At 66.4% G+C, this 55,878-nt stretch carries 61 protein-coding genes and 1 pseudogene (2 of these 62 running past the window's edge); 26 read left to right on the top strand and 36 right to left on the bottom strand.

The genetic code is table 11. The features are described from left to right. The 3 genes from JWS13_RS27980 to JWS13_RS27970 all read left to right on the top strand — a co-directional run. On the top strand, positions 1–49 hold the end of the coding sequence (locus JWS13_RS27980) for an ABC transporter permease (RefSeq protein ID WP_206008665.1). 884 nt of this gene lie to the left of the window's left edge; the window shows 49 of its 933 coding nt (coding positions 885–933); its start codon lies off the left edge, out of view; its stop codon occupies positions 47–49. A gap of 14 nt (positions 50–63) precedes the next feature. After that, complete coding sequence (locus JWS13_RS27975; protein ID WP_206008663.1) at positions 64–1,713, top strand: dipeptide ABC transporter ATP-binding protein; 1,650 nt, start codon at positions 64–66, stop codon at positions 1,711–1,713. 141 nt (positions 1,714–1,854) lie between these two features. Next, positions 1,855–3,003 (top strand): FUSC family protein, encoded by a 1,149-nt coding sequence (locus tag JWS13_RS27970; protein ID WP_206008661.1) that lies wholly within the window; start codon positions 1,855–1,857, stop codon positions 3,001–3,003. Positions 3,004–3,013: 10 nt separating this feature from the next. Here the strand turns inward: JWS13_RS27970 and JWS13_RS27965 are convergent, their stop codons facing one another. Then, on the bottom strand, positions 3,014–3,409 hold the full coding sequence (locus tag JWS13_RS27965; protein ID WP_206008659.1) for a VOC family protein: 396 nt from the start codon (positions 3,407–3,409) through the stop codon (positions 3,014–3,016). A 38-nt stretch (positions 3,410–3,447) separates the two neighbouring features. On the opposite strand from JWS13_RS27965, the gene JWS13_RS27960 reads away from it, so the two are divergent. Then, complete coding sequence (locus tag JWS13_RS27960) at positions 3,448–4,287, top strand: nucleotidyltransferase domain-containing protein (RefSeq protein WP_206008656.1); 840 nt, start codon at positions 3,448–3,450, stop codon at positions 4,285–4,287. Between the two features lie 12 nt (positions 4,288–4,299). Here JWS13_RS27960 and JWS13_RS27955 read toward each other — a convergent pair whose 3' ends face one another. Then, on the bottom strand, positions 4,300–4,734 hold the full coding sequence (locus JWS13_RS27955; protein WP_206008653.1) for a VOC family protein: 435 nt from the start codon (positions 4,732–4,734) through the stop codon (positions 4,300–4,302). A 470-nt stretch (positions 4,735–5,204) separates the two neighbouring features. Between JWS13_RS27955 and JWS13_RS27950 the strand changes: the two genes are divergently transcribed. The 3 genes from JWS13_RS27950 (at position 5,205) to JWS13_RS27940 (ending at position 7,071) form a co-directional block, all read left to right on the top strand. Continuing rightward, positions 5,205–6,110: an NHL repeat-containing protein gene (locus JWS13_RS27950; RefSeq protein ID WP_206008646.1), complete on the top strand. Its 906-nt coding sequence runs from the start codon at positions 5,205–5,207 to the stop codon at positions 6,108–6,110. Positions 6,111–6,395: 285 nt separating this feature from the next. Beyond that, a complete protein-coding gene (locus JWS13_RS27945) occupies positions 6,396–6,710 on the top strand; it encodes a hypothetical protein (protein ID WP_206008644.1) in 315 nt (104 codons plus the stop codon). A gap of 40 nt (positions 6,711–6,750) precedes the next feature. Continuing rightward, the gene (locus JWS13_RS27940) at positions 6,751–7,071 is read left to right on the top strand and encodes a hypothetical protein (protein ID WP_206008642.1); all 321 of its coding nucleotides are present in this window, start codon (positions 6,751–6,753) and stop codon (positions 7,069–7,071) included. Positions 7,072–7,323: 252 nt separating this feature from the next. On the opposite strand, the gene lpdA is transcribed toward JWS13_RS27940, so the two are convergent. From lpdA to pdhA, 4 genes are read right to left on the bottom strand one after another with little or no spacing between them, the layout of a single operon-like run. Then, entirely contained in the window at positions 7,324–8,697 is a 1,374-nt protein-coding gene (lpdA, locus tag JWS13_RS27935; RefSeq protein WP_206008639.1) for a dihydrolipoyl dehydrogenase, read from the bottom strand. Further along, complete coding sequence (locus JWS13_RS27930; protein ID WP_206008638.1) at positions 8,698–9,927, bottom strand: dihydrolipoamide acetyltransferase family protein; 1,230 nt, start codon at positions 9,925–9,927, stop codon at positions 8,698–8,700. It abuts the gene before it with no gap. Next, a complete protein-coding gene (locus tag JWS13_RS27925) occupies positions 9,924–10,928 on the bottom strand; it encodes an alpha-ketoacid dehydrogenase subunit beta (RefSeq protein ID WP_206008637.1) in 1,005 nt (334 codons plus the stop codon). The genes JWS13_RS27930 and JWS13_RS27925 overlap by 4 nt, the downstream gene beginning before the upstream one ends. Before the next feature lie 3 nt (positions 10,929–10,931). After that, positions 10,932–12,068 (bottom strand): pyruvate dehydrogenase (acetyl-transferring) E1 component subunit alpha, encoded by a 1,137-nt coding sequence (gene pdhA / locus JWS13_RS27920; RefSeq protein WP_206008635.1) that lies wholly within the window; start codon positions 12,066–12,068, stop codon positions 10,932–10,934. 135 nt (positions 12,069–12,203) lie between these two features. Between pdhA and JWS13_RS27915 the strand changes: the two genes are divergently transcribed. Both JWS13_RS27915 and JWS13_RS27910 read left to right on the top strand, forming a co-directional pair. Beyond that, on the top strand, positions 12,204–12,680 hold the full coding sequence (locus tag JWS13_RS27915) for an Lrp/AsnC family transcriptional regulator (protein WP_124391460.1): 477 nt from the start codon (positions 12,204–12,206) through the stop codon (positions 12,678–12,680). 21 nt (positions 12,681–12,701) lie between these two features. Beyond that, positions 12,702–13,370, top strand: a complete 669-nt coding sequence (locus JWS13_RS27910) for an AIM24 family protein (RefSeq protein WP_206008633.1) — start codon at positions 12,702–12,704, stop codon at positions 13,368–13,370. Between the two features lie 58 nt (positions 13,371–13,428). On the opposite strand, the gene JWS13_RS27905 is transcribed toward JWS13_RS27910, so the two are convergent. The 4 genes from JWS13_RS27905 to JWS13_RS27890 form a co-directional block, all read right to left on the bottom strand. After that, positions 13,429–14,442, bottom strand: coding sequence for a hemolysin family protein (locus tag JWS13_RS27905; RefSeq protein WP_206008631.1), 1,014 nt, complete (start codon positions 14,440–14,442; stop codon positions 13,429–13,431). Continuing rightward, complete coding sequence (locus tag JWS13_RS27900; RefSeq protein WP_206008629.1) at positions 14,435–15,802, bottom strand: hemolysin family protein; 1,368 nt, start codon at positions 15,800–15,802, stop codon at positions 14,435–14,437. Before JWS13_RS27900 ends, JWS13_RS27905 begins: the two co-directional genes overlap by 8 nt. 169 nt (positions 15,803–15,971) lie before the next feature. Next, on the bottom strand, positions 15,972–16,946 hold the full coding sequence (locus tag JWS13_RS27895) for an ERCC4 domain-containing protein (RefSeq protein ID WP_206008627.1): 975 nt from the start codon (positions 16,944–16,946) through the stop codon (positions 15,972–15,974). A gap of 16 nt (positions 16,947–16,962) precedes the next feature. Beyond that, positions 16,963–17,403 carry an Lrp/AsnC family transcriptional regulator gene (locus JWS13_RS27890; protein ID WP_005254660.1) on the bottom strand — a complete coding sequence of 147 codons (441 nt, stop codon included), beginning with the start codon at positions 17,401–17,403 and terminating at the stop codon, positions 16,963–16,965. Between the two features lie 77 nt (positions 17,404–17,480). Here JWS13_RS27890 and JWS13_RS27885 point away from each other — a divergent pair, with 77 nt between their 5' ends. From JWS13_RS27885 to JWS13_RS27850, 8 genes are all read left to right on the top strand, one after another. Continuing rightward, positions 17,481–18,224, top strand: a complete 744-nt coding sequence (locus tag JWS13_RS27885; protein ID WP_206008618.1) for an AzlC family ABC transporter permease — start codon at positions 17,481–17,483, stop codon at positions 18,222–18,224. Further along, the gene (locus tag JWS13_RS27880) at positions 18,217–18,546 is read left to right on the top strand and encodes a branched-chain amino acid transporter permease (RefSeq protein WP_124391465.1); all 330 of its coding nucleotides are present in this window, start codon (positions 18,217–18,219) and stop codon (positions 18,544–18,546) included. Before JWS13_RS27885 ends, JWS13_RS27880 begins: the two co-directional genes overlap by 8 nt. A gap of 88 nt (positions 18,547–18,634) precedes the next feature. Next, the gene (locus tag JWS13_RS27875; RefSeq protein WP_206008617.1) at positions 18,635–18,880 is read left to right on the top strand and encodes a hypothetical protein; all 246 of its coding nucleotides are present in this window, start codon (positions 18,635–18,637) and stop codon (positions 18,878–18,880) included. A 268-nt stretch (positions 18,881–19,148) separates the two neighbouring features. Next, the gene (locus JWS13_RS27870; protein ID WP_206011751.1) at positions 19,149–19,430 is read left to right on the top strand and encodes a putative quinol monooxygenase; all 282 of its coding nucleotides are present in this window, start codon (positions 19,149–19,151) and stop codon (positions 19,428–19,430) included. 286 nt (positions 19,431–19,716) lie between these two features. Next, a complete protein-coding gene (locus JWS13_RS27865; RefSeq protein WP_206008616.1) occupies positions 19,717–20,679 on the top strand; it encodes an NADP-dependent oxidoreductase in 963 nt (320 codons plus the stop codon). A 108-nt stretch (positions 20,680–20,787) separates the two neighbouring features. Continuing rightward, positions 20,788–22,005, top strand: coding sequence for an NAD(P)/FAD-dependent oxidoreductase (locus JWS13_RS27860; RefSeq protein ID WP_206008615.1), 1,218 nt, complete (start codon positions 20,788–20,790; stop codon positions 22,003–22,005). 278 nt (positions 22,006–22,283) lie between these two features. After that, a complete protein-coding gene (locus JWS13_RS27855) occupies positions 22,284–23,129 on the top strand; it encodes a DUF4097 family beta strand repeat-containing protein (protein WP_206008612.1) in 846 nt (281 codons plus the stop codon). Between the two features lie 74 nt (positions 23,130–23,203). Beyond that, positions 23,204–24,424 (top strand): cytochrome P450, encoded by a 1,221-nt coding sequence (locus JWS13_RS27850; RefSeq protein WP_206008611.1) that lies wholly within the window; start codon positions 23,204–23,206, stop codon positions 24,422–24,424. 32 nt (positions 24,425–24,456) lie between these two features. Here the strand turns inward: JWS13_RS27850 and JWS13_RS27845 are convergent, their stop codons facing one another. From JWS13_RS27845 to JWS13_RS27835, 3 genes are all read right to left on the bottom strand, one after another. After that, complete coding sequence (locus JWS13_RS27845) at positions 24,457–25,176, bottom strand: DUF899 family protein (RefSeq protein ID WP_206008610.1); 720 nt, start codon at positions 25,174–25,176, stop codon at positions 24,457–24,459. 93 nt (positions 25,177–25,269) lie between these two features. After that, positions 25,270–26,490 (bottom strand): RNA polymerase sigma factor, encoded by a 1,221-nt coding sequence (locus JWS13_RS27840; protein ID WP_206008609.1) that lies wholly within the window; start codon positions 26,488–26,490, stop codon positions 25,270–25,272. Continuing rightward, positions 26,487–26,822, bottom strand: a complete 336-nt coding sequence (locus JWS13_RS27835; RefSeq protein ID WP_206008608.1) for a YciI family protein — start codon at positions 26,820–26,822, stop codon at positions 26,487–26,489. Before JWS13_RS27835 ends, JWS13_RS27840 begins: the two co-directional genes overlap by 4 nt. A gap of 145 nt (positions 26,823–26,967) precedes the next feature. Here JWS13_RS27835 and JWS13_RS27830 point away from each other — a divergent pair, with 145 nt between their 5' ends. Then, entirely contained in the window at positions 26,968–28,137 is a 1,170-nt protein-coding gene (locus JWS13_RS27830; protein ID WP_206008607.1) for a serine hydrolase domain-containing protein, read from the top strand. 16 nt (positions 28,138–28,153) lie between these two features. Here the strand turns inward: JWS13_RS27830 and JWS13_RS27825 are convergent, their stop codons facing one another. Together JWS13_RS27825 and pip are read right to left on the bottom strand one after the other, a co-directional pair. Then, positions 28,154–29,071 (bottom strand): amidohydrolase family protein, encoded by a 918-nt coding sequence (locus JWS13_RS27825; protein ID WP_206008605.1) that lies wholly within the window; start codon positions 29,069–29,071, stop codon positions 28,154–28,156. A 38-nt stretch (positions 29,072–29,109) separates the two neighbouring features. After that, positions 29,110–30,066: a prolyl aminopeptidase gene (gene pip, locus JWS13_RS27820; protein WP_206008601.1), complete on the bottom strand. Its 957-nt coding sequence runs from the start codon at positions 30,064–30,066 to the stop codon at positions 29,110–29,112. Between the two features lie 49 nt (positions 30,067–30,115). On the opposite strand from pip, the gene JWS13_RS27815 reads away from it, so the two are divergent. Together JWS13_RS27815 and JWS13_RS27810 are read left to right on the top strand one after the other, a co-directional pair. Continuing rightward, positions 30,116–31,051, top strand: coding sequence for an alpha/beta hydrolase (locus JWS13_RS27815; RefSeq protein WP_206008600.1), 936 nt, complete (start codon positions 30,116–30,118; stop codon positions 31,049–31,051). Further along, positions 31,044–31,649 carry a hypothetical protein gene (locus JWS13_RS27810; RefSeq protein WP_206008598.1) on the top strand — a complete coding sequence of 202 codons (606 nt, stop codon included), beginning with the start codon at positions 31,044–31,046 and terminating at the stop codon, positions 31,647–31,649. Before JWS13_RS27815 ends, JWS13_RS27810 begins: the two co-directional genes overlap by 8 nt. A 7-nt stretch (positions 31,650–31,656) precedes the next feature. On the opposite strand, the gene JWS13_RS27805 is transcribed toward JWS13_RS27810, so the two are convergent. Next, a complete protein-coding gene (locus tag JWS13_RS27805; RefSeq protein WP_206008597.1) occupies positions 31,657–32,172 on the bottom strand; it encodes a putative immunity protein in 516 nt (171 codons plus the stop codon). Between the two features lie 80 nt (positions 32,173–32,252). Here JWS13_RS27805 and JWS13_RS27800 point away from each other — a divergent pair, with 80 nt between their 5' ends. The 3 genes and pseudogenes from JWS13_RS27800 to JWS13_RS27790 all read left to right on the top strand — a co-directional run. Continuing rightward, on the top strand, positions 32,253–32,921 hold the full coding sequence (locus JWS13_RS27800) for a HEAT repeat domain-containing protein (protein WP_206008595.1): 669 nt from the start codon (positions 32,253–32,255) through the stop codon (positions 32,919–32,921). A gap of 11 nt (positions 32,922–32,932) precedes the next feature. After that, the gene (locus tag JWS13_RS27795; RefSeq protein ID WP_206008593.1) at positions 32,933–33,985 is read left to right on the top strand and encodes a MerR family transcriptional regulator; all 1,053 of its coding nucleotides are present in this window, start codon (positions 32,933–32,935) and stop codon (positions 33,983–33,985) included. A 58-nt stretch (positions 33,986–34,043) separates the two neighbouring features. Beyond that, positions 34,044–34,276: pseudogene (locus JWS13_RS27790) on the top strand (NAD(P)(+) transhydrogenase (Re/Si-specific) subunit beta); the annotation flags it as partial. A 287-nt stretch (positions 34,277–34,563) separates the two neighbouring features. Here JWS13_RS27790 and JWS13_RS27785 read toward each other — a convergent pair. From JWS13_RS27785 to JWS13_RS27700, 18 genes are all read right to left on the bottom strand, one after another. After that, on the bottom strand, positions 34,564–34,917 hold the full coding sequence (locus tag JWS13_RS27785) for a nuclear transport factor 2 family protein (RefSeq protein WP_206008591.1): 354 nt from the start codon (positions 34,915–34,917) through the stop codon (positions 34,564–34,566). 152 nt (positions 34,918–35,069) lie between these two features. Further along, positions 35,070–35,345: a helix-turn-helix domain-containing protein gene (locus tag JWS13_RS46495; RefSeq protein WP_206008589.1), complete on the bottom strand. Its 276-nt coding sequence runs from the start codon at positions 35,343–35,345 to the stop codon at positions 35,070–35,072. 168 nt (positions 35,346–35,513) lie between these two features. Further along, on the bottom strand, positions 35,514–35,873 hold the full coding sequence (locus tag JWS13_RS27775) for a hypothetical protein (RefSeq protein WP_206008587.1): 360 nt from the start codon (positions 35,871–35,873) through the stop codon (positions 35,514–35,516). A 40-nt stretch (positions 35,874–35,913) separates the two neighbouring features. After that, positions 35,914–36,789, bottom strand: a complete 876-nt coding sequence (locus JWS13_RS27770) for a mycofactocin-coupled SDR family oxidoreductase (RefSeq protein ID WP_206008585.1) — start codon at positions 36,787–36,789, stop codon at positions 35,914–35,916. Positions 36,790–36,852: 63 nt separating this feature from the next. Beyond that, positions 36,853–37,917, bottom strand: a complete 1,065-nt coding sequence (locus JWS13_RS27765; RefSeq protein WP_206008583.1) for an Ldh family oxidoreductase — start codon at positions 37,915–37,917, stop codon at positions 36,853–36,855. A gap of 29 nt (positions 37,918–37,946) precedes the next feature. Continuing rightward, positions 37,947–38,996 carry a 3,4-dihydroxy-2-butanone-4-phosphate synthase gene (gene ribB, locus JWS13_RS27760; RefSeq protein WP_206008581.1) on the bottom strand — a complete coding sequence of 350 codons (1,050 nt, stop codon included), beginning with the start codon at positions 38,994–38,996 and terminating at the stop codon, positions 37,947–37,949. After that, positions 38,993–39,496 (bottom strand): flavin reductase family protein, encoded by a 504-nt coding sequence (locus JWS13_RS27755; protein ID WP_241032343.1) that lies wholly within the window; start codon positions 39,494–39,496, stop codon positions 38,993–38,995. Before JWS13_RS27755 ends, ribB begins: the two co-directional genes overlap by 4 nt. A gap of 124 nt (positions 39,497–39,620) precedes the next feature. Then, positions 39,621–40,268, bottom strand: a complete 648-nt coding sequence (locus JWS13_RS27750; RefSeq protein ID WP_206008578.1) for a fumarylacetoacetate hydrolase family protein — start codon at positions 40,266–40,268, stop codon at positions 39,621–39,623. A gap of 256 nt (positions 40,269–40,524) precedes the next feature. Further along, positions 40,525–41,979 (bottom strand): aldehyde dehydrogenase family protein, encoded by a 1,455-nt coding sequence (locus JWS13_RS27745; protein WP_206008576.1) that lies wholly within the window; start codon positions 41,977–41,979, stop codon positions 40,525–40,527. A 51-nt stretch (positions 41,980–42,030) separates the two neighbouring features. Beyond that, the gene (locus JWS13_RS27740) at positions 42,031–42,396 is read right to left on the bottom strand and encodes a nuclear transport factor 2 family protein (RefSeq protein WP_206008574.1); all 366 of its coding nucleotides are present in this window, start codon (positions 42,394–42,396) and stop codon (positions 42,031–42,033) included. 93 nt (positions 42,397–42,489) lie between these two features. Beyond that, on the bottom strand, positions 42,490–43,611 hold the full coding sequence (locus JWS13_RS27735; RefSeq protein ID WP_206008572.1) for an LLM class flavin-dependent oxidoreductase: 1,122 nt from the start codon (positions 43,609–43,611) through the stop codon (positions 42,490–42,492). 101 nt (positions 43,612–43,712) lie between these two features. Further along, entirely contained in the window at positions 43,713–45,062 is a 1,350-nt protein-coding gene (locus JWS13_RS27730) for an MmgE/PrpD family protein (RefSeq protein WP_206008570.1), read from the bottom strand. Positions 45,063–45,089: 27 nt separating this feature from the next. Next, entirely contained in the window at positions 45,090–45,920 is an 831-nt protein-coding gene (locus JWS13_RS27725; protein WP_206008568.1) for a mycofactocin-coupled SDR family oxidoreductase, read from the bottom strand. A 165-nt stretch (positions 45,921–46,085) separates the two neighbouring features. Next, entirely contained in the window at positions 46,086–47,489 is a 1,404-nt protein-coding gene (locus JWS13_RS27720) for an APC family permease (protein ID WP_241032342.1), read from the bottom strand. 403 nt (positions 47,490–47,892) lie between these two features. Continuing rightward, the gene (locus JWS13_RS27715) at positions 47,893–49,593 is read right to left on the bottom strand and encodes a sigma-54-dependent Fis family transcriptional regulator (RefSeq protein ID WP_206008565.1); all 1,701 of its coding nucleotides are present in this window, start codon (positions 49,591–49,593) and stop codon (positions 47,893–47,895) included. 224 nt (positions 49,594–49,817) lie between these two features. Further along, complete coding sequence (locus tag JWS13_RS27710; protein WP_206008564.1) at positions 49,818–50,975, bottom strand: UxaA family hydrolase; 1,158 nt, start codon at positions 50,973–50,975, stop codon at positions 49,818–49,820. Beyond that, a complete protein-coding gene (locus tag JWS13_RS27705; RefSeq protein ID WP_206008563.1) occupies positions 50,972–51,892 on the bottom strand; it encodes a UxaA family hydrolase in 921 nt (306 codons plus the stop codon). Before JWS13_RS27705 ends, JWS13_RS27710 begins: the two co-directional genes overlap by 4 nt. Next, complete coding sequence (locus JWS13_RS27700) at positions 51,889–52,221, bottom strand: UxaA family hydrolase (RefSeq protein WP_206008560.1); 333 nt, start codon at positions 52,219–52,221, stop codon at positions 51,889–51,891. Before JWS13_RS27700 ends, JWS13_RS27705 begins: the two co-directional genes overlap by 4 nt. Before the next feature lie 71 nt (positions 52,222–52,292). On the opposite strand from JWS13_RS27700, the gene JWS13_RS27695 reads away from it, so the two are divergent. The 3 genes from JWS13_RS27695 (at position 52,293) to JWS13_RS27685 (ending at position 54,086) form a co-directional block, all read left to right on the top strand. Further along, positions 52,293–53,174, top strand: a complete 882-nt coding sequence (locus tag JWS13_RS27695) for a LysR family transcriptional regulator (RefSeq protein WP_206008558.1) — start codon at positions 52,293–52,295, stop codon at positions 53,172–53,174. A 114-nt stretch (positions 53,175–53,288) separates the two neighbouring features. Beyond that, a complete protein-coding gene (locus JWS13_RS27690) occupies positions 53,289–53,852 on the top strand; it encodes a pyridoxamine 5'-phosphate oxidase family protein (protein WP_206008556.1) in 564 nt (187 codons plus the stop codon). A 42-nt stretch (positions 53,853–53,894) separates the two neighbouring features. Continuing rightward, positions 53,895–54,086, top strand: coding sequence for a hypothetical protein (locus JWS13_RS27685; protein WP_206008554.1), 192 nt, complete (start codon positions 53,895–53,897; stop codon positions 54,084–54,086). 220 nt (positions 54,087–54,306) lie between these two features. On the opposite strand, the gene JWS13_RS45600 is transcribed toward JWS13_RS27685, so the two are convergent. Continuing rightward, positions 54,307–55,482, bottom strand: a complete 1,176-nt coding sequence (locus JWS13_RS45600) for a tyrosine-protein phosphatase (RefSeq protein WP_241032341.1) — start codon at positions 55,480–55,482, stop codon at positions 54,307–54,309. Beyond that, a protein-coding gene (locus tag JWS13_RS27670) for a thiolase family protein (protein ID WP_206008553.1) crosses the window boundary here: on the bottom strand, positions 55,479–55,878 show its 3' portion. The gene runs 740 nt beyond the window's last position; 400 of the gene's 1,140 nt are visible here — the last part of the coding sequence; its start codon lies off the right edge, out of view — the gene reads right to left on this strand; it ends in the stop codon at positions 55,479–55,481. Before JWS13_RS27670 ends, JWS13_RS45600 begins: the two co-directional genes overlap by 4 nt.

Here is a 55,878-nt window from a genome sequence, read left to right as displayed (position 1 = left end):
CGGCTTCCTGCTGATCTCCCAGGCATTCGCGCACGCGCGGCGCCTGTAGAAAGGACCACTCTCGTGACCGCAGCATCCCCAACTCCTGCCCTCGAAGTGACGGACCTGCAGGTGGCGTTCAGCCATCCGCGCCCCGCCGTCCGGAGCATCGGTCTCCGTGTGGATCGGGGCGAGATCGTCGCGCTCGTCGGCGAATCCGGGTCCGGCAAGTCGATCACCGCCCGCGCCGCGATGGGACTGCTCCCGCCCACCGCGACCGCGGCCGGCTCCGTGAAGGTCGACGGCGTCGAGGTGCTGGGCGCGTCCGAACGCGAACTCGACGCCGTCCGCGGTGGGCGGGTCGCGATGATCTTCCAGGAACCGCAGACTGCGCTCAACCCCGTCCGCACCGTCGGCTGGCTGATCGGTGAGGCCCTGCGTGCACACGGCCACGCCGGTCGAAAGCGGTTGCGCGAGCGCGCCGTCGAGCTGCTGACCCTGGTGGAGATTCCGGAGCCGGCCAAGCGCGTCGACTACTACCCGCACCAACTCTCCGGCGGCCAGAAGCAGCGTGTGGTCATCGCGCTGGCACTGGCCAACGACCCCGTGCTACTCCTGGCCGACGAGCCCACCACCGCGCTCGACGTCACGGTGCAGGCCGAGATCCTCGCCCTGCTCCGTCGGCTGCGGGACCGTACGAACGCCGGCATCCTGCTGATCACCCACAACCTGGGTGTCGTCGCCGACATCGCCGACAGTGTGGTGGTACTCCAACTCGGCGAGGTCGTCGAACGGGGCGAGGTCACCGAGATCTTCGCGCGACCCGGGCACGGGTACACCCGGCACCTGCTCGACTCCGTCCTCCGCCTCCCGCAGCCGACCGAGGTCGCGGAACCCGCCACCGGGGTCGCCGAGACGAGCACCCCGGTACTGGACGTCGACACCGTGTCGGTCGTCTACCCCGGCCGGCGCGGTCAGGCAGCGTTCCGCGCGCTCGATGCCGTGTCGCTCAGGCTGGCCGCGGGCGAGGTGCTCGGTGTGGTCGGTGAGTCCGGTTCGGGAAAGACCACCCTGGGTCGCACCATCGCCGGATTGATTGCTCCGGCGACCGGGACGATCCGCGTCGACGGCCGCGATGTGGCCGCCACCCGGGGGGCGGCGCTGCGCGAACTGCGCCGCCGGCTGGCGTTCGTGCCGCAGGATCCCGCGGCGTCGCTCGATCCCCGCTTCACGCTCGAGGAGAGCATCGCCGAGCCTCTCGACATCCACCGGGTCGGCACCCGCGCCGAGCGGCGGAAGAAGGTTACCGACCTGCTGGAGGCGGTCCGGTTGCCTGCGTCGTTCGCCACCCGGCTGCCGTCCGAGTTGTCCGGCGGTCAGCGTCAGCGGGTCGCGTTGGCCCGGGCACTGGTGCTGGAACCCACCCTGCTGATCGCGGACGAACCGACGAGTGCCCTGGACGTCTCCGTGCAGGCCGATGTGCTCGAACTGTTCGCCACCCTCCAGCGTGAACTGGGTTTCGCCGCCGTGTTCATCAGCCACGACCTCGCCGTGGTCGAGCGGGTGTCGACGACGGTCGCCGTGCTGCGCGCCGGGCAACTGGTCGAGATCGGTCCCGCGACGAGCGTGCTGACCCACCCGCAGCACGACTACACCCGACGGCTCGTGGCGGCGCTGCCCATCCCGGACCCCGTCGCTCAGCGGGCGCGCCGGCAGCAGGCGGCGACCGTGTGACCTGCATCGCCCGAAACCCGTGGCAGAACGTGATCTGCGCAATGAAAGGGGCCACTTTTACACGCGCGTAAGAATTTCAGGACAGGATTTGCGGTGAACGTGCTCCTGCCCGCGTGTGATCGTCCAGAAAGCTGTACCACTGTGCTCCAGCTCATCTCGATACTCGGCCTCCTCCGACGTGCCGGCTCCACCGCATGGCCGTCGCTGCGCACCGCGTTGCTTCGCTTCGCGGGGTACCTGGTGCCGATTGCGCAGACGGCGGTCACCGCGGGGGCGGCGTGGTGGGTGTCGGTCGAGGTGGCCGGTCACGAGCAGCCGTTGCTGGCCCCGCTGGCCGCGGTCGTGTGCCTTTCCGTCGCGCGCGGCGCCCGCAGCCGCCGGGCCGGTGAACTCATCGCCGGTGTCACCATCGGAACGATCGTGTCGGACGTCGTCGTCCGGTACATCGGCAACGGCCCGTGGCAGATCTGCCTCGTGGTGGCGGTGGCCATGTCGCTGGCGGTGCTCCTCGACGGTGGTTCGGTGATCGTGCTGCAGTCGGGTTCGTCGGCGGCGTTGGTCGCGGCGATGGCGTCCGCGACCGCAGCGCACCCGTTCGACCGGGTCGTGGATGCGTTGATCGGAGGTGCGCTGAGCCTGGTGGCGTTGTCCGTGTTGCCCACCGACCCCGTGCGGCGGACGCGCCGGTGTGCCGCCGCCGTGCTGGACAGCGTGTCCGCGGCCCTCCGGCAGACGTCGAAGGGGCTGGCCGCCGGGGATGTCTCCGCGCTTGAGGACGCTCTCGCACTTGCCCGTTCGACGCAGTCGATGATCGACAGCATGCGCGTCGAACTCCGCTCTGGGTCCGAGGTGGCACGAATTTCGCCGATTCATTGGCGGGGACGCCGCCGCATCGGCCGGCTCGCGTCGATCGCGGACCCGATCGACAACGCCGCACGCAACACCCGGGTTCTGGTGCGGCGGGCCCTGATCGCCACGTACGACGGCGAGCGGGTGGACCCGCAATTGGCGGACGCCGTCTCCGAACTGGCGCACCTCGCCGACCGGATGCGGCTGATGATCCTCGCGACGACGCCGGCGAAGAAGCCCAACGAAATTCAGATCAGCGACGAACTCGAACGCTTCGCGCGGTCACTGCCGCAGCAGGAGATCTCGGCCGGTTTCTCCGCGGCGGTCGTCTCCGCGCAGGTCCGATCGATCGTCATCGACTTCTTCGAGGTGTGCGGCATCCCGCGTGCCGTCTGCCGGCCGATGCTGCCCCGTCCCGCCCAGTACGCGGGCGCGGCGTAGTCCGGCGACCTCAGGACAGGTCGAGCCGGCACTCCTCCGGCGCGCGTGAGTTGTCGATGACGCAGAACCGGTTGCCCTCGGTGTCCGCCAGCACGACGAAGTCCGAGTCCTCCGGGTACCGGTCCCACGGCACCCGCTGTGCGCCGAGGCCGACGAGTCGCTCGATCTCGGCGGCCTGATCCTCGCCGTCGCGAGCGTGCAGGTCGAGGTGCAGCCGTGGCTCGGGCTCCGCGTCGTGTTCGCTCTGCTGGATCGCGAGCACCGGGCGGCCGTCGGGCCGCGTCAGGTTGGTGAAACTGTTGTCGCCGACCGGCGGGCGCGCGGTCAGTCCGAGTGCCTCGGTCCAGAACCTGATTGCGCGGTCGACGTCGCGTGCCCCGATCACGGTCGTTCCCAGGATGAGCATGAACCGAATTTATCCGCTGCGCCGGGCCGGGGTGGACGATGTGGGGTGTGGATTTTCAGGATGCGGTGTTGCGGCCCCTCGCCGAGCGGCTGTGTCGCGTCGACGGCGTCGTCGGCGTCACCCTCGGCGGCAGCCGCGCCCGCTGCACGCACACGGCGGAATCCGACTACGACCTGGGCGTCTACTACCGCGGGACGCTCGACACCGACGGGCTGACCGCGCTCGCGCAGGAGTGGGCGGGCGCCGGGACGACTGCGACGCGCACCGGCGAATGGGGTCCGTGGGTCGACGGCGGGGCGTGGCTGTCGTGCGACGGCCGGGCGGTGGACTGGCTGTACCGCGACCTCGACCGGGTGACCGCGGTGTGGCGGGACGCGCAACAGGGGGTGTACGGGTTCCACGCCCAGACCGGTCACCCGTTCGGATTCGCGGACTTCGCCTACGCGGGCGAACTCGCGTCGGCGGTCATCCTCGCCGATCCGTCCGGACAGCTCGGCGAGTTCCGCACCGACATGCAGCACTACCCCGACGCGCTGCGCGACGCCCTGGTGCGGCGGGGACTGTGGGAGGCGGAGTTCGTCACCGTGCTGGCCCGCAAGGCAATCCCGCGAGCCGACACGACGTACGTGGCGGGGTGCCTGTTTCGCGCGGTGTGCCTGTGCGCCCACGCCCTGCACGCGCATGCCCGGCGCTGGCTCATCAGCGAGAAGGGCGCCGTCGCCGCTGCTGGCGCCCTGCCGAACGCACCGGCAGACTTCAGCGCCCGCGCTCACGCCGTCCTGGGCCGGCTCGGCACGACACCGGACGAATTGTCCGCCGCCCTGACCCTGGCCGAACGGCTCGTCGCGGACACCCGCGACGCCTGCCCGCTCACCTGACCAGGCGAACCCTCAGCCGTCCTCCCCGAACCGACCGCGGGCCTCGACCGGAATCAGCGGCTTCTCCGCCCGCGCCCTGATCTGCTGGACCGCCCACGTGTTGCCGTCCGGATCGGCGAAACCGAAGAACGTTCCCCCGTCACGCTCGTCGAACACGGTGATCTCACTGACCTCGACACCCCGGTCGAGCAACTCCTGCCGCGCCGCGGTCGCGTCGGCGACCACCAACTGCAACCCCCTCATCGACCCCGGCGCCATCTCCGTGTGCGACGGGAGGTCGCCGATCACGATCGAGCACCCCGAACCGGTCGGCGTCAGCTGGACGACGTGCATGTGCTCATTGGTGGTGTCATGATCGAGATGGAAACCGAGCTTGTCGCGGTAGAACGCGACGGATCGATCGATGTCACTGACGGGCAGAACGACCACTTCGAGGGTCCAGTCCATGATGCGAGTTCCTCCGTAGCTGGGCGGTGTACCTGGGGAGCGAAAGGCTCCGCATCAGATAGTGGCACTGTTCCGCACCGCACGCCGGCGCATCGACGACGACGCGCTCAACCGTGCGCGTGCAGCGGCTTCCCCGACAACGCGAGCATCGCTTCGCCCAGCGCCTCGGCGGTCCGGAGTTCACCCAATTCCGGTTGTCATTCACCTGAATGACATTCGCCCCGTTAGCTTCTCATCATCGAAGACACGGCCACTTCAATCGCCAGGGATGTGCGCCGGTGATCGAAGTTTGAACTAAAGTCTGGATGTCCGCAACTTGCCGATACCCGGTAATGCGCGGTCGTCACGTCTTACGGTCTTCGAACCGCCCTTACTGAGGAGAACTGTCGATGTCTTTGCCGCTGCATTCCTCGTGGATTGAGGTCGCCTCGGCACCCTCCCGAGCGCTTCCCGGGTGCCGACGGGGAGGGATGCTCACAGCCGGCGTGCTGGTGGGCGCAATGCTGATGAGCGTTACCGCTGGCGGTGTGTTGTCCGCTGCTCCGGTGGGGGCGGCCGAGGTGACGCCACCGGTCACCGTCTACGTCGCCGACGTCATCTTGAATCAGGTCGTCGGCATTGCTCCAGGAGCTGGCGAGCAGATTGCGGTCGGTAGCGGGTTGAACCAGCCGAACGGTGTGGCCGTCGATACCCGAGGTGACGTGTTCATCGCCGACACCTCTAATAATCGGGTGGTCAAGGTGACACCCGACGGCACCCAAACCATCGTCCTCGACACGGGCTTGTACGCCCCGACTCGGGTCGCAGTCAACGCCGCCGGAGACGTATTCGTCAGCGACACTCTTCACCAACGAGTACTCAGACTGCCCTCTGACGGCGGGGCTCAGACAACCGTCGGCACCAACCTCCGCACGCCCTCAGGGATCGCTGTCGACACCACCGGAAACCTGTTCATCGCCAACTTCGACGGCGGCACCGTGGTCAAGGTCCCCGCCGACGGAAGCCCCCAGACTACTGTCGCCGCCGAACTCAACCGGCCGGATGGCGTAGCGGTCGACAACGCCGGCAACGTCTACATCGCCAACCAGGGCGACAGTCGAGTCGTCAGGGTACCCGTCGACGGCGGACCCCACACCGAAGTCGGCACCGGCCTCAACGGACCATCCGGGGTCGCAGTCGATGGTGCGGCGAACGTGTACATCGCCGACAGCAGCAACCACAGAGTGGTGATGGTGCCGGCAGACGGCGGTGGCCAAACAACTATCGGGACCGGATTCAACCTACCCACCGACGTCGCCGTTGCCCCCGCTATCAGCCCGACGACTCCCCCTCCTTCCCCCGGGACAGGCTCATTGTCAGGCTTCGGCAGCAGCTAGCACACCAACACCCATCGTGAAGCCTCCGAGAAGCACTACAACCTATTGGTCCAACGTAATCCGAAGTTGACCGACTTCCGCCCTGATCGCCGTAGAGGACTATCACCTCGAGTTCCGGAGTACCGATCCGACGGCGACTCGATGAGCGCTCTGGGGGCCGATCCCTGTCGCGGTGTCACAGCATGCCTGGCATCAGAAATCACGACCGACTGCGGTCCGCACCCGCAACCCACTTTGCCGACACACACCCCTGCCCCCCATTACCGACGAGAAAAGGATTCACACATGAACCTTCGCACCCTCGCCCGTACCGCGGCGACCGCGTTGGCCACCGCCGCGATCCTCGCCGCGCCTGCACTGGCCCTCGCCCCGGCTGCCGGCGCGACCCCGGTCTACACCACCTACCCGTCATCGACGGCCTGCGCGAACGCGGGAAAGGCGCTCCGTGAGGCCTACCCGGGGCTGCGGACCTCGTGCCTGATGAAAGCCGGAACCGCAGACGGGCAGACCGAACTGAAGTACGACCCGGCCGACATCCCGAAGCTGAGGTCCAACCCGCAGCCCACACCGCCGGCGTTCGGCGGATTCTTCGGCAGCTGACACCGCCCCCGCCACCTTCAGCCCCGAGACAGGATCTCTAATGAAGCACCTCACTCGCACCGCGGCCACGGCCCTGGCAACCGTCATAATCATCAGCGCACCCGCCCTCCTGCTGGCCCCGACCGCCAACGCCACGGAATACATCACCGGCTACCCGACCTACTCGGACTGCATCAAAGCCGAGAACGCCTACCACCAAGCCCACCCCGGCACCTATGCACGCTGCGGATCGATGCCCGGACAGGCAAGCGGATGGGAACTGGCCTACGAGCCCGAAACGAACCGGCCGACGCCGACCACCTGGAACGAGATCGGCGCCAACTTCCTCCACGACTTCATCACCGGATTCTTCGACAGCTGACCCGAACACCGGAAAGCCCTGCCCGGCCTCCCGGGCGGGCCCTTCCAGTTCCGTTCTGTCAATCTCGTTCAGAACCTATCGATGCACACGAAACCGGCCCAGCGCACGCCAAGTCGATGCGAGACGACCCAGCGACATGCCCGTTCCAACCGACGAAGGCTCCCTCATCCACAACGCCATCACGCTCCTGTGTCGTTTTCCGATGATCACCCGATGTCAACCACGGACCGGGGTGCGATCTTCCCGGTGCACTCAGCCGTGCGTGTGCAGCGGTTTCCCCGACAGCGCGAGCATTGCTTCGCCCAGCGCCTCGTTCTGTGTGGGGTGCGCGTGGACGAACGGTGCGACGTCGGTGGGCAGGGCCTCCCACGCGACGGTCAGCTGAGCCTCGCCGATCAGTTCGCCGACGCGATCACCGACCATGTGCACGCCCACCACAGGGCCGGTGTCACCTGCCCTGACGACCTTGATCCCGCCCGACGTTCGCAGGATCTGGCTCTTGCCGTTGCCGGCGAGGTCGTACACCACGGACGTCGCGTCGCCGTGCCGTTCCCGGGCAGCGTCCTCGGTGAGGCCGACGGACGCGACCTCCGGGTGCGAGTACGTCACCCGCGGAATCAGATCCTCGGCCACGGGAACCGGATCGAGGCCGGCGATCTCCTCGGCGACGAAGGTTCCCTGCTGGAAACCGCGGTGCGCCAATTGAAGTCCGGCCACGATGTCCCCGACGGCATACACGCCGTCGACGGGGGTGCGCAGCCGGTCGTCGGTGACGACGAACCCGCGGTCCAGGGTGATGCCGTGTTCGGCGAATCCGCAGTCGCCGGTGCGCGGTCCCCGCCCCACCGCCACCAGCAGGATGTCCGCCTCGAGGGTGTCGCCACCCGCGAGTTCCACGAGGACGCCGTCCGCGGTTTCCTTCGCCGCGGCGACCGTGACGCCCGTACGGGTGGAGATCCCGCGTTTGCGGAACGCGCGTTCGAGTTGCTTCGAGCACCACGGATCCTCCGCCGCGACCAGGCGGGGCAGTGCCTCCACGATGGTCACGTCCGCGCCGAACGACGCCCAGACACTGGCGAACTCGACACCGATCACGCCACCCCCGAGGACGATGGCCTTCTCCGGGACGAACCCGAGAGTCAGTGCCTGATCGCTGGTGACGATGCGCTCACCGCACTCGATGGACGGCACCGTGCGGGCATAGGACCCGGTGGCCAGCACCACGGACGTCCCGGTGTAGCGGGTGCCGTCCACCTCGATCGTCCTGTCTCCGACGTACTTTCCGTGCCCGTGCACGACGGACACCGCATGATGCGCGACCAGGCCCTGCAGCCCCTTGTGCAACCGATCGATCGTGCCGTCCTTGTACCGGTGCACCGCGTCGATATCGATGCCGTCGAACGTCGTTCGCACGCCGAACTCCGCACCGGTCCGCGCGGAGTCGGCGATCTCGGCGGAATGGAGAAGCGCCTTGGTCGGGATGCAACCGCGGTGCAGGCAGGTTCCGCCGATCTTGTCCGCCTCGATCAGCCGGACCGACAGGCCGAGTTGCGCGGCCCGGAAAGCGCACGCGTAGCCGCCCGAACCACCACCGAGGATCAGGACGTCGCTGTGGGTGTCGGTCATCTACAGCCTCCCCAGCACGGTGATCGGATTCTCGATGAAGTCGGCGAACGCTCGCAGGAATCCGCCGGCGACACCGCCGTCACACACCCGGTGATCGAAACTCAGCGACACCTGCATCACCTTCCGGACAGCCAACTGCCCGTCCACGACCCACGGTTTGTCGACGATCCGGCCGACACCGAGGATCGCGGCCTCGGGATGGTTGATGATCGGGGTCGAACCGTCCACACCGAACACGCCGTAGTTGTTGAGGGTGAACGTGCCCCCGGTCAGCCGCGACGGCGGGAGTGCTCCCTCGCGGGCCAGCGCCGTGGTGTCCCGCAGTTGCCGGGCGAGGTCAACGGTCGTGAGCGAATCGGCCCGCTCGATCACCGGGACGACCAGCCCGCGTGGGGTTTGCGCCGCGATGCCGAGATGCACGTGTCCGAACTGGACGATCTCGCCCCGGTCGGTGTCGACGGTCGAGTTCAGTTCCGGGTACCGCGCCAGCGCCGCGAGGGCCAGGCGCGCGAGCAGTGCCATCAGGCTGACCTTGTCGTCCTCGGGTAGTGCGGCGTTGATCGCGCGGCGGGCGGCGAGGAGATCGGTGGCGTCCACATCGACCCACGTCGTCGCGTCCGGAATTTCGCGGCGGCTCGTCGACAGCTTGTCGGCGACCGCCTTGCGCAGGCCCTTGATCGGTATCCGCTGCACGTCGTCGGCGTCGCCGTCGGGTGTCGTGGCGAGTGCCCGCTCGACGTCGGCGCGGTTGATCACCCCTCCGGGACCGCTGCCCGGCAGCCGCGACAGGTCGAGGTCGTTCTGCCGCGCGAGGTTACGGACGACCGGCGAGATGACGCGGGTCGCAGAAGCCTTGTGGACTTGCGTGACTTCACGGTTCGCGGCGACACGACGCCGACGCCGACGGGTGTCCTCACTGGTGCCGTATCCGATGAGCACGTTGCCCGAGCCGGCGCGTTCCTCCTCCCGGTACTGCTCGTGCGCGGCGGGGGTTCCGCTGACGGTGATCAGTGGGGTGCCCACCTTCAGCGTCGAGCCTTCGTCGCCGTGCAGGGAGATCACCGTGCCCTCGAAGGGAATCGGCACCTCGACCGCAGCTTTGGCGGTCTCGACCTCGACGACGACCTGGTCGATGGTGACGGTGTCGCCGACCCGGACTCGCCATTCGGCGATGTCGGCCTCGGTGAGTCCCTCGCCGAGGTCGGGGAGCAGGAAGATCTGGTTGCTCATGCGGTCACCGCCCACCGGGTATCGGCGGAATCGTTCCACTGCAATCGGTCGACGCTGTCGAGGACGCGGTCGACGTTCGGCAGGTGCAGGCGTTCGAGTTTCGGTGCCGGGTAGGGGATGTCGAATCCGCTGACCCGCAGCACCGGGGCATGCAGATGGTGGAAGCAGCGTTCCTGCACGCGGGCGGCGATTTCGGCGCCGACACCGGCGAAACCCTGCGCCTCCTGAATGACGATGCACCGGCCGGTCTTCCGGACCGACGCCATGACCGTCTCGTCGTCGAACGGCACGATCGACCGCAGGTCGATCACCTCGAGGTCGTGGCCCTCCGCCGCGGCGGCCTCGGCGGACTCGAGTGCGACGGTCACCGACGGACCGTAGGCGACGAGCGTCGCGTCCCGGCCGGCACGCCGGACGGCCGCCTTCCCGAGCGGCGCGCCCACCGCGAGGTCGACGTCGGCGCGGGAGAAGTACAGCCGTTTCGGCTCCAGAAAAATTACCGGGTCCGGGTCGTCGATCGCCGCCCGCAGCAGGGAGTACGCGTCCTCTACCGTGGACGGGGCCACCACCTTCAGGCCCGGAGTGTGCGCGTAGTAGCCCTCACTGGAATCGCAGTGATGCTCGACGCCGCCGATGCCGCCGGCGAACGGGATCCGGATGACGATGGGCGCCGACAGCGCGCCCTTCGTGCGGTTCCGGATCTTCGCGACGTGCGAGACGATTTGCTCGAACGCCGGGTAGGCGAACGCGTCGAACTGCATCTCGACGACCGGCTTGAACCTCGCCATCGCCATGCCGATGGCGAAGCCGATGATGCCCGATTCGGCGAGCGGGGTGTCGAAGCAGCGGTCGTCGCCGAAGTCGCGGGTGAGTCCGTCGGTGACCCGGAAGACACCGCCGAGGGTGCCGACGTCCTCACCGAAGACGACGACGTTCTCGTCCGCGGCGAGCGCGTCGCGCAGTGCGGTGTTCAGGGCCTGAGCCATGGTGAGTGTGGGCATGATTCAGTGCTCCTCGGATTCGGCGGCCAGTTCGGCCTGCACCTGCGCCTGCTGTTCGCGCAACTGTGGGGTCGGTTCGGCGAAGACGTGCCGGAACAGATCGAGCGGGTCGTGGGGACGGTCGACGTTCATCCCGGCGCGCAGGGCCGCGGCGGCGGTGTCGGCCTCGGCGGTCAGGGCGTCGACGGCCGCGTCGTCGAGCAGATTCCGGCCGCGCAGATACTTCTCCAGCCGGGTCAGTGGGTCGCGTCCGAGCCACTGCTCCACCTCGGACGAATCGCGGTAGCGGGTGGCGTCGTCGGCGTTGGTGTGCGCGTCGATCCGGTAGGTGTGGGCCTCGACGATGACCGGTCCGTTGCCGGACCGGACGAAGTTCGCCGCCTCGTCCATCACTGCGAGCATGGCGACCGGGTCGTTGCCGTCGACCTGCTCGCTGCCGATTCCGTAGCCGACACCCTTGTGCGCCAGTGTGGGTGCGGCGCTCTGCCGGGCGAGCGGCACACTGATCGCGAATCCGTTGTTCTGCACCAGAAACACCACCGGGGCCTTGAACACCGCCGCGAAGTTGAGGGCCTCGTGGAAGTCGCCCTCACTGGTCGCGCCGTCGCCGCAGAACGCCAGCGCGATCGTGTCTCGACCCCGGCGGTTTTCGCCGTACGCCACACCGGTGGCGTGCAGCAACTGCGTGGCCAGCGGGGTGCACTGGGGTGCGCTGCGGTGCCGCGCCGGGTCGTAGCCGCAGTGCCAGTCGCCGGCGAGCATGCTGAGGATCTCGACCGGGTCGATGCCGCGGGCGGCGAGCGCCACCGAGTCGCGGTAGGTGGGGAACATCCAGTCGCCGGGTCGCAGGCTCATCGCCGCCGCGATCTGGCAGGCCTCCTGACCACGCGAAGACGGATACACCGCCAGCCGGCCCTGCTTGGTCAGCGCCGTCGCCTGCTGATCGAAGCGCCTGCCCAGCACCATGTTCCGGTGCATCTCCACCAGACGGTGATCGCTCGGCCTCGGATACCGGGCCTCGCTCCCGGTGAGCTCGCCCGCCGAATCCAGATACTGCACCGCGCTGTCAGCGGGAAGGAACTTCCGATACGGCCTCGCCAGGGGCGGCTCTACGAGCGTCACGTCTACCTCCAGATGCATTGTGTTCGTCAATGCTCGCAACTGAACGACCTATCGACAACGACTGGGCGGAATCAGAGACAAATGGCCTAGAATCGGCCTGTCGGGGGCAGAATGTCTCACCAGAGTGTGAGCGACCACAGCAGGGATGGACAGATGGCCGAAGGCACAGCGGACACGTACGAACTCGACGCGATCGACCGACGCATCATCAAGGAACTCGTCGCCGACAGCCGCATCTCGATGCGAGCGCTGGCGGAGAAGGCCCACATCTCCCGCGCCCACGCGTACGTCCGCATCGAGCGGTTGCAGGACGCCGGGATCATCGAGGGTTTCACCACCCGCATCTCGCATTCCAAGGCGGGTCTGGGCTCCTCCGCGTTCATCGCCCTGTCGATCAGGCAGGACTCGTGGCGGGGAATCTCCACCCAGCTGCGGACACTGCCGTTCGTCGAGCACTTCTCGTTACTGGGCGGCGATTTCGACGTACTCGTCCTCGTCCGCGCACCGGACAACAGCGCACTGCGTCACGTCGTCCTCGAACGGTTGCAGAGCCTCGAAGGTGTGCAGGCGACCAAGACGTGGCTGATCTTCGAGGAAGCCAGCGGGCCCGGACCGGAATGGGTTCGTTGACGCGGCGGATACCATCGCACTATGCGCAGCGACCTGATGCAGAACGCGGAACGCAACGGCGAACCGGGCACCTTCGTGCTCCAGAATCCCCGAATGCTCAAGGTGGACTTGACCGGAACCGGTGGCCACTTCTTCGCCCGGCAGGGAGCGATGGTCGCGTACCAGGGCGACGTCGACTTCTCGTACGAGGGCAGCGGCGGCGTCGGGAAGTTCTTCAAGAAGGCGCTGACCGGTGAGGGCATGTCGCTGATGAAGGTGTCCGGCAGCGGCGACGTGTTCCTCGCCCGCGACGCCGACGAGATCTTCCTGCTCGAACTCGAGGACGAGTCGGTGACCGTCAACGGGTCCAACGTCCTCGCGTTCGACAGCTCGCTGAGCTGGGACATCCACCGCGTCGAGGGTGCGTCGATGCTCAGCGGCGGACTGTTCAACACCACGTTCACCGGGCGCGGTGTCCTCGCCGTCACCGTGTACGGCACTCCCGTCGTCCTGAACGTCGACACGCCCACCTATGTCGACATGCAGAGCGCGGTGCTGTGGTCGACCGGCCTGCACTCGACGATCCGGAAGACGGCGAAGATGGCCGCCGCGATCGGCCGCGGATCCGGTGAGGCGTACCAGTTGTGCCTCACCGGACACGGCGTCGTCGTCGTGCAGGCCTCGGAGGGGCACCCGGTTCCCAAGGCCTGACCGCGCGGGTGCCCCTGTCGCGCCCGGCACGAAGGCCGGGCGCGGGGTCCGGCACACGTCAGGCGGACGCCCCCGCCGCCGGACGCAGGCGCGCGAGGACGTCCGTCAACGTGACGACACCGATCAGTCGCCCGTCGTCGGTGACGATCGCGAGATGGCTGCGGGTCTCGCGCATCGTGTGCAACGCCTCGTACACGGCGGCGTCCGCGTCGAGGGTCAGCACGGGGCGCATCAGGTCGGCGGCCGTCACCGCGGCGCCTGCCCGGAGGCTGTCCCGCGCGTGCACCACACCCTTGATCCCGTCGTCGTCGCGCACGAGGAGCCGGAGGTGGCTGCTTCGATCCGCGGCCGCCTTGATCGCCGCCGCGGTCGCGTCCGGGGCGACACTGCTCGGGGAGGTGTTCGGCCGCACCACGTCCCGCACGGTGAGCGACTGGAGTTCGAGGGCGCTCGTCAACTGGCCGTGGTACCGCTCGTCGAGCGTGCCGACGGTCGCGGAGTGCTCGACGAGGTGACGCAGCGCGTCGGGATCCTGGCCCGCCCCGACCTGGTCGACCGGTTCCACGCCGAACAGTCGCAGGCACCGGTTCGCCATCCGGTTCAGCACCAGCAGCAGTGGGCGGGTGGCCCACATGAACCCGCGCATCGGGATCGCCAGCAGGGTCGCCGATTTCTCCGGGTGCGCGATCGCCCACGACTTCGGCGCCATCTCGCCGACGACGAGGTGCAGGAACGTGACGATGATCAGGGCGAGGACGAATCCGAGGACGTCCGCCAGCCACAGCGGGGCACCCCACCCCGCGAACGCCGGGGTCAGCCAGTGATGCACGGCCGGCTTGGTGACGGCACCGAGCGCGAGGGTGCACACGGTGATGCCCAGCTGGGATCCGGCGAGCAACACCGACAACTCGGATGCACTGCGCAGGGCGGCCCGCGCCGCCCTGCTGGTGGGGGCGGCGTCCTCCAGGCGGTGGCGGCGGGCGGCGATCAGTGCGAACTCGATCGCCACGAAGAACGCGCTCGCCGCGATCAACCCGACGGTGACCACCACGACGACCCAGGGATTACTCATCGGTCGTCTCGCTTTCCAGGACGCGGAGCCTCACGAACAGCGAGGACGGAACGTGCTTGTCGACCGCCCGAACCTCGGCGTCGAGGCTGCGCACGGGTGGGTCGGCGTCGGTGATCAGGTCGGCCGGATTCGGGTTCAATCGAATCGCGACCACATCCCCGACGACGGGGAGACCACCGAACTCCGCGATGACGGCGCCGGCGAGCGTCTCGAAGTCACCGGACGGGAGGTCGTGTCCGAGGACGCGCTCCACCTCGTCGATGTGCAGGTCGCCGGGCATCGTCCAGCCCTCGGACTCGGAGCCCGTCACGGACGCGTCCTCGTCGGGATCGTGTTCGTCGGCGATCTCACCGACGAGTTCCTCCGCGAGATCCTCGATCGTGATGACGCCGGCGAAACCGCCGTACTCGTCGACGACGAGGGCCATCTCGTCGCGGGCGGCCGTCAACTGTTCCAGCACGTCGGGCAGCGGCAGCGACGTCGGCACGACGACGGCCTCGCGGGCCCGGGACGCGGCCACCCCGTCGGGCTGTTCGCCGAGCAGGTCGTGGAGGTGGATGACGCCGCGCAGGTCGTCGGAGGAGGTCCCGACGACCGGATAGCGGGTGTGGCCGGCGCCCATCTTCCCGAGGACGCTGATCAGGGGTTCGTCGGCCCGGACGATGTCGACGTGGGCGCGGGGAATCATGGCGTGCCCGGCGGTGCGGGTGGGGAAGTCGAGGATCCGGTCGAGCAGGGTCGACAGTTCCCGCGGCAGCTCACCGGCGTCGCGGGATTCGGCGACGATGTGCTCGAGGTCCCGCGCGGTCGCCGAGTGTTCGACGTCGTGGACCGGCTCGATCCGCAGCGCCCGCAGCAGCAGGTTCGACGACTGGTCGAACAACCAGATCAACCAGCCGAAGAGCTTCAGGTAGACGGTGGTCGACAGCGCGAGCCATCGGGCCACCGGTTCGGGACGGGCGATCGCCAGGTTCTTCGGGAACAGTTCACCGAACAGCATCTGGACGAAGGTGGAGAACAGGACGGCGAGGACGGCACCGACACCGATCCCGACCGCGGTCGGGATGCCGACGCCGCCGAGGAGTTCGCCGAGACCGCGCCCGATCAGGGGTTCGGCGACATAACCGACGAGCAGACCGGTGACCGTGATGCCCAACTGGGCGCCGGACAGCATGAACGAGGTGCGGCGAGTGACGCCCAGCGCACGGGCGGCGCCCGCGTCTCCCGCCTCGGCCCTGGCCTTGAGCCGCGAACGGTCGACCGACATGTACGCGAATTCCTGCGCGACGAAATAGCCGGTCAGGGCGGTGATCAGTAATACGACGACGACGCCGAAGCCGATGCTCAGGACGGTCACCATGGTGTCACCCGCGTCCTGCATCCGGGACTGCGGTGATCACTCTGGGGCGGGCTGGGTCTTCGGGGGCGCGAAGCGCTGGTCATGGCTCTCTCTGCAATAGGAGTACGAGCCACCCATAGTAAAGGACTCTTTACCTTTTAGTGCGGAGGGGTGCGCAGCGTCACCGGGATCAATCGGCGTGAGCCGCCGAGAACGCGCGCATCACCGCTGCCGGGATCCGGCCCTTCTCCGACACCTCGATGCCCTGAGTCCGAGCCCAGGCGCGGACGACCGCGGGGCGCTGCACGTCGACTTTCGCGGGCGCCACGGGCGGAGCTGTCGCGAACGTCGTTTCGAGATCGCTGGTCGCCCGGGCCGATTCCCACTCGTGCAGGCAGGCACCCAGCCAGCGATACGTCCACTCCTGCCCCAGTTGCCGCGTCTCGCAGAACGTCACCGGCAGCGCCGGGAACCGGGCCTGCAATTCGGCGAGCGCCTCGGCGACCCTGGCGCCGCTGACGTGTTCGAGCTTGAACAGCCGGCTGTACCGATCCTCGACCACCACCGCGGCCCGAGGCAGCGCGCTCAACTCGGCCGCCGCGTACGTCATCCGCCCGGACAGCAGACTCGCCGCAAGATCCTCGAGCGTCTTGCGCTCCACCACCGCCACGATCTCGTCGCCGACCTCGACCGCATAGTCCCCCGCCGACAACCGTCGCCGGACCGTGGTCGCCTGCTGCCTCCCGAACGTGTACGGATACTTTTCGGCGGTGTCGACGACGATGTCGAGCACGCGGCCGTGCGCCCGCGCCGTCGGCACCGTGACGGCGGGCCTCGCCTGCTTGGCGGTGCGCGGCGACTGCCAGAAGATCATCTCCCGGCCCCGCGCTCGGGTCATGACCAGTTGGGAGCGGTTCTCCCGGGCACGGGTGAGCACCAGGTCGATCGCGGGGCCTCGCCGGGTGCACGAACGAACCTCGAGCCGCTCCAGAATCTCGGCGTCGGCGGGCCACTCGTCGGCGCGGTGGCAGTAGACCTTGGATTCGCGAGGCCACGGCTGCTTCGCCTTGACGACGATGCCGCCCGGTCCGAGCGGAACCCTCACCAGATAGGGAAGCGTCGAACCGGCTTCCGGATTCCGCGCGATCAGCAGGTCGTCGGGCATACCGCCAGAATAAAGGTCAGTCGGCGCTCTTGATGGTCTTCATCGTGATCAGCGACGTCACCCGCGATACGGCCGGGAGTCCGCTGAGCTTGGTGGCCATGAAGTTCTCGTACGTCGCGAGGTCGCGGACCGCGACCCGGATGAAGTAGTCGGGGATCCCGAACAGCCGCCGGCATTCGATCACCTCGTCGAAGGCGGCGACCCGGGATTCGAACTGCTCGATGGTCGCCTGGTCGTTCACCCCGATCTCGGCGGTGACGATCACCTGGAATCCCCGATCGAGCGCCTCCTGGCTGACGATGGCGCGGTAGCCGGTGATGACGCCGTCCGCCTCGAGTTTCTTGACCCTGCGCAGGCACGGGGAGGGAGTCAGACCCACGAGATCCGCCAATTCGGTGTTGGTCAGACTGGAGTCGTTGCGCAGGTGGTCGAGAATTGCGTGATCGATGTCATCCATCGCACTATTATTGCGCAAGAGTTCGATTATGGGCATTCGCTCGCAATCGCGCACCGGGATGGTTGCTATAGATTTGCGTGGTGATCGATCCAGCCCCCTTTTCCAGGACCGCAGTCGTCGACCCCGACCACCGGCACACCCCGGAATGGCGTCGGGCCCTGCAGGCGTCCCTCCCCGTCGGGATCGGGTTGGTTCCGCTGGGGATCGCCCTCGGAGTGCTCGTGGTCCAGCAGGGACTCAACCCCTGGTGGGCGCTGGTCTTCACCTCGCTGATCTACGCCGGTTCCCTCGAATTCATCGCGGTCGGCATGGTCGCCACCCTGACGCCACTCCCCTACATCGCGCTGACCGCGCTGCTGGTGAACTTCCGGCACGTGTTCTACGCCTTGAGTTTTCCCCTCGACAGGGTCAAGGGCCGGCTCGCCCGGTTCTACAGCATGTTCGCGTTGACCGACGAGGCGTACGCCATGTCGGTCACCGGCGACCGGAGGTCGATGACGGGTCGAGTCATGGTGTACTCGCAGCTGTATCTCCACGCGTACTGGATCGGTGGGGCGATTCTCGGAGCGACTGCAGCACAGTGGATCCCGGAGAACATCGTCGGGCTCGACTTCGCACTGACCGCACTGTTCGTCGTGCTGTCCATCGAGGCGATCCGGGCCCAGAGCGGTTTCGCGGTTCCCACGATCGCCGTGGCCTGCGCGCTGACCGCGCGACTCGTCGACGCCGAACACATGCTGCCGATCGCGATGGGCGCATTCGTGAGCCTGCTCGTCGTCCGGTACTTCGTCACACGCAGAAAGGCGCCCGCCGATGCCTGACCCCGGTTACATCCTCGCGGCCGTCGCGATCATGGCGGTGGTCACGTTCGCCCTGCGGGCGGTCCCGTTCGCGATCGTCATGCCGTTGCGGTCGTCCGCGCTCGTCGGCTACCTGGGTGTCTACATGCCTGCCGGGATCATGCTGATCCTGGTGGCGTACTCGCTGAAGAACGTCTCCGTCACCGCCCCGTCGCACGGGATCCCCGAATTGATCGCGGTGGGGGCCACGGCCGCGGTACACCTGTGGCGTAAGAACGCGGTGCTCTCCATCGTCGTCGGGACCGGGCTGTACGTCGTCCTGATGAACTGGGCATTCGCCTGAGCCCGGCGCGCCTCACGTTCTACGATGCAACCACACGGGTAGGCAGGAACCACAAGACAGTCGGCCGTTTCTCGGGAAGGACGCACTGATGAGTGAACAAGATGCCGGTTCGGTGACGGGTCTACGGGACAAGGACTACAACCTGATCTGGTTCGTCGAGGCCTCACTGAGCAACGCGCTGCGTCTCGAGGGCTACATCTCCGACGCCGACATGGACGGCGACGCCGAGTTGGCCGACTTCTTCCGCCGCGCCCAGGCCGTCAGCCGGAAGGGCGGCGATCTGGGCAAGGCGATGCTCGCCGCCCGCCTCGGGAAGGACAAGAAGGACAAGTAAGGTCCACTGCGCAACGAAAACCGCCGGCACCCGAAGGTGCCGGCGGCTTCTGCGACGGTGCCGTCATATCGCCTCTCGGCAAGTGGTCGCTCTAGGCGACGAATTTAATGTGGTACCCGGGGTATGTCCGACACCGTCAGCGCGTTTAACAGTACCGGCCTCGGAGATATTCCGCGATATCCCGCGGGCCCGGAATCACCCCGACTCCGGAACAAGTGTCCGACTACCCGAACCGGGAGCGAACCCATGGTCATCGTGCGCAGGGCACATCACCGTCGAACCGGATCAGCGCGAGTCCTACCTCGCAGGCTGCGTGAGCGTCGTCGAACAGGCGCGCGGCGCGGCCGGCTGCCTCGACTTCGCCATCTCCGCCGACCTGATCGACCCCGGCCGGATCAACATCTTCGAGCGCTGGGAGTCGCAGGCGGCGGTCGACACCTTCCGCAGCAGTGGCCCCAGCGACGAGCAGGGCGCGGCGATGCTCACGGCGTCGGTAGCCGAGTACGACGTCGCCGACGAGCGGTCGTTGTTCGGGGAAGACGCCGTTTGACCGACGAGCAGGGAACGTCGTCTCCGTCGACGGAGCGGCGGTGGCTTCGAACGCGGCGGATGGATCTCGCTCGCGTTGGCATTGAACACGCAGCCCGAATACGTGGCATCGACGACGCTCAGCGAACCGCAGTTGGGCGAACACGACCGTTCTGTCCAGCGAACCACGATCCAGACCACGGGACATTTCCGGTCTTCCTCACGGCTTGACCACTGCTTTCTGTCTCAAATTCCTCACATTTCTTCAGTCGTCACTGACGTGACAGAGGACGGAGACGAAGAGGAACATGGAACAAATGAAAGCGGTGCGGCGCCACGCCTACGGCGGACCGGAGAAGCTGGTCTACGAGGATGCTCCCCGCCCCGAGTCTGCCGGGGACGAACTCCTGGTGCGGGTGCACGCTGCGGGAGTCAACGTGTTGGACTGGCTGCTGGGCGAAGGCGGGTTCGAATACTTTCCCGATGTTCCGCTGCCGTGGATTCCGGGGTGGGACATCTCGGGAGTTGTGGAAGTGGTCGGTACCGACGTCAGCGGATTCCAGCAGGGCGACAGCGTCTATGGAATGGTTCGGCTGCCCGAACCCGGCAACGCCTACGCCGATTACGCGTCAGTCCCCGCCGGTCAGGTCGTCGCCAAGCCGCCCAGCCTGGACCACATACAAGCGGCGGCGCTGCCGATGACCGGATTGACGGCGTGGCGGGCCCTCTTCGACGAGGCCGGCCTACAACGAGGGCAACGCGTGTTGATCCATGCCGCCTCGGGCGGTGTCGGCCATCTGGCCGTGCAATTTGCGAAAGCACTCGGAGCACACGTGGTCGCAACCGCGTCCGGCTCCAACCGGGAGTATGTGAAATCGCTCGGCGCTGACGAGTTCGTCGACTACCGCAAGCAGCGGTTCGAGACGTCGGTGGCTCCGGTGCATGCCGTGATCGACACCGTCGGCGGCGACGTCCAACAGCGGTCCCTCGACGTGCTGGAGCGCGACGGGGTTCTCGTTGCCCTGCCAGCAGAGGTCCCGGACCAGGTCAAGGCCGAAGCCGAGCGACGCGGTATACGGACGCGACACTTCAGCGTCGAACCGAACGCTGACACACTGGCCAAAATCTCCCGGCTCGTCGAGGACGGCACAGTGCGGCCCACAGTCAGCTCGGTGTATCCCCTCGCCGCGGCGCAAGCCGCCCACGAAGAGGGTCGGGGAGGACACGTCCGAGGGAAGCTTGTCCTCGACGCGACCACGCCTGCTTCCTGACCACCGTGCATCAAGTCGGCACTCTGAACGCATCCGGGTTCTGAATGATTGATCGCGCGTGATCGCGATCCGGCAGTCGTCGCGGCGTAGACCTGGCACGATGGCGGGGTGACCGATTCCGATCGCGTCCTCGTCCTCGGCTCGGGGTTCGCCGGTTTGTGGGCCGCGCTGGGGGCAGCGCGGCGGCTCGACGAACTCGGCGCAGCGGGCGCCGTCGATGTGACGGCGATCAGCGCGAAGCCGTTCCACGACATCCGGGTCCGCAACTACGAAGCGGACCTGAGCGCGTGCCGCATCCCGCTGGCCGACCTGCTCGACCCGGTCGGCGTCGGGCACATCACCGCCGAGGTGACGGCGATCGACACCGCGGCGCGCACCGTCACCGTCTCGGGCGACGGGGCAGCAGGCACGCAGCGTTACGACCGCCTCGTCCTGGCGCTGGGCAGCCGAGTGGCGAAGCCCGACATCCCCGGCCTGCGGGAATTCGGCTTCGACGTGGACACGTACGACGGCGCGATGAAGCTGCAGCGCCACCTGGCCACACTGTCCAACGGCCGAGCGGGCGCCGGCGCGGCGACCGCGGTGGTGGTCGGCGCCGGACTCACCGGCATCGAAACGGCGTCCGAGTTGCCCGCAATGCTCGCGAAGGCCTGCCACGGCGAATCGCGGGTGGTGCTGATCGACCACAATCCCCACGTCGGTTCCGACATGGGAGACTCGGCGCGACCGGTGATCGAAGCGGGCCTGTCCGACAACGGCGTCGAGACGATGACCGGTGTCGGCGTCGCGGCGGTCGACGAGCACGGGGTGACGCTCTCCTCCGGCGAGGTGCTGGCGGCGAGCACCGTCGTCTGGTGCGCGGGCATGCGGGCGAACCCGCTGACCGCACAACTCGATGCCGAGCGCGACCGGCTCGGCCGCCTGCCGGTCGACGACTATCTGCGGGTGATCGGCTCGCCCGGCGTATTCGCCGCGGGTGACGTCGCCGCGGCGCGGGTGGACGAGGGCCACCTGTCGGTGATGTCGTGCCAGCACGGGCGTCCGATGGGCCGCTACGCGGGCTACAACGTCATCAGCGATCTACTGGGGGAGCCGATGCTGCCGCTCCGGATCCCCTGGTACGCCACCATTCTCGACCTCGGACCGGCCGGTGCGGTCTACACCGAGGGGTGGGATCGCCAGGTGGTGACTCGCGGCGCGCAGGCCAAAGCCACCAAGGTCACCATCAACACCCAGCGCATCTATCCCCCGCTGAACCGCGACCGCGACGCGCTGCTGGCCGCCGCCGCGCCGGTGCTGCAGGCACGACCCGACCCCGGACAGTGACCATCCGGGCCTTCTGAAGACATTCTGCGCCGATCGACTTGGTCGCTTCCTGACCAGCAGCTTTTACTGCATGGTGCCGCGCTACGCCCAGGTTGAGCCACATGGGTCTTGTATTGATGCCATCTTGGTGCCATAGTGGTGCCATGCACTTGATCTCGTACGGAAGACACCGCGACCGCACCGCCTGCTGAGCCGTTCGAGGATGCGGCCGTGCATCCCGCCACATCACGTCCCCGACCTGCGGGACGTGCCACCCACCCACGATGAAGGGGGAAACCATGCCCAAATTCGAGACACCCGAACCGATTTCCGTCACGCTCGGCCTCGGCGTCGGCAATGTGCGGATCACCGCGAGCGACCGCACCGACACCGTCGTCGACGTGCATCCGAGCGACGACTCCGACGAGTCGGACGTCGAGGCCGCCCGGCAGGTCCGCGTCGACTACACGGACGGCGTTCTCCAGGTCACGGGACCGAAGGCGCGCGCCTTCGACTTCTCCCACAAGACCAGGTCGGTGAACGTGTCCATCGAAGTGCCCAGCGGTTCAAGGGTATCCGGTTCGTTGCAGGTGGGAAACCTCAGCGGCGAGGGCCGGCTCGGGCAATGCACGTTCAAGACCTCCGCCGGGAACGTCCGGCTCGAGCGAACCGGCTCCCTGCGCGTGAACACCGCCGCCGGCGACGTCACCGCGGACGGCGTCGCGGGCGACGCCGAGATCCACACCGGCTCCGGGAAGATCCGCATCGGCGAGACCGCGGGCTCCGTGGTCGTGAAGAACTCCAACGGCGACACCACGATCGCCGCGGTCACCGGGGACGTCCGGGTGCGCTCGGCGAACGGCGCCATCTCCGTCGACCGGGCAGGCGCGAGTGTCGAGGCGAAGACGGCCAACGGCAGCATTCGCATCGCCGAGGTGGCCCACGGCTCGGTGGAGGTCGGGACAGCGATGGGCGACCTGGAGATCGGCATCGCCGAGGGCACCGCCGCACGGCTGGACGTGAAGTCGAAGTTCGGGCGGGTGCACAACCTGCTGGATGACGTCACCCGGCCCGCGGCGTCCGACCGGACCGCCGAAGTGCGTGCGCACACCTCGTTCGGCGGCATCACGATCCGCCGTTCCTGATCCACTTCCAGCCCTGGAGAAAGGGAAAACCCATGACCGTCAGGCACACTCACCCGGCACGAGAAGGACATCCGATGAGCCGAACCGTTCCCGTCCCGCACGGCCTCCCCATGGATCGCGACGCGGGCCCGTTCGACCCGCCCAGCGCGATCACCCGGCTGCGCGACGCTCGACCCGTCAGTCCGCTGGTCTTCCCCGACGGTCACGAGGGCTGGCTCGTCACCGGCTACGACGCGGTCCGCCGGCTTCTGGCCGACACCCGGTTCAGCTCCCGCTCGGACCTCGGCATTCTCCACGTGCCGTACGAGACGCCCGGCATGCCCGCCGCCACCGAGCCGTCCCCGCAGGTGCCGGGTCTGTTCATCGCGATGGACGCGCCGGACCACACCCGGTTGCGACGCAAACTCACCGGCGCCTTCACCGTGCGGCGTATGAAGCAACTCGAGGAGCACATCGTCGACGTCGTCGAACGGCAACTGGACGAGATGTCGCACCTGCCCCAGCCGGTCGACCTGGTCAAGGAGTTCGCACTGCCCGTGCCCTCACTGGTGATCTGCGAACTGCTCGGCGTTCCCTACGCGGATCGGGAGACGTTCCAGGTCAACACGGCCAAATTCCTGGTCAAGGACCAGTCGCTCGACGAGAAGATGGCCGCGTACGGCGCGCTGACCGGGTATCTGGCCGAACTGGTCGCGCTCAAACGCGCGGCGCCCGGCGAGGACATCCTGTCCGACCTGGCCCGCGACGACGACCTCACCGTCGAGGAGCTGATCGGCGTCGCGTTCCTGCTGCTGCTCGCGGGCCACGAGACGACCGCCAACATGCTCGCGCTGGGCGCCTTCGCGCTGCTGGAGCACCCCGAGCAGCTGGCCGAACTCCGCGCCGACCCGGACCTGATGCCCGATGCCGTCGAGGAACTCATGCGCTACCTGGCCGTCGCCGACATCTTCTACCGCTACGCCACCGAAGACATCGAACTCGGCGGCGAAACGATCGGACAGGGATCGACCGTCGTCGTCTCCCTGCTGGCCGCCAACCGCGACCCCTTGCGTTTCGACGACCCCGACACCCTGGACATCCACCGCAAGGCCCGCGGTCACCTGTCCTTCGGCCACGGCGTCCACCTGTGCCTGGGCCAGCAACTTGCCCGCCTCGAGATGCGCGCCGGCTTCGAGGGACTGCTGCGCCGCTTCCCGAATCTCGAACTCGCCGTCCCGGCGGGCGAGGTGAAACTCAAGTCCGACATGAATATCTATGGCGTGCACTCACTTCCGGTGCGTGCCTTCGGCCCGTGAGTACTTATTAACGTCGGGCGGTTAATAAGTACTCACGGGCGGCTACGCAACCGGGACCACTGCGCGGTGGGCCGTCCGTCGGTGCGCATGATGTCCCGCGTGCGGCGCTGCCACCGCTGCGGCCAACCGGCGGGCGAGTTCTCCCACGATTCCTGCCGCCCGTACGTGGTCATGTCGAGGAGCCCGTACGTCGGAGCCATCGGTTCCAGGCCACGGCCACTGGTCCAGAACGTCTCGAACACTCGGCCGCCCTGTCTCAGATAGCAGACCAGCGGCGCCGGCGACCGTTGGCGGTCGCCGAGCAGAGCATCCGCCGAATCCTGTGCCGAGTACCACGGCACGTCCCAGCCCATGAAGTCGCGATAGTCGACGCTCACGTCGTACGGACCTTGGCACAGCGTGGCGTACGTGACGTCGCGGGAGTGCAGGTACGACAGCTCCCGGACCTGGCCGTTGAAGAACGTGCACCCCTCGCATTGTTCGGCCACGGGCTCGTCGGTGTGCCACATGTGGAAGTACGCGATCAACTGGCTGCGGCCCTCGAACACGTCCAGCAGCGGCACCGGGCCGTCCGCGCCGACCAGGGTGATGGTGGGGTCTACCTCGACCATCGGCAGCCGCCGGCGGGCCGCGGCGATCGCGTCGCCTTCATGGGTGTGCGCCTTCTCCCGGACCCGCAACGCGTCCAGTTCGGCCAGATAGGTCTCGTGGTCGACGACGGACGGTGCCGGTGGGGTCGTTTCGGTGTTCACAACAGTCTCCTTTTCATCCAGGTGGGCTTTCAACCAACCGACGAAGGATGCCGCCCGGGATCGACAACAATCGCGAGAAAATCTCGAGATTTCTCAGAGCTCGCGCAGCCGGCCGGTCAGGTAGCGACGCTCGGCGTCGGTCGGTGCCAGCTGCAGGGCCTGCTCGTACGCCGCCCTGGCCTCGGCGGCGCGGCCGTCCCGGCGGAGCAGGTCGGCGCGGGTCGCGGGCAGCAGGTGGTAGTGGTCGAGCCGGCCGGAGGCGGCGATCTGGTCGACGAGGGCCAGGCCGGCCGGGATGCCGTCGGCCATCGCGACCGCCACGGCGTGGTTGAGATCCACGACCGGGGACGGCGCCAGCCGCGCCAACTCCGTGTACAGGGCCGCGATCTGCGGCCAGTCCGTGCTCGCCGCGTCGGGCGCGGTGACGTGGCAGGCGGCGATGGCGGCCTGCACCTGGTAGGCACCGGTTCGTCCCGTCGCCAGCGCCTGGTCGAGTGTTGCCACTCCTTCGGCGATCAGCGTCCGGTCCCACCGAGACCGGTCCTGGTTCTCCAGGGTGACCAGCACACCGGCGTCGGTGCGCGTCGCGCGCCGTGACTCGTGCAGCAGCATCAGCGCGAGCAGACCGCGCGGCTCGGGTTCCTGGGGCATCAGCCGCACCAGCAACCGGGCCAGGCGGATCGCCTCGGCGGTCAGGGCCCGTTCTCCGTTCTCCTCGTCGTAGCCCTGGTTGAAGATCAGGTAGAGCACCGCCAGGACGGAGGTCAGTCGCTGCGGGAGCAGTTCGACGGGCGGCACCCGGTACGGGATCCCGGCCTCCCGGATCTTCCGCTTCGCACGGACGAGACGCTGCGCCATCGTGGTCTCCGCGGTCAGGAAGGCCCGGGCGATCTCGGCGGTGCTCAAACCGGCCAACGTCCGCAGGGTGAGCGCGACCCGGGCCGGGAACGGCAGCGCCGGATGGCAGCAGGTGAAGATCAGCCGCAGCCGCTCGTCGGGGATCTCGTCGTGTGGCAGCTCGTCCGGGTCGGGTGCCAAGACGGCGAGCTGGCGCACCTTGCCCGCACCTGCGGCGTCGCGGCGCAGCCGATCGATCGCACGGTTGCGGGCCGTCGTGGTGAGCCAGGCACCGGGGCGCCGCGGTACGCCGTCGCGTTCCCAGCTCGTCAACGCGTAGGCGAACGCGTCCTGCGCGCAGTCCTCGGCCAGATCCCAGTCCCCCGTCATCCCGATCAGGGTCGCAACCACCTGACCCCACTCGTCCCGGAACGCCGCAGCGACGGCCGCACGGACTCGGTTCTCGGACTCCGTCATTCCCACACTGGGCGGATCTCGACGCCGCCCCACCGCGCGTAGGGATGGCCGGCCGCGATCTCGATCGCCTCGTCCAGGTTCTCGCAGTCGACGATCACGAATCCGCCGACGAAGTCCTTGGTCTCGGCGAACGGCCCATCCGACACCAGAGTCTCGCCGTCGCGGACCCGGACCGTCGTGGCGTCCACCACCGGCCGCAACCGCTGGCCGACGAGGAACCCGCCGCGCCGCTGCACGTCGGCCCACCACGCCTGATGCACGGGGTCTGCCTCGAGTTCCTCGTTCGTCGGCGATACCGACTCGTCGTCGCAGATCAGCAGGACGTACTTCATACTCCGATCTTGCCCGAGCGGTGGCCGTACAGGCACCGGATCGGACGGGCGCACCCGCCGTTTGCTCCCCGCGCGGCGTCGGCGACGGTAGATTCACGTATCGCTGCTCCCGCAAGATTCCCGCTCGTCGAAGGGATCGTCCGTTATGAGTAAGCCGACTCACCGGTGGATGCGCCGCGGTGCATCCGCCGCCCTCGCCGTCGCCATCGGGTTCGCCACGCTCTCCTGCGGATCGGATGACACCAGCGGCGGTGGGACGGAGTCGACAGCCCCGGAATCCGCCGACGTCGCGAAGATCGAACAGATCGTCCAAGGCAAGATGACCGAACTCGACCTCTCGTCCGCCGTGTTCGGGGTGTGGCGGGGCGACGAGCAGATCACCGTGGGTGCGCTGGGCGGATCCCCGATCGGCGTTCCCGCGACGCCCGACATGCAGCTGCGGGTGGGCCAGCCGATGGAACCGATGCTGTCGACGGTGCTGCTGCAACTCGACAAGGACGGCGTCGTCCCCCTCGACAAGCCGATCGCCGAATGGGTCCCCGACTTCCCGCGCGCAGACAAGATCACCCCGCGGATGCTCGCCAACAGCACCACGGGCATCGCGGACTACGTCACCGACCCCGAATTCCTGAAGCAGTTCTACGCCAACCCGATGGCGGGATTCACCGCGCAGCAGATCTTCGACCTCGCAAACTCGCGGCCGCCGCTGTTCGAGCCCGGCACCAACTGGGCATATGCCCACAGCGACCTGTGCCTGCTCGGCGTGGTCCTCGAGAAGGCCACCGGCACGACGCTCCACAACCTCATCCAGCAGCGCATCCTGGACCCGCTCGGCATGAACGCCAGCGACGTCGTGCTCACACCCCAGATGACGGAGCCGACGCTGCACGGCTACACGAATGAACGCGGCGTCTTCGAGGACTCCACGTTCTGGAACCCCACCGCCTTCCTCAACAGCGGCAACATGAACTCCACCCTCGCCGACGTCTCCGTGTGGGTGCGCGCGCTCGCCGCAGGCAAGGTCCTGTCCGAGGAGCAGTTCAAGGAGATGATGGCCCCCAGCACCGCAGGCCTCGGCCCCATGACGGCGCAGAAGTACTTCGCGTTCGGGGTCGTCCACATCGACGACTGGCTCTACATGAACCCGGCCTTCGGCGGTTACAACGGCGTCGCCTTCTACGACACGAAAACCGACACGACGATCGTCGTCTACTGCACCCTCGGACCGAAAGCCAACTCCGACACCAACAACGCCGTCCCCATCGGCAAAGACATCGGCGCTCTCCTCGTCCCCGACCGGCCCCCGAACGTCTGAAGTCCGCGGGGCGCGCTCAACCCGGATCACCGGCCGCCGGCAGGCGATACACCCGCCGCGCGGTTTCGCCGAAGAAGAGAGCCTGTTCGTCCGACGGCAGGTCGGCGAGCGCTGCCTCCACCGTGGACACCATGGTTTCGCCGTCCCACAGCAGATGGTCGATCGGGTAGTGCGAGGCGAACATGCATCGCCCGGCACCGAAGATCCCGACTGCCGCCCGCACCCAGCGACCGATTGCGTCCAGGGAGGTTCCGAAGATGAGGGCGATTCCCTGAAACTTGAGGACGACGTTCGGAAACCGACTCACCGCGCCGAGGCGTTCTTCCCAACGGGAGAAGCCCTCGGCAGTGAGGTCGACGGGCCAGCCGACCGCCTCCAACACGAAGGTCGTGTCGGGAAACGCCGCAATGAGTTCGTGCGCGTCGGGTAGCTGCTCGTCGTACACGAGTAGATCCCACACGAGCCCTGCCTCGGCGACCTTCTCGAACCCGCACAGCCAGTCCGGGTCCGACAGGTAGTCGCCACGCGCACCCAGACGCTTGGCGGGGTCGTCCGCCCAGTACAGCGGCTGACGCACCGCCTGGACCACCGGCAGATCCCGGTACCGCGCGAGAACACCTGCCAAATCAGCTGATTCGAGCTGCACAGCCGCGATGAAGGCGTCCGGACCACCGACACGATCGGCGCACTCCTGAACCCAGATTGCCTCCGCGACACCGTCCGCTGCGCCGAACTCACACGCGACCGAAGCCGTGACAGGTATCCCGTCGACCTGTGCCCGATAGTCTTGCGGCACATATCGGCGCGCCGCGTCATAGTAATTCGGCAGCAATGCAGTCAGCGCGGTTGGGCGATTGTCGATCCACGGGTACGCGAGGTCGGGCAGATTGATGAAATGCTGATGCGCATCGACAATGTCCACCTCACACAGCATATTTCACTTCTCCACGAGCGGCCGAGACTTGGTCGAGCTCAACTCACGTTGAAACTGTCCACCGCGGCAGTGACTGCGGCGGCGAATCCTTCTCCCCCGTGCCCGGCGTCGTCGAGCACGACCAACCGGCTGCCCGGCCAGGCCTGCGCGATCTCCCACGCGGTGTCCAACGGCCCGGACACGTCGTAACGTCCGTGCACCAGGATCGCCGGGATGCCGGCGAGTGCGCCCATCCCGTCGAGGATCTCGTTGGGGGCGAGGAAGCAGTCATGCGACCAGTAGTGCGTCACCAACCGCGCGAACACACTCCGGAATGCGGGATCGTCGTAGCGCGGGTTCGGCTGCCACCCCGGCATCAGTGAGATGTGCGTGTCCTCCCACGCACACCACCTCACCGCCGCTCTCCGGCGCACATCCGGGTCCGGGTCGGCCAGCAGGCGTGCGTAGGCGGCCGCGAGATTCCCCGCCCTCTCGCCTTGCGGCACACCCGCGGCGAACTGTTCCCACTGCTGAGGGAACACTCGCCCCATGGCACGGGTGATCCACTCGATCTCCCTGCGGGAACCCGTGGTGATCGCACCGAACACCGCCGCGACCACCCGCTCCGGATACTTCTGCGCGTACACCAACCCCAGGTTGACGCCCCACGAGACACCGGTGACGATCCACCGGTCGATCCCGAGATGTTCACGTAGACGCTCGATGTCGTCGACCAGGTGCCCGGTCGTGTTCGACCCCAGGTCGTAATCGGGGCCGTCTGCCAACGGCGTGCTGCGACCACACCCGCGCTGGTCGAACAGCACCGCCCGGAAGGCGGTCGGGTCGAAATAACGTCGCACTCCCGCCGTACTTCCCGAACCCGGTCCGCCGTGCAGGTACACCACGGGAACCCCGGTCGGGGACCCGACGGTCTCCCAATACAGGCGGTGACCATCGGTGACGTCGAGGAGTCCGGACTCGTACGGCTCTACCGCCGGATACAGTGCGTCGCCCACCGACTCACCCTGCCACGGCGCCGGCCTACTGTCCGTACTGTGAGTCTCGATGGAACTCGGACTGACGGACCTGATCGACCCGCGCCTGCTGCCTCTCGTCGACGCATCGCGTGCGTTCTACGCGAAGCGCGTCGCCGGTCGGGGTCCGAGTGGCTGGGAGGAACTTCGCGCTGTCCGCGCCGATGCCCCCGCCCCCGCCCCGTCGCAACCGCCGGCTGTCGAGGAGGTCGTCGTCAGCGATGGCCGTCGAGTCCCGCTGCGGATTCACGCCCCTGTCGGGCGGGCAGCAACAGGTGTCTACCTGGAGATTCACGGCGGCGGCTTCTACATGGGGTCGGCCGCCGGCAGCGACGTCCGCAACCGCCGGCTCGCGGACGCGCTCGGCGTCGCGGTCGTCAGCGTCGACTACCGGCTCGCTCCCGAACACCCGTGGCCGGCCGCACCCGACGACTGCGAAACCGCGGCGCTGTGGCTCGTCGAGCACGCCGAGGACCGCTTCGGAACAGCGAGGTTCTCCATCGGCGGCTTCTCGGCGGGCGCAACGCTCGCGACGACCACGCTGCTACGGCTGCGCGATCAGGGGATATCCGCCCTTGATTCCGCCGTCCTGCAGTTCGGAACGTACGACCTCAGTGCACAGACACCCGCCGGACGCCTGATCGCCGACGAGTACTTCCTCGACGCCTACGCGGGCGCGGCGTCGGACCGCACTCACCCCGACCTCTCCCCGATCTATGCCGACCTCACCGGCCTGCCTCCGGTCCTGATAGTCGTCGGGGACGCCGACATCCTGCTCCAGGACAACCTGGCCATGGCCGCGCGACTGTCCGCTTCGGGCGTCGACGTCGATCTCCGCATCTACCCGAACTCGCCCCACGGATTCACCGGCCACCCGACACCGATGGCCAGGGCGGCGCACGACGACATGCAGAGGTGGCTGAACGGCCACCCACGCCCGAGTGCAGGAGGTAGTCGGCATGAGTGAACATCAGTTGTCCGAAACTGCCGTCCCGGTGGTGCCGATGAGGCCGTTGTGGGATCGCGGCGAGGTGATCGGTGCAGCGGTGCTGGCGGTCGCGGGGATCGCCTGGTTCGGCTGGGCACAGGAGGATCCGCCGGCACCGTGGGTCCCCTACCTTGTCGCCGGGTCGGTGATCTCGGCGCTACTCCTGGTCGCGCTGGTGGTGCTGCTGGTACGACGACTGACGACGACCGGCTCTCCGATGGCAGATCCGCGGGTCCGCCGCCGCTACTGGCTCACGGTGGCGGTGGAAGTGGTTTTGATCGTCGGCGGAAACCTCCTCCTTGCCGCGGTCGGGCATCAGGCCTACGACGCGGCATGGACGCTGTTCGTCGTCGGTGTCCACTTCATTCCGCTGGGCAGGGTCTTTCATGCCCGGGGCCTTGCGCTGACCGGTGTCGTCGCGGCGGTCGGCGCGGTGGCCGCTGCGGGTCTCGGGCTTGCCGGCGCCGTGGCGCCGAGCGCGGCGGCCGGTGCCGGAGCCGGGGTCGTGTTCATCGGTTACGCCGGCTGGGTGCTCGGACGGGGACGCCGACCCGTCCGAACAGGTGAAGCTCGGTAGGGGGCGCTCAGCAGTCGAACACCGACCAGCAGATGTCGTTCCGCAGCCGCTGGTCGTCGAGTACGAGTTCGCGAATCGCCTCGGGGAGTTGGTCGCGCTGCCACCGGCACTCGCGTCGTCCGGCTGCCTCTGCCTCACCCGCGGGCGCGGCAGCACGGACAGCTTTGATCGCATAGGCGGCGGCACCGAGTTCGTGCGCCGCGACGTGCGCGACCGCCCCGGCCTGCCCCGCAGCGTAGGCGGCGTGCCGGGCGGCTCCGCGCAGGTCCCTGGCCGCGCCCATGGCATGGCCGCCGGCGGCGCGCGCCTCCATCATCTTGACCTCCCCGCGCACCCACGCGCGGGCGTTCTCGATCGCGTCACGCGGCCGTGGGTCGTCGGGCCGAACCGACTCGAACAGGTTCAGGACGTGCTCCGCGCACGTTGCCGCCCACAGCGCCAGGAGCTGGTGATCCGCGTCGGTGAGGGTGCCACCGCGGCGGATCGTCACGAAGCGCGGGTCTCGGACCTTCGGGAGGATCATGGACAGATTTTCCATCACGCGCATCCACCCGGCGCTTGACCCTGACACAGTGACAAGGACTCGAATGGTCGGCGAAGGAGGTGGTTGTCGTGAATACAACCAACCACGGTGGGCCGAATGCTCACCTCGTCGACGCTCTGGCCGCGGCCGATCCGTCCGCTCGGCTGCGGGCGGCGCTCGCTGCGGGCACGCACCCCGATCCCCGATTCGCGGACGCTCTCGTCGATCGGTGTGCCGTCGAACCGGACTTCTACGTCCGCGACATGCTGACCTGGGCACTGTGCCGACTGCCGGCCGAGGTCACGGTGCCGAGACTGGTCCACGAACTCCGATCCGGCTCCGCGCAGGCCCGCAGCCAGTCGCTGCACACCCTGTCCAAGATCGGGGATCGGCTCGCGTGGCCCGCGGTGTCGGCACTGTTGCACGACGGGCACGACGAGGTCGCGCGCAGCGCGTGGCGGGCGGCCGTGGTCCTCGTGCCGCCCGGCGACGAGGCTGCGCTCGCGGCCGAACTGGTGACCGAACTCGGACGCGGCGACCATCAGATGCACCTCAGTCTGAGCCGTGCCTTCGTCGGACTCGGGGACGCCGCCCTACCGGTCCTCGACGCAGCCGGGACGAGTCCCGATCCGCACCTTCGCGCGCATGCCGATGCAACGAGGCAGCTCTGCCACGACCCCGACAGCGGATTCGCCCTCTCACTCGAGATGGCGAAGCGCGTCGCGGTCGCCGGACCCGACACGCAGTAGGAGGAGATGGGATGTTGATCGGCGAGGTCTCGCGGCGGTGCGGTGTCAGCACCCGGATGTTGCGCCACTACGACAGGCTGGGACTGGTCGAGCCCACCGGCCGCACGTCGGGTGGCTACCGCGAGTACTCCGCCGACGACATCCGACGGCTCTTCCACGTCGAGAGCCTGAGGACGCTGGGGCTGTCGCTGAACGAGGCCAAACGCGCACTGGACGAGCCCGATTTCGCACCGGCCGATCTGGTGGGAGACCTCATTCGGCACACCCGCCAGCGGATCGCGGCCGAGGAGGAACTGCTCGGCAGGCTCGAAAGCGTCGACGCTGCCTCCCCCGCGGAGTGGGACGATGTCCTGAACCTCGTCACCCTGTTGCGGGCGCTCGAATCGGAGTCCGCCGCCCGTCGTCAGCAGGCGATCCTGTCCGCGAACGGCAAGGCGTCGCTGCCGGTCGAGGCGTTGGTCGAGGCCGCCCTGTCGGAGGACGACCTCAATGTGGCCGGCGCGCTGCAATGGTCGTTGGCGAGGATCGCCGGTCGGGGACTCGCGGATCTCGCCAACGGACTCGACGCGGAGGAGGTCGACGTCCGGCGTCGGGCCACGACCGCGATAGCGGCAATCCACACCGACGAGGCCGTCGCACATCTGAGACGGGCCCTCGACGACTCGGACGCCACGGTCCGCGGATACGCGGCCCTCGCGCTCGGCTCCCGCGGGAACAGCGAGGCGATACCCGTCCTCCTCCAGATGGTCGTCACGGGCCGGCTCGACGTCGAGGCCGCCGAGGTGCTGGGTCTGCTGACGACGCTCTCTCCGTCTGCCGACGACATCGTCGGGGCCATGCAGGACACACTCGACACCGTCGACGACGCGCCCACACGGTTGCGAATCACGCAGGCCCTCGCCGAGATTCCCGGCACCGCGGCACGGAGGGCACTCACCCTTCTGACCCACGACGGCGACCGGACGATCGCCTCCACCGCGGCAGCGATCATCAGCGCGCAGGACCGTGAGCTGGATCCGGAGAGGATAGCGCGCGATCAAACAGCGGGCCACCAGCAACGATAGCCGTGGTTACGGCAAAGCCCTGGGAACGGGGTGCCGCGCAATGTACGGCTACTCGCCCAACCCGGCCGGCCGCAACGACCCCTCCAGCCCGAAATCGTTATCGTGCTCGAGCGGTCGATGAACTCCGGGTTCGCCGGCATCGACAACCCGCTGTTCTTCGCCGACACCACCAGGATGTTGTTCGGGAACCAGAAGAAATCGGTTGCCGAGGTCACCGAAGACCGTGCCCAGTTGGACTGGACGTATTGCACTCAGACCGGCGCTCGGCGCGCACGGCCGGTCCGAAGATAGCACTGACACCTACCACGCAATGGACACAATCTGCTCCACCACAAAGCCTTTGGGTATACCTACTATCGATGAAACCCTCTCTGCAGGGCCCGTCATGGATCGCGGATCCAGTTTCACTAGTCGTGGCCTGTTCCGCAATTTTCGATCGACGCTGACCCTCAGACTATTTCACCGAGTTTACGACTGAGATCCGACCTCAGCTCGCCGAAGGGCTCGCGAGCACTCCGACGTGTACCATCCCGCGGCGCTTCTGACGCCGCGGGATGGTGCGCTAGTGATGGTCGATCTCAGAAGAGGAACTTGCGGAACGAGTTCTTCTCCACAATCACGCCGTCCTTGAAGCGGTAGTAGTCGACACCGTGTGTCTCGATCGGCTCTCCGTCCTTCTTCGCGGTGAAGCGCCATTCGTTGTAACCCTCATCACCGGCGTAGAACTCACGGATCGTCTTCAACTCGTACTCGGTGTGGGCGTCGAGCCAATCGGTGAGTGACTGGGTCACGTTTGCTCGACCTTCGGCCGCGATCGGCAGTCGAGCCGACTCGAAGTGGGCATCTTCAGCGAGCAAGGCCGCGATGGCATCCGCATCGCGAGCGTTCTGTGCCGCGGTAAACTTGCGCGTGATCTCGGCGTTCGAGGTCATATTTCACGTTCTCCTTGTCGTATGGCTTTCCGCCGTCGACGACGGCGGGTGGGGCGGATGTCGGACTCACTTTCTCGATCCGCCATCACGTACATGACCATATGCAGGCCGCATTCGCGGAAACTGTGCCAATTCGGGAAAGTTGTCGACCATCAACTTGTGTCGATCACGCCCCGTATCGGGTGTCCAACACCGTACGAAACTCTGATATCTGTTTCGGTGCAGAATGATTCGTAACGGTCGATCCGTCCAGCGGTGCGCGGGTGTGAGCATTGCAGCGCTGATCGCAGAAACGGAAGGAGCGACCCGAGCACATTTGTAACATGAAATCGGATCGTGTTCACGCTGACGAAGAGTTCGGCGGCCACCTCGGGGTTGCTGCGGCCAGCAGCTATGCCGTTGAGGATCTGGCGCTCGTGATCAGTCAATGATTCCCATTCCAGCTCGGGGCCGGCGTGTTTACATGACCTTGCAGTGTCGCTGGCACACTCAGATGCAATCGTTCAGGACACCCGACAGCATTAACATTTACTGCACTCGCACTAAATGCAGCATAGTCCCCGGGGGGATTCACCACCTGAGTCAGCTATCCAGGATCACCCGATCTCTGAATCTTTGTTCTTTCCAAGGGATGTCCTACGTATTCCCCGACAACGCCTGACGGGATCCCATCCGCGGACCTCGTGCCATCTCACGGTCGATGCGAACAGCAAGACGAGAAGATAGAGCACTTGCTCTTGATGCCCGAGATACAGCAATACAACGACGGCAAGAAATAGCGGCAGAACCAACTTGGTTATCGAAAGCACGTGCACCTCGAAGTCCGCGACACCGATCTCCTGCCGCTGTGGAATCTGCAGTTCAACTCCCGCCATCGGGCCGAAATGTCCGTTAGACGCGTCGCCGGCGTAATCGACACCGGCGACACTCGCTGCCTCGTTGGCGCTTGGGTCCACAGTCGCTTGGCAGTGCCGGGCGGTCCGGGAGTGCCTCCGTTCAGCGTGAAGCTTCTTCGTCGACGACATCGTTGTCGAAATTCAGTCCTGGCAGCAGCCGATGGCCGGCGTCGATCAACATCTCCAACCCTGTCACGTGCCGCGATTCGTCCGACGCGAGCCAAATCGCACCGTCTGCGACGGCTTCCGGCGCCAGGGCACTGCGGCCGCGGAGTACGTGCCAGTTCCGGCACGCCGCCAGGTAGTCTTCGCGCGTGGCCCCGGCCTTGCCGGTGATCCGATCTCGGGTTCCGGGGTTGTCGTTGATAATCGTGTCGACAGGTCCGGGCAGAAGTGCATTGACGCGAATGTTGTACTGGCCGAGCGCAAGCGCTGCAGACTTCATCACACCGATCACACCATGCTTGGCAGCGACATAGGACATGTTCCCTGCGTCGCCCTCCTGCCCGTTCGTCGACGAGGTCAGTATGACCGACCCACGCATGCGCTCCATCATGTGGGGAGCCACGGCTTTGACCGTTCGCCAGACACCGTTGAGGCAGATGTCCGTGACGACTTTCCATTCGGAGTCGGTCATTTCCCAGAATGGCTTGTTGTCGAGCACACCGGCGTTCGCGACAACGACATCGATGTGACCGAACTTGTCGAGTCCGGCGGCGACGACCCTGTCGATCTGTTCCTGGTCACGGACGTCTGCGATCTCGGCAACCACACCGCGGCCGAGTCGTTCGACGGAAGCTTCTGTCTCTTTCAGGTCCGCCGCGGTCGCGAGTGGGTAGTGGATGTGTTCGATCGGTCCATCGATGTCACATACGATGATGTTCGCACCTTCACGAGCGAATTTCTCAGCGATGGCACGCCCCTGGCCTCGCGCACCGCCGGTGATGAAAGCTGTCTTGCCGTCGAGACGGTTCATACAGTTTCCCTTTCACGTCGTGGGTTGACTCTTGGTGTGATGCCGGCGCAGGTTGGACCTGGATTAGCTCGGCAACAATGGCTGTGGAATTCTGTCCGCGACACCGACCCGAGTCGCCGCGCTTTGGATGGAGTTCCACGCACCTTCGCTGATCACGACGCGATCTCCGCTCCGTTCCCTCGCCCGTTGTTCCGGGTCACCCGGCGCGAGAACCTGGTCGAAACCTTCGGCCGGCGGCACCGCATGGATGTCGTCGCGGAGTTGCTCGGCTTCAGCGAGTACATCGGACAAGTCGCGGAACGAGTCCGCGGCGACAGTCAAGATGAGCAGACCCTGCCGCTCGAAGATGGGGCCACCGCCGTCGCCGAAGCGTTCCGACCCCAGCAACACGCGCCCGAGCAGTTCGACGAGAACGGCAAGCCCGAACCCCTTGTGATCACCGAAAGTTCGCATCGATCCGCCGCGTTCGAGCAACGTCGGATCGTTAGACGGCCGACCGTCTGCGTCGACGAGGCTTTCATTAGGCATCCTCCGGCCCTCCAGGGCCGCGACCATGATCTTGCCGATCGGAGCTGCAGCCGTCGAGAAATCGACGACCAACGGCTTCCCCGAGGCGGTCGGGAATCCCGCTGCGATCGGGTTGGTGCTGAGCAGTCCGGACCGGCCGCCGAACGGGGCGACCAGGCGGCTGCCGCCCATCCCGCCCACGAAGGCCATCGCGATGCAATCTGCCGCTGCTGCTCGCTCCATGTAGGCGCCGAGCCTACCCACATGTGTACTGCGGACCAGTCCAGCCAGTCCGAGACCGCCGGACCGGGCCCGCTCACACGCCAGATCGGTCGTCATCCGGGCCGCCACGTGCGAGAAGCCCCATTCCGCGCTCACTGTCGGCGAGGTGGTGCCGGTGAGAACTTGGGGCCGCGCGCTGGCAACGACCTGCTTGTCGTCAACATATTTGGCGTACGACGGCAACCTGCTGATTCCGTGCGAGCCGTGGCCCACCAGATCCGCGTCAACCAGATGCTCGGCGATCTCTCGCGCCATATCTGCGGGTGTACCCAGTCCAGCCATGACGGCTGCGGCCAGGTCCAGTGCGTCGGCGGAGGTCAGCTCGACCGATGTTGTCATTAGTTCATCTTCCTGTTGCTTCGGTCTTGTCAGGCTGTCCGGCTGAGGCGTGGAGTCACGCTGTGCAGCGCCCGGCTCGGGTCGACACCCAAGTCCTTCAGAATCCAATCTTGGATTTTCGACAGATATTCGCTTGCAACACTATTCGTGGACACTCCGCACGCGTGATGGTTGTCGCGCAGATAGACGACGACACCGGACCCTTGACTCCCGAAACGCGTGAGGACGGAGGACAATCGTGCCCCGCAGTCGCACGCGGCGCCTCCGAAGACGCCGGCGGTAAGACACTCGCGATGAACGTACACCGGAGTATCTGGTCCAATTCCTGTCAATGCCCCGGACACCAGAGCCATGTGCTCACCGCCCCGGGCGTCCCGGTAGCCGACCGCGTCGAACCGGCCGTACTGGGTTGGCACCACGGTTGTCGCACCGCGTGCAACTTGGGGCTCGGTGCTGAGCCGGTACTCGGCGATGTCGGCGACCGTGACAACGACCAGTCCGTGATCGGCAGCGAATCGCTCGAGTTCGGGTCTGCGGGCCATCTCGTCGGGGACGTCTGCCGAGACGATCCCGGCGAGCGCCGCCGCAGGCGTGAGGCCGGCCAGGTGGGTCAGGTCGACACCCGCTTCGGTATGCCCGCGCCGGGTAAGCACACCGCCGGCGCGAGCTCGCAGGGGGATCACATGTCCTGGACGCACCAGGTCCGCGGCAGTGGTTTCGGGATCGCCGAGTGCTGCAATGGTACGGGCACGGGCAGTGGCAGAGATGCCGGTTCCGTTGTCGTGCAGGTCCGTGGCCACGCAGTAGGCGGTCCCGTGCGGGTCGTCATTGGAGTGGTGCATCGCCGGTAGGTCGAGTCGATCACAGATGGCCTCGGGCAACGCGACACACAGGAACCCTGAGGTATGTCGGATCATGAACGCGACGGTTTCGGTGGTGGCGAGCGTCGCGGCAAGGACCAAGTCACCTTCGTTCTCGCGGTTCGCGTCGTCGAGGACCACCACGGGACAGCCGGCCGCAATCGCGGTCAGGGCCGTACGCACTCGCGCGTGGGCCGCGCTTGTGCTGAGCGGGGTCACAACGCCGCCTCGACTTCGGCGAGACGCCGAAACTGGCTCCCGTGGAACACGAGTGGAGAATCTTCACCGGTTCCGGTTCCGTGCACTTCGAGCACCACGATGTCGTGGTCGCCGCATGGCAGTTCGGCGTAAATCGTGCAGTCCAGCCACAGCGATGCCCCGTCGATGAACAGGCTTCCATCGTTCTCGACTGTGACGTCGGTGCCGGCGAACCGATCACCGTGCTTGCTGGCGAGTCGACCACAGATTGCGTCCTGCCACTCGGCAAGCACACTCAGGCCCAGGCGCGTCGCAAGCCGCAGCTTCGGCCAGGTCGTGGAACTGTGCTGCATGCACACCGACACCAGCGGCGGTTCCAAGGACACTCCGGTGAATGAACTCGCGGCCAAACCGACTTTTTCGCCTTCGATTTCCGCGCACACAGCCGTCACTCCCGAGGGGAAATGTCCGAATGCGCGGCGGATCTGGTCGCCAGCAGCGATAGGTTCGAGTGCAGGCACTGTGGACTCCTTGTGGTTGATTCTCCGACCGCGCATCTGCGGATTGACCTCTACGTTATTGGCGCCGGCTGCGGGCGAAGTGTGTCAAAATCTGCCACCTTTCGACCGGCAGTCCGTCCTCACATCACACGCGCTCGTTGCGCACGGTGTTGGTGAGCGAACCGAGGCCTTCGATTTCGACGGTGATGCAGTCACCGTCTCCAAGGAAAACTGGCGGCTGCCGCTTCATCCCCACGCCGCCGGGGGTGCCGGTGAGGATGACGTCGCCGGGTAAGAGTGACGTGAACTCCGAGATAGTTTCGATGAGATGTGGGATGTCAAAGATCAACTGTGAAATGCGTGCTTCCTGGAGGATCTTTCCGTCAAGAACGGTCCGGATGCACGCATCGGCGATCCCCGGTACCTCCGGCGGGGTGAAAAGGTACGGGCCGATCGGGGTAGACCGGTCCCATGTCTTCCCCTGCAACCACTGATGGGTTTTCCGCTGGTAGTCGCGCATCGAAATGTCGTTGGCGACGGTATAGCCGAGGATGTGTTCGTGGGCATTCTCGCGCGAGATCCGTCGGCCGGGACGGCCGATCACGAGGGCCATCTCGGCCTCGTAGTCGATCTCTGTGGTCTCCGGCGGTGCCACGATGTCGTCGTACGGGCCGATCAGCGCGGAGGGGAACTTCGTGAACATCACCGGGTAGGTGGGCAGGTCACGTCCGGTCTCGCCAACGTGTTCGTGATAGTTGAGTCCGATGCAGATGATTTTTCCCGGGTTGGGCACGACCGGACACAGACGCACCTCCTCTACCCCGACGGCCTCATCTTCGAGCCGTCGGGCACCGGCGAGGACGTCCGGAGTGGTGCTCACGCCCAGTTCGACGAGGCCGTCGAGAGGTACTAGGCGATCGGCGGCGTTTTCCGAACGCTCGACGACACCGACGCGGCGCCGGCCGTCGATTTCATAAGTTGCATATGCCATGTTCGGCCAGGGTCCTGTTCTCGTTATCTGGGGGCGTCAGCGGGTGCCGCCGGCGGCGTCACAACTGCAGCGATTTGTAGGTGAGGAATTCTTCGATGCCAAAGCGGCCGCCCTCGCGGCCATGACCTGAGGATTTGAAACCGCCGAAGGGTGCCCGTGAGTTGTATGCGCCGCCGTTGATCGAGATTTGGCCGGTGCGGATGCGGCGGGCGACGTCCAGCGCGCGGTCTGTGTCACCGGACCAGACTGCGCCTCCGAGGCCGAACTCACTATCGTTCGCGAGCTCGACGGCTTCGGCTTCGTCGTCGAACGGAATGAGGACCGCGACGGGGCCGAAGATCTCTTCTTGCGCGATCGCCATGTCCGCGGTGACGTCGGAGAAGACGGTCGGGGCCACGAAGTAGCCGTGCGGCGGGCGGTCGGTTGTTTCGGTGCCGCCCGCGACGATGCGTGCGCCGTCCGCGATTCCACGTTCGATGTAGTCGAGCACGCGGCGTCTCTGGTCGGCGCTGGCCACGGGGCCCATCGTCGAGTCGGAGTCGAACGGCTGTCCGACCCGGTAGGTGTCGGCTGCGGCGGCCGCCGCGGCTTCTGCGTCGGCGAGTTTGGCGCGCGGCACGAGTAGGCGGGTCAGCGCGTTACAGGTCTGCCCGGAGTTCTGGTAGCACTTCGACAGACTGACCGTGACGGCTTCTTTGAGATCGGCGTCCTCGAGGATCACCGAGGCGGATTTGCCGCCGAGTTCCATCGAAACCGGCTTCGCGGCCGCGCCGGCGATCTCAGAGATCCGCCGACCGGCTCGTGTCGATCCGGTGAAGGACACCATGTCGATGTCCGGGTGCGATACCAGGGCCTCGCCGGTGGTGATGCCGTCCCCGGAAATGAGGTTGAAGACTCCGTTGGGCAGTCCGATCTCGTCGATCACGTCGGCGAGGAGAAAGATGCTCAGAGGCGCGATCTCGGAAGGCTTGACCACGACTGTGCAGCCTGCTGCGAGCGCGCCGGCGATCTTGGCGGTCACTTGGTGCAGGGGGTAGTTCCATGGCGTGATGGCTCCGACCACACCGATCGGCTCACGTAGCACGAGCGAGTTGCCGATTCGTTCCTCCCAGGCGACCTCATCGATCGCTCCGGGCATCACGGCGAGGTCACCGATCGCGAGTGTGACTTGAATGGATCGGGATTGAGCCAGGGGCATGCCGACCTCGCGGGAGATGAGCTCGGCGAACTCATCTGCCCGCGAGTCGATCGCGTCCGCGATCCGCCTGATCCACCCGCCACGCTCGCGCGGCGACAATCGCGACCATGAGTCGAACGCTGCCCGGGCCGCCCGAGCCGCCCGATCGACGTCGTCAGCTGTTCCATTCGGCACCGAACCGATCAGTGACTCGGTGGCCGGGTCGAGCACATCGAGGGTGCCGTTTCCGGTCGCCGGGACCCAGTGCCCGTCGATGTAGAGGTCGGGTCTGGTGATCAGGTCGGGGGCGATGAGGTCGGGGGCGGGATTCGTCATGGCGTGCTCCGGGGTTCGGTGGCAGGGGCGGATCGCGGACGCGGTATTGCGTCAGACCTTGCGGAAGGAGCTCTTGGAGAGGATCTTCCCGTCTCGGAGCTTGAAGTAGTCGATGCCGTGCGTATCGACGTCGGCCCCGTCCTTGGTCTTGGCGACGAATCGCCACTCGTTGACGGCTTCGTCGTCGGTGTAGATCTCGGTGAGGATCTTGAAGCGGCCGTTCTCGTGGTTGTTCAGCCAGCCGAGCAGGGCATCGAGGAATGCCTCTCGGCCCTCGAACGATGCGTCGCGGGCGCCGGGGTAGAACGTCGCATCCTCGGTCAGCAGCGCCTCGATGGCCTGGCGGTCGATGTTGTTCTGGCCTTCGGCGAACGCGCGGATCGTCTCGGCGTTCTTTGCAGCTCCGGGGGAAGTCATGAGCGGGTGTACTTCCTTTCATCTTCTTCGTCGGTGGATGAGCCCGCACCGGGGATTCCGGCCGGGCCCGGTAAACCAGGCGGGTGTTGCCGGTCAGCGTGCGACCGCGATCTGCTGCTGCAACTCGGACAGCGACTCGGTCTTGTGTTCGAGGTTCTTGATCCGCGGCAGTACCTCCGTGCCGAGGAGTTCGAGGTTGCGCCGATAGGCCTCCGGCTGGTCGAGGTAGTCGAAGGTAAAAGCGATGAGCGTGCCGAAGCCGCCGGAGACCTCGATATCGCGCTGCAACTTCTCGACGACGGTGTCCGGAGAGCCGATGAGCCAATGATTTTCAGCGAAGTACTCGAGTGACATCGTTGCCGGATCGTGCTCGTCGAGCTCGGGTGCCATGAGGGGGAGCATGCCGGAGCGGGCGTACGCCGGCCAGGTCCATTCGCGGTAGCTGCGGCCGAGTCCGCCCCTGATCGCGAGCTCCATCGCTTCTTCATCGGTGTCGGCGACGAAGACGGTATGGGCGACGCGCCAATCGTTGCGGTTCGGCGTGTGGCCGGCGGATTCGGCGCCTTCGACATACTTATGCCAGTGGCCGGCAAGGTAATCGCGATTGATCGCAAAGCTCATCGGCAGACAGCCGGCTGCGCCGGCCTCCCTGAGGGTGCCCGAGTTGGGGCTCAGACCGGCCATGGCCAGCGGCGGATGGGGCTGCTGATAGGGGGTCAAGAACGGTCCGCTCAGTTCCTCACTGTAGGCGGGGACATCGAGCGTCCAGTACTTGCCCTCATGGCGCAGAGGACGTTCCCCGGACCAGACCTTGCGCATGATCTCGACGGCCTCTGCCATCATCGGCTTGGGCTCGCTGGTGCCGTGGATCTGCAGATCTTCGCGGGTCGCGCCGGCACCCAAACCAACCATTAGGCGGCCGCGGGACATGTGGTCGAATTGCATCAACCGGTGGGCCAGCGCGATCGGGTTGTGGTTCGCCGGAACGTTGGCACCGGTCGCGAGCTTGATGCGGCTAGTCTGGGTGATCGCTGCCGCCAGGTACAGCTCAGGGCTGGCGACCGGTTCCCAGCGCTGGGTGGTGTGCTCACCGACCCACACCTCCGACAGTCCGTACTCCTCGGCCCACCGGATGACCTGCATGTCCCAGTCGAAGCCGTCTTGAAAATTCGTTTCCGGAAGCCGAAACGGAACCATGAAAAGGCCGATATCCACGACTTTCCTCCCTTTGTTCTGAGTAGTTCTCGGAGAACTGTTGACCTACTTGAAGTGTCACAGTCACTGCCGTGCGCGAACTGTGCCAAAGTGGCACGCGGTCACACCGTGGATGCGACGATCTCCGCTACCGGAACGTCGAGCGCGGCTTTTCGGATGCCCGCCCACAGTGCGGTCTTCGCGGGGCCGGCACAGGCGATGAATTTCGCCTCCAGTTCGGCGTCGCTCATCGGGTCCGCGTTCTTGCCCCGAGCTATCTCGACCGTCCGCTCGATACGACGCCCGGACATTGTGTGCACCTCGATCGAGGCGGGGAACTCGGTGCCGTCACGGTGGCGTTCGTCGACGACGACCGTAATTCGCTCCATCAGTGCGCGCACAGCGGGATCGGCGACTGCGTCCGAGGTGAAGTCCGACAGGTCGAGGTGACCCCGGACCAGCGCCGCCGCCACCGTGTACTGCGCGCTGAACCGTGCCTCGTTCCCGGTCACCGGTGTGTTGTGTACCAGTAGCTTCGGCGCGAGGGCGCTGACCCCCACCCGGATCTGCCGGATCTCGTCGTCACCGAGTTCGGTATGGATCGTCAACGCGGCTTGCACGGCCGGATGCGAAGCGCCACACGAGGGATAGGGTTTGATCGCCAGCCCGACCGGGTCGAGAAGGGACCAGGTCCGGCCGAGCTGCGCGGCGAATTCCACCGGGGTGCCCGCGGCACGTCCCATGAACACCGAGCAGAACCCGAGGTCGGCTTCCAGAGCGGCGGGATCGGCGTCCCAGCCGCGGGCGGCGAGTCGAGCGGCTTGGATTCCGCCCATGGCCGCTGCTCCGGCGTGCAATGGTTTGGTCATCGTCCCGGTATTGGCGCGGATGCCGGCGGCGCGGGAGGCGGCGATGCCCAACGCTCGTTGTGTCGTCTCGCCGTCGAGACCCATCGTCCGGGCCGCCGCTGCTGCGGCGCCGACGGTGCCGATCGTGCCGGTGGAGTGGAATCCGGTCTCGTAGTGCGCCATATTCATCGCACTAGCCAGGGCGGCGTCGACCTCGAATCCCGCGATGTAGGCCGTCAGCGCGTCGCCGAACGAGGCGCCACATTCTTCCCCTACCGCCAGCATCGCCGGTACCAGATGGCAACTGGGATGCCCGTACAACGGATGGTTCGAGTCATCGAAATCCATGGCATGCGCGAAGGTTCCGTTGACCAGGCCCGCGAGTTCGGGAGACGTGCGACCGCCACCGAGTATGCCGGAGACCTCGCGTGCCTCTTGATCGGCGACGTACTCGAGCATCGTCGAACCGATGCGGTGGCGGCGGCCCGCGATAGCCACCCCGATCACATCGGCGATCGCCGTTCGCGCCCGGTCAGCGGCCAGCTGCGGTACCTCCGAGAGGGTCAAGGCGCTGACGAATTCAGCGAGTTCCCGGGTTTGCCCCGGCCGACTCGCGGTCGTCACGGCGCACCTTCCAGCTGTGCCGTCACCTCATTTGGCCTGGAAACCGGCGTCGATGGTGAACTGGGCGCCGGTGATGAACCGCCCCTCGTGTGACACCAGGTAGAGCACCGCCGCGCTCACGTCTTCCGGCTCGATCCAGGGGACGTCGAGCAGATGAATCGTGCCGTAAGCCTCGATGGCATCCTCGAGCTGCGGGTGCTCCAGGTCGGGCCGGAACATCCGGAAGTTGCCCTCGTTGACGAGCATGTCCGTCCGGACGTTGCTCGGGTGCAGTGAGTTGACTCGGATGTTGTGCTTCCCGAGCTCGTTCGCCAGTGCCTTGGCCAGACCTGTCACCCCGTGCTTGGCCGCCACGTAGTGGCCGATGTTGTCCATGCTCCGCAGGCCGGCGGCAGAGCTGGTCAGCAGGATCGATCCGCCGTTGCCGGCGTCGATCATCTGGTTCATCCCGGCCCGGACGGTGTTGAAAACACCGGTCAGGTTGATGTCGATCATTTCCTGCCACTGGGTGGCGGTCATCTGCGACATGAGCCCTTGGCTGACGATGCCCGCGTTGGCGAGTATGATGTCCAGTCGGCCGAACTGATCCACGCCCTCATCGACGATCTCGGTGAGGCGGTCGAGGTCGCGTACGTCGGCCTTTCGGGCGAGGATCCGACCGCCCGCCTTCTCCACGAGACGCACCGTCTCCTGCAGGTCCTCTTCGGACGCCATCGGATACGGCGCCGTTTCGACTGGAGCGCACACGTCGAAGGCGATGATGTCCGCCCCCTCCTCCGCCAGCGCCACCGCGTGGCTCCGGCCCTGACCGCGTGCCGCGCCCGAGATGAATGCGACTTTGCCTTCGACACGTCCCATTGCTTCGTTCCTCTCCTTCGGTGCCGCCCGTCACAGGCGGCCGGTGATCTAGATTCCCTTTACGGGGATGCTGTGAACTGTGCCAATCTGACACAGCGCGAAATGCCCATTCGGCGCGTCGGATCACAGATGCATCCTCGGTCACCGAACGGGCACGTGCAACGCTCAGACCTGCAGCTTCGTGCCTCCTGCTGCTGTGTCCTCGTCGCCACGTTCGGCGCGCCCGAGATTCTCGTAGTACTCCGGTTTCGCACTGCGGAAGTACAGCGCGATGGCGATACCGATCGCCAGGGCCGTCGCCGGAACCGCGAGCAGCCACGTCAACTGTCCGGGCTGACCGCCTACCACGAGGTCGAACCGGGACATCGCGAACACGACGATCGTTCCGATGGCGATGATGGAGATGAGTGGAGCGATGGCGGTCTTCCAAATGCTGTCGGTGCCGCGGTTGAGCGGGCGGGCGAACCAGGCAATGACGGCGATGCTGACCAGCACCATCAGAGTCATCACCCCCATCGAGCCGAGTCCACTCATCGCGCCATACACCACCGGTGCATTGACAGGCAGACCGGCGATCGTGACCAGGGCGACCACCGCGATCACCGCGACCGCGAGCGAAGCCCGATAGGGCGAATGATGCTTGGGGTGGACACCTGCCAGATACCGCGGCACCGCATGATCGGCGGCCAGGTTGAAGATGTAACGCGAGGCCACGTTGTGCGTCGAGATCAGAGCGGCGATCGACGACGTGGCGACCAGCGCAGCCGCGATCATCGACACGTTCGACGCGACGAACGTGTCGAGAGCGTCATTGAACATCCCGGCCGGGTTGTCCTGTGCGACCTGTTGGGAACTCGACCCGTAGGCGGAGATCAGGGCATAACAGGAGACGCTGTAGAAGATGCCGATGAAGATCACCGCGAGATACGTCGCCCGCGGGATCGTCTTGACCGGTTCCCGAACCTCGTCGCGGTACAGGGCCGTCGATTCGAATCCGACGAAGTTGCCGAAGGTGAACAGGAGTGCGACGAAGATTCCGGCGCCGGCTCCACTCAGGCCTGAGGGGTTGAACGGCTGCACCGAGAGACCATCGACGCCGCCCTGACCCAGCGAGGCGAAATTGAACACCACCACCAGCAGGATCTCGAACCCCATGACGATGCTGAGGACCTTGGCCGACACCTCGACGTGGAAGTATCCCAGCACACTGACGATCGCCCACGCGAGGAGCGTCCATATCCACCACTGGGTTTCCGGACCGCGGAAGAGCGTGATCATCTCGGCGATGGTCACGCCGGTGAAGCAGTAGAGGCCGACGAGGATCATCGTGTACGACAGCGCTGCTACGAAGGCGCTGCCGAGTCCGAACGCCCTGCCTATCCCCACGGTGATGTAGGCGTAGAACGCACCTGGGCGGGGCACTCGCCGCGTCATTGTGGTGAACCCGACCGCGAAGATGAGCACGAGCGCTGTGGTGATGATGTAGACCAGCGGTGCGATCTCGCCGGCGAAGTCGATGGCGAAGGCCATGTAGCCGGCGATCGTGACAATCGGAGCTGAAAACGCCATGACACCGAGGACTAGCGGCGTGGTTCCGAGATTGCCGGTTAGCCGCGTCGGCTGCGTGGGCTCGGTGGTGCCCTCAGCTCCGCTCGAAGGCAGCGCCGGGGCTGCCGGGGGTTCCTGCATTTTCATATCCACCTGATCCCGTCGGGAGTGAATCGGTCGACAGTCCGTTCGGCGGATAGGGAACCGCCGTATCGCCGAATTTCGATTGTGAAAGAAGCGTCGAATCACCACCGCGCTACTTCGCGGATACAGTGATCTGCGTCTCTTATTTCGGACTGGGGGAAGTCTAGGCAGCCGCGTCGGCCACCGGACTGTGTCAATATGGGACGCCTCCGAACTACCGCTGTGCGCAGCAAAAAAGGGGCCGCGTGCGCAATGCGCGCAGCGGCCCCAGCACCCCGAGTCAGCCGAGTTCGTAGCCCCTCCGATTGTAATTTTCCATCTTCCGATACAGGGTCGACCTCCCGATCTCGAGCAGATCCGCGGCCTTGGCCCGGTTACCTTCAGACTCGGCCAGTGCATGGCGTATCTGCTCGAGCTCCGCGGCTTCGAGTCTGCTGAGCCGCCCGCGGGCCAAAGCTGCCTGGTGCGCCTCGTTCACGTCGGACACACACACCGTTCCCGTTGTGTTCCGGGTCGCGGCCGTTGTCACGACGTCGCGCAGCTGCGCCACGTTCCCGGGCCACTCGGCATTCGCCAGTGCGGCTAGGAGCCGGCCGCTGCACACCTTCCTCGCGCCGGGGTCCGCCGATCTCAGAAAATATCCGACGAGCAGGGGTATGTCATCACGCCGCGACCGCAGGGGCGGTAGCCGCAACTCGATCGGCACGGTACCGATGGCGTCGGTGAAGAATCCAGCATCCATATCGTAAGCCGTTGCCATGAGCTTTCCCCGTTCCGCGGCTGCCCGGAGGCCATCCCGCGTGTGGTCGAGGACTTCCGGCGAAAGCTGATCGAAATTTCTGGCTACCACAGTCCGGCCGGCGTCGAGCGCGGCGTCGAGCATTGCCGCGAACGCCCCGGCATTCCCCGAATCGACTGGACCGCAGTCGATCACCGCTACCTCCGGTGTCATAGCCGCTGCCATCAGACGGGCAAGGTGGGTGCGGCCGGTGCCGCGCTCGCCGGTCAGGCACACCGCGACACCCTGCGCCATCGCGGCTACAGCCGCCGACTTCAGCCGACGCACCACGGCGCTGGCGCCGATGAGGTCATCGAGGGGGGCCAGCGAGACCGGAGCCGGTAGTACCGCGGCGCCGCCGATCGCTGACCGGGCCGTGATCTCATGGAGCCGCATCACCGCACCGATCACCCGGCCGTCGACCGTCACCGGTTTCACGGTGACAGTCAACGCACGACTGTCGGCGAGCACCACAACCTCCTCCCGTACCTCGCCGAACGCGTCCACCTGCCGTGCGACGGCAGACAGGACCGCGAAGTCACTGTTCGACAGCATCTCTTTGGCCCGGTTACTCGCGATTGTCGTGCGGTCGTCGATCGCGACGACGGCGGCACCACCACGCAACCGGGACTCACGTGTATACGCCCGCAGAAGGGCCTGTTCGCGGAAGGTCAAGCGATCGGCCACCTGCCGGCCGATCTCGCCGGCGGCCCACTCCACCGGTAGGGCGAGCGCGCCGGGTGCCGAATCGAGAGCGATATGCTCCGGCACCATCAGCGTGAGTACCGCGACGACACGATTGCGCAGGCTATCGAGGATCGGCGCGGACGTGCAGTATGTCCCCTGTAGGTCCTCGGCATAGTGCTCTGGCCCCCATACCTGTACCGTCCCAACCTCTTCGAGTGCGGTTCCATCGGAGTTCGTGCCCGCGAACTCCTCGGCCGCCCCCATGCCGATCACCGCCGCATGCGAATCGGCCCAACGGAGCGCCGCCGAATCGCCCATCCGAAGCGCGTGAACCCCTGAAGCATCCGATAGCAGGACACACGCCCCGGTGTCTCGCGCCATGTCGTCGAGTCGCTGCATGATGGGCGTCGCAATTTGAAGGAATGGAGCGTCGAGCCGGGATTCACGCACCTCCGTAGCCAGCGATTCGGGATCGACCAGGCACGCTGCACTGCGCCGCCACGACCGTTCGATCACCTCCCGGACTCCCGTCAATTCAACATTGCCCGGGTCGGACAGGAACTGCTCGCGCAGCGCACGCTGATGCGCCAGCGACGCCGAGGTGGGCCGCGCCCGAACCAGTTCGGCACGCGTGGTGCGGATGGGGCTGCCGGGGAGGATGAGATCCGTCATCTTGTCAATCCTCCGACTTCTTTCGGGTCATGCCAGAAACCCGTATCGATTCCGATCCTATCCCTGTTTCACATTCCGGTCGGTCTGATGAAGCTGAGCGCAAACTCGTGATTGCCGCGCGACTCAGCCTTGGTGTGCCTGCCCGAGGCCACCTCGATGAGCTCGTCGAGTATGCGCTGGCCGATTTCGTCGATCGGTGTACCCGTGAGGATTGTTCCCGCATCGATATCGATCAGTTCCGGAAGCCTTTTCGCAACTTCGGAATTCGAGCTGATCTTCAAGCACGGCGCGATCGGGGATCCGGTCGGGGTACCGAGACCGGTCGTGAACGCCACGATCTGTGCACCTCCTGCCACCATCGCCACCATCTGCTCGATGTCCTGTCCCGGCGTATCCATGATGTACAGGCCCGGACCAGGTGGACTCTCGGCGTACTCGACCACACCGCTGATCGGGCCGGTGCCGCCCTTGCGGGCCGCGCCCATCGACTTCTCTTCGATGGTCGTGAGGCCGCCGGCGATGTTGCCCGGAGCCGGCTGGCTGCCCAGCAGATCCACGCCGATTCTCGCGACATCCTTCTCGAACCTCGCGACGACTTCGATGATTTGCCGTGCCACCTCGTCGCTGACGGCGCGTTTGGCGAGGAGATGCTCGGCCCCGAGTAGCTCGGTGATCTCCGCAAGAATGGACGTCCCACCGGCTTCGACGAGGCGATCACTAGCCACCCCCAGGGCCGGGTTTGCGGTGATACCCGAGAAAGCATCGGAGCTGCCACATTCGAGTCCCAGGCACAGCGACGAAAGCGGCGCCGGTTGCCGAACTGCGGGTACCTTCTCTCCGAGAAGTTCAGCGAGGGCAGCCTTCGCGGAACTCTCGAGACCGTCGAAGGTGTCGGCCCGGTCCAACCGGACGACGCGGTGCGGCTTCTCTGCGGCCGTCAGCGCCTGCTCGAATAGCTCGACCTCGTCGCCGACACCCAGTATCAGTGTTGCCCCGACGTTGGGATGTGTGGCGAAACCCAGCAAGGCGGCTAGCACGCGCGCCTGGTCAGCATGATCGCGAGGACTGTCCCACTCGTGCCGGATCGCGACGATGTCGTCGTTCGTGGACTCTGCCACGTCCGCGGCAATTTTGCACAGCGCCGAGTGCACGGGTACGACAAGCGTGTGGTCGCGGTACCCCCAGCGACCGTCCGGCCGCAGGAAACCCATCAGTTCGGTCTTCACATCGTCCTCAGCAATCGCGGAATAGCAAAGGTGGTGGAGTTCCGCAGTTCAGATTTCGCGGGAACACCGGAAAAAACGTCGAGTACGACAGACCAGATGTCAGCGGCGGCCTCACCGGCCGCGATGTCGAACTCGTCGGGAATAGCCGCGTGCAGCCCTCCCGCTGCAGCGACACCGACGATAGGAACGAGCGCGATCGATGATGGCGGTTGGTTTTCCGCCGGGAACTCGACGATGACTTGCGGTCGGCAGGACGCCACCGCAAGCACGCGTGCGCTCTGGGTCCCGGGATCGTTCGCGAGCACACTGACCGCGGATGGTCCCGGCTCGCTTCCAATTGTCAGTGCGGTGTTCGGTTCCGCGACCCCGGACAAGTCCGCGTCTTTCGATGCGGCGAGAACTACGCGGGCACCTCGGGCAACGGCGAGTGTCACAAGGTCTGCGAGTCGGTCGTCCGTGCGATCGGCGACGATGCCGAGAGTCAGGGCACCCACGTCGGCGGCTTCGCGTTCGAGGGCGTCGGCCGTCGTCTTCAGCTTCTGCGCGACACGGATACCTTCTTCCCGTGCCGCTGTGCTACCGCCGCTGTCTTGGATGCCGACAAAATGCGGTTCCCGGCCCTGCCGGACGATCTCGTCGACGACGCCACGTCCCTGAACGGTCTCGCAGCCGAGGCTGACGACCAGCGACTGGGCCACGTTCGGTGAGCTCGCCAGTCCTGCGAACAGTGCCCGGGTCTGCACGATATCCTGCCCGATGTGCCCGCATCCGTGCTGATGCGCCACTGCCGTCGCTCCGGCGGCATCGGCGATCTCGGCTGCGACGAGGGCCGAGCACACCACGGACGGGAGCACGAAGACGTGGTTTCGGGCGCCGGGTTGCCCCTGAGTACGAGGGTATGCGTTGATCTGGGTCATCGAGGTCCTCCGGGCAGCCGCTTGCTGATGACGTTCTGCACGTGCACGTGCTCACCGGATGCAATGTCGGAAGTGGCTTCGCCGACCGGTTCGCCGTACCGAATGATGTCGGCGCCCCGCGCTATCGGGTGAAGTGCCACCTTGTGTCCACGCGGTACGTGGCTACGGATGGTCAGGCGGATATCATTCGTGCTGGTCATCTCCCCGCTGTGCAGGTCAGTGACGGCGACCGCAATATTGTCGCGGTCATCGAGTAGGAGCAATTTCATGCTGTTCAGTCTCAGTGTCGCTGCCTCGTCGCGGAAAGCACCAATCGCTAACAGGGTCATTAGCCGAGCTGTACACCCGCTAGTATCCGTTCATCGCAACAATGGCTATTCTCACTGGTAGGAGCCAAGAGGTGCAGTTCCGGCAGCTGGAGACCTTTATAAGCATCGTCGATGCGGGCACGCTGACCGCCGCCGCCCGACGGCTCTACAAAACCCAGGGTGCCGTTTCGCAGGACCTGCGGTTGCTCGAGAACGGCCTCGGCGTACAACTCCTTGACCGGACAGGCCAGCGAGTCAAGCTGACGGCTGCGGGTAGCGCTCTGTTGCCGATCGCGCGGCGCGTCATGAGCGACATCGCCGACGCTACGTTCGAAATGGAATGCATCCGCACCGGCGAAAGCCCGGTCATCCGCCTCACCTGTCTGCCGTCGTTAGGCCCGCGCCTGTGCACACTGATGGCCGACTACACTCACACGCATCCGGGCACTCGATGGTCGTTATTCACGTCGCTGCGGGGCGCTATGATCGCAGGTCTGCGCGAGGACCAGTTCGATCTGGCGATCTGCGAAGGCTACGCCGACGACGGCATCGTCAACACTCCACTCATCCGCGAAACATTGCACCTCGTTCTGCCGCATAATCATCCACTGATAGAACAGGCACCGCTCCGCCCCGCGGACCTTAGGGATGTGCCCTACGTCGGGCTGCATCGGCGCCTAGGTGCGCTACTGGAAGCGCAACGCTTCTTCTCGGCCGGTGAGGCCTACCCGACCCCGGTCGCCGAAGTCGACACCACCCAACTAGTTGCCGAGCTTGTCACCGGCCTCGGCGGCTACGGGTTCATCCCCGACTCAGCCATTCCAAAGGACGGGTTCACCCTCGCCACTGTTCCGACCGATCCGCTGCTCACACGACAGATTTCGATCGCCCGATCCGCCAACCGCAGCATTCCGCCCGCCGTTGAAATGTTTATCGGCTACCTCATCGCCGCCTGGCCCGCGGATTCGCCGTGACAAGTGTGCAGTCCGCGACGGAGGTCGGCTCGCAGGATCGCGAATAATTCCTGACACAGGATGTCAGGGTCTCGGTGCGAGCATGATTCCACGAATCGACAGACAAGGACCTCCATGCGCGAAACACCGGAAGAACTCAGCGAACTCCAGCGACTCCTCGACGCCTCGCTGTCCCGCTCCACCGCACATCTGCGTTCGATCATCGACATCGACAGAACATTGACGGCGAAGCAACTCGCCCAGGTTGTCACCGGCATGTGCACGCTCGCGCTGTCCACCGTCACGGCCGCGGGCGAACCGCGGATCAGCGGTGTGGACGGGCACTTCCTGCACGGAATGTGGCACTTCGGCACGGCGCGCGGCGCGGCAAAGGCCCGCCACCTCGCCGCCCGGCCCGCCGCCAGTGCCGCGCACATGCGCGGTGAGGAACTGGGCGTGTTCACGCATGGCACGGTGGAGATCCTCAACCCGCAAGACGGCGATCCGGCCGCAGACTGGCCGGACCTGCTCGCCTACTTCAAGGACTTCTACGGCGCAGACTCCTTCGACTGGGACAACGACGTGGTCTACTACCGGCTGCATCCGCACTGGATGGCCGTCTACGCTGCGGATTTCGCACAGCTTGCTGCGCAGTCGGATTCACGGCCCCCGATCGATCACACAGACCGGTCGGTGTGATTACGATGCCTGCATGGGATCGTCGGAACCACAGCGCGACGAGTGGACCGCCGATTCTCGCCGACGGACTTCCGTGAGCGGCAAGGACAAGCCGAACAAGCCGCCCGGTCCGGGTCGTGGTGGATCGTGCCTGCACCGGTGGTCGCGCTCGTCGCCGTCGCAACGATGATGCTGGTGCCACGACCGTCGTTCGACGACACGCGTTCAGAATTCGAGCAGGTGGATTCGCATTGACGGTCAGCAGCGGTCGGGCGTACTCCCCGAACGGTGTACCTGCCGGAATCGACGATTTCACCGCAACGCACCTCGGCGGCCCATGGTACGAATTCACGTCGGTTTGGCGGACGTGACAGCCCGCTGACGGGAGGGGAGGGCCGAAGCCGGCCCGGCGCCTTCGGCTCCTACCGCGTCGGCCTCGAGATCTACCGCCGCGCCCGCTCCGAAACGAAACAACTCAGTGCGCTTCTGTGTGGTTGGCCAATTCGATCAACGCGGACCGGTAGATGTCTGTGATCGCCGCTGCGAGTTCGGGTTCACTCTCAGGAGACGTGGATGCGAAATCGGCACTCCACACGACTTCGGCGCCGTCGGGGTGATCGTTGACGGTGAAGGTGGAGGAATAGTACGACAGAGGCAGGGGCCCGGATACGTACTCGTAGGTGTAGCTTCGCTGCGGATCGTCGTGGTGGACGATCCGCTCCGTCGCCTCGCCTCCGCCGTTGGCGAAAGTCGCGTACCGCAGGTCACCGTGCTGGTGCGACTTCTCCAGCGCGGGAATCCAGTCCGCGACGTTCGCGGTGTCTCCGCCGACCTTCCACACGGCATCGGGTGTTGTCCGGATGACGCAGGTTTCGGTTACTCGCATGCGGTGCTCCTTCGTCGTTGCGTCGTCGTAGGTGATGAGCAGTTCGATCAGTCGGCGGATCTCCTCCGGCCCTATACCGTTGTCCTGAAGCAGGTTGCGGGTCCCGCCGTACCGCCGGTCGACGCTGCCGAGGAACCGTTCCATCGCGTCCGCCGGCGCCGTCCACGCCTCCGGTGGGTAGAGGTCGGCGGCAGGACCGTACGACGCCATCTGCCGCAGTCGCCGCATGGATGCGGTGACGTCGTCGGGAGCGGCGGCGTAGTCCGCGGCGATGTCCTCGCGGAGTACCCCGATGGCGTCCAAGAGCAGTGCGACCGCCACTCCGGTCCGGTCCTTGCCGACGGTGCAGTGCACCAAGACCGGGAGAACGGCAGGCTCGAGAAGTCGTGTGGACAGCGAAACGACCCCGGCGGCATCCTCGGCCAGGTACTTCAGGTAGCGGGTGACCAGCGGATCGTCACCGTCCATCGGGGCAACCGCCGAGTCCTCGGCCACGCGGTCGCCGATGCTGAACGGGTGGGGGAAGTGGCGAACCCCCAACTCGTCGAGAGGTCCCCGCCCCTCCACCGCGACCTCGTGAGGCAGCCGCAGATCGATGGTCGCCCGGATCCCGGTGTCTGCGATCAGCTTCCGAGCCGACTGCCCGTCCAGGAACTGCGGTGTCCCACTGCGGAAGAGCACTCCTGCCCGGACGCGGCCGCCGTCCCGGGTACGCAGCCCACCGACGTCCCGGAAGCCGAGAAGCCCTGCGTAGGTCGTGGTCATGACTGGGTGGACAGGATGGTGACCACGCAGGCGTTGCCGTCCATTCCTGCCGCTCCCCCACCCATCGTCTCGACGAGCCCGACGCGATGCCGGGCGACCTGCCGCGGTCCCGCCTGTCCGCGCAGTTGCCAGGCGATTTCGGCCAGTTGCGCCATTCCGGTTGCACCGAGGGGATGTCCGCGTGAGAGCAGGCCTCCGCTCGGGTTGACCGGTTGCGCCCCATCGCGGGTGGTGTGACCGGAGGGGGCGAGTTCGGCGCCCTTGCCGCGGGGTGCGATGCCGAGCGCCTCGAGGGTGATGATCTCACCGATGGTGAAGGCGTCGTGCACCTCGAGAACGTCGATCTCCTGCGGGGTGCGGCCGGCCTGGTCGAACGCCTTCTCGGCAGCGCGGGCG

Origin of the sequence: Rhodococcus pseudokoreensis (assembly GCF_017068395.1) — a bacterium.
In the GTDB taxonomy this organism is placed as follows: domain Bacteria; phylum Actinomycetota; class Actinomycetes; order Mycobacteriales; family Mycobacteriaceae; genus Rhodococcus_F; species Rhodococcus_F pseudokoreensis.
The sequence above is the reverse complement of the archived record's forward strand: the minus strand, read 5'-3'. Positions and strand labels throughout refer to the sequence as shown.

What these genes read in the sequence shown, in the direction of transcription:
- JWS13_RS27965 (WP_206008659.1), bottom strand. Translation starts at nt 3,409, where the DNA reads ATGCTCATCCTGGGAACGACCGTGATCGGGGCACGCGACGTCGACCGC.
- JWS13_RS27960 (WP_206008656.1), top strand. Translation starts at nt 3,448, where the DNA reads ATGTGGGGTGTGGATTTTCAGGATGCGGTGTTGCGGCCCCTCGCCGAG.
- JWS13_RS27955 (WP_206008653.1), bottom strand. Translation starts at nt 4,734, where the DNA reads ATGGACTGGACCCTCGAAGTGGTCGTTCTGCCCGTCAGTGACATCGAT.
- JWS13_RS27950 (WP_206008646.1), top strand. Translation starts at nt 5,205, where the DNA reads ATGCTCACAGCCGGCGTGCTGGTGGGCGCAATGCTGATGAGCGTTACC.
- JWS13_RS27945 (WP_206008644.1), top strand. Translation starts at nt 6,396, where the DNA reads ATGAACCTTCGCACCCTCGCCCGTACCGCGGCGACCGCGTTGGCCACC.
- JWS13_RS27940 (WP_206008642.1), top strand. Translation starts at nt 6,751, where the DNA reads ATGAAGCACCTCACTCGCACCGCGGCCACGGCCCTGGCAACCGTCATA.
- lpdA (WP_206008639.1), bottom strand. Translation starts at nt 8,697, where the DNA reads ATGACCGACACCCACAGCGACGTCCTGATCCTCGGTGGTGGTTCGGGC.
- JWS13_RS27930 (WP_206008638.1), bottom strand. Translation starts at nt 9,927, where the DNA reads ATGAGCAACCAGATCTTCCTGCTCCCCGACCTCGGCGAGGGACTCACC.
- JWS13_RS27925 (WP_206008637.1), bottom strand. Translation starts at nt 10,928, where the DNA reads ATGCCCACACTCACCATGGCTCAGGCCCTGAACACCGCACTGCGCGAC.
- pdhA (WP_206008635.1), bottom strand. Translation starts at nt 12,068, where the DNA reads ATGCATCTGGAGGTAGACGTGACGCTCGTAGAGCCGCCCCTGGCGAGG.
- JWS13_RS27915 (WP_124391460.1), top strand. Translation starts at nt 12,204, where the DNA reads ATGGCCGAAGGCACAGCGGACACGTACGAACTCGACGCGATCGACCGA.
- JWS13_RS27910 (WP_206008633.1), top strand. Translation starts at nt 12,702, where the DNA reads ATGCGCAGCGACCTGATGCAGAACGCGGAACGCAACGGCGAACCGGGC.
- JWS13_RS27905 (WP_206008631.1), bottom strand. Translation starts at nt 14,442, where the DNA reads ATGAGTAATCCCTGGGTCGTCGTGGTGGTCACCGTCGGGTTGATCGCG.
- JWS13_RS27900 (WP_206008629.1), bottom strand. Translation starts at nt 15,802, where the DNA reads ATGGTGACCGTCCTGAGCATCGGCTTCGGCGTCGTCGTCGTATTACTG.
- JWS13_RS27895 (WP_206008627.1), bottom strand. Translation starts at nt 16,946, where the DNA reads ATGCCCGACGACCTGCTGATCGCGCGGAATCCGGAAGCCGGTTCGACG.
- JWS13_RS27890 (WP_005254660.1), bottom strand. Translation starts at nt 17,403, where the DNA reads ATGGATGACATCGATCACGCAATTCTCGACCACCTGCGCAACGACTCC.
- JWS13_RS27880 (WP_124391465.1), top strand. Translation starts at nt 18,217, where the DNA reads ATGCCTGACCCCGGTTACATCCTCGCGGCCGTCGCGATCATGGCGGTG.
- JWS13_RS27875 (WP_206008617.1), top strand. Translation starts at nt 18,635, where the DNA reads ATGAGTGAACAAGATGCCGGTTCGGTGACGGGTCTACGGGACAAGGAC.
- JWS13_RS27865 (WP_206008616.1), top strand. Translation starts at nt 19,717, where the DNA reads ATGGAACAAATGAAAGCGGTGCGGCGCCACGCCTACGGCGGACCGGAG.
- JWS13_RS27855 (WP_206008612.1), top strand. Translation starts at nt 22,284, where the DNA reads ATGCCCAAATTCGAGACACCCGAACCGATTTCCGTCACGCTCGGCCTC.
- JWS13_RS27850 (WP_206008611.1), top strand. Translation starts at nt 23,204, where the DNA reads ATGAGCCGAACCGTTCCCGTCCCGCACGGCCTCCCCATGGATCGCGAC.
- JWS13_RS27840 (WP_206008609.1), bottom strand. Translation starts at nt 26,490, where the DNA reads ATGACGGAGTCCGAGAACCGAGTCCGTGCGGCCGTCGCTGCGGCGTTC.
- JWS13_RS27835 (WP_206008608.1), bottom strand. Translation starts at nt 26,822, where the DNA reads ATGAAGTACGTCCTGCTGATCTGCGACGACGAGTCGGTATCGCCGACG.
- JWS13_RS27830 (WP_206008607.1), top strand. Translation starts at nt 26,968, where the DNA reads ATGAGTAAGCCGACTCACCGGTGGATGCGCCGCGGTGCATCCGCCGCC.
- JWS13_RS27825 (WP_206008605.1), bottom strand. Translation starts at nt 29,071, where the DNA reads ATGCTGTGTGAGGTGGACATTGTCGATGCGCATCAGCATTTCATCAAT.
- JWS13_RS27815 (WP_206008600.1), top strand. Translation starts at nt 30,116, where the DNA reads ATGGAACTCGGACTGACGGACCTGATCGACCCGCGCCTGCTGCCTCTC.
- JWS13_RS27810 (WP_206008598.1), top strand. Translation starts at nt 31,044, where the DNA reads ATGAGTGAACATCAGTTGTCCGAAACTGCCGTCCCGGTGGTGCCGATG.
- JWS13_RS27805 (WP_206008597.1), bottom strand. Translation starts at nt 32,172, where the DNA reads ATGATCCTCCCGAAGGTCCGAGACCCGCGCTTCGTGACGATCCGCCGC.
- JWS13_RS27795 (WP_206008593.1), top strand. Translation starts at nt 32,933, where the DNA reads ATGTTGATCGGCGAGGTCTCGCGGCGGTGCGGTGTCAGCACCCGGATG.
- JWS13_RS27785 (WP_206008591.1), bottom strand. Translation starts at nt 34,917, where the DNA reads ATGACCTCGAACGCCGAGATCACGCGCAAGTTTACCGCGGCACAGAAC.
- JWS13_RS27770 (WP_206008585.1), bottom strand. Translation starts at nt 36,789, where the DNA reads ATGAACCGTCTCGACGGCAAGACAGCTTTCATCACCGGCGGTGCGCGA.
- JWS13_RS27765 (WP_206008583.1), bottom strand. Translation starts at nt 37,917, where the DNA reads ATGACAACATCGGTCGAGCTGACCTCCGCCGACGCACTGGACCTGGCC.
- JWS13_RS27745 (WP_206008576.1), bottom strand. Translation starts at nt 41,979, where the DNA reads ATGACGAATCCCGCCCCCGACCTCATCGCCCCCGACCTGATCACCAGA.
- JWS13_RS27740 (WP_206008574.1), bottom strand. Translation starts at nt 42,396, where the DNA reads ATGACTTCCCCCGGAGCTGCAAAGAACGCCGAGACGATCCGCGCGTTC.
- JWS13_RS27725 (WP_206008568.1), bottom strand. Translation starts at nt 45,920, where the DNA reads ATGGGACGTGTCGAAGGCAAAGTCGCATTCATCTCGGGCGCGGCACGC.
- JWS13_RS27720 (WP_241032342.1), bottom strand. Translation starts at nt 47,489, where the DNA reads ATGGCGTTTTCAGCTCCGATTGTCACGATCGCCGGCTACATGGCCTTC.
- JWS13_RS27705 (WP_206008563.1), bottom strand. Translation starts at nt 51,892, where the DNA reads ATGACCCAGATCAACGCATACCCTCGTACTCAGGGGCAACCCGGCGCC.
- JWS13_RS27700 (WP_206008560.1), bottom strand. Translation starts at nt 52,221, where the DNA reads ATGACCCTGTTAGCGATTGGTGCTTTCCGCGACGAGGCAGCGACACTG.
- JWS13_RS27690 (WP_206008556.1), top strand. Translation starts at nt 53,289, where the DNA reads ATGCGCGAAACACCGGAAGAACTCAGCGAACTCCAGCGACTCCTCGAC.
- JWS13_RS45600 (WP_241032341.1), bottom strand. Translation starts at nt 55,482, where the DNA reads ATGACCACGACCTACGCAGGGCTTCTCGGCTTCCGGGACGTCGGTGGG.